The 55,966-nt window shown below is 59.4% G+C and carries 58 protein-coding genes (2 of these 58 running past the window's edge); 18 read left to right on the top strand and 40 right to left on the bottom strand.

Going from position 1 to position 55,966, the window contains the following annotated elements:
* The 4 genes from atpA to AT6N2_RS11470 all read right to left on the bottom strand — a co-directional run.
* Positions 1-615, bottom strand: partial view of a F0F1 ATP synthase subunit alpha gene (gene atpA / locus AT6N2_RS11485; RefSeq protein ID WP_063948351.1) — the beginning only. 915 nt of this gene lie to the left of the window's left edge; 615 of the gene's 1,530 nt are visible here — the first part of the coding sequence; it begins with the start codon at positions 613-615; its stop codon lies beyond the left edge, outside the window.
* Positions 615-1,181, bottom strand: a complete 567-nt coding sequence (locus AT6N2_RS11480) for a F0F1 ATP synthase subunit delta (protein ID WP_172801591.1) — start codon at positions 1,179-1,181, stop codon at positions 615-617. Before AT6N2_RS11480 ends, atpA begins: the two co-directional genes overlap by 1 nt.
* A gap of 261 nt (positions 1,182-1,442) precedes the next feature.
* Entirely contained in the window at positions 1,443-1,829 is a 387-nt protein-coding gene (locus tag AT6N2_RS11475) for a phage infection protein (protein WP_209086928.1), read from the bottom strand.
* A gap of 80 nt (positions 1,830-1,909) precedes the next feature.
* Positions 1,910-4,126 carry a primosomal protein N' gene (locus AT6N2_RS11470; RefSeq protein WP_209086920.1) on the bottom strand — a complete coding sequence of 739 codons (2,217 nt, stop codon included), beginning with the start codon at positions 4,124-4,126 and terminating at the stop codon, positions 1,910-1,912.
* Between the two features lie 121 nt (positions 4,127-4,247).
* On the opposite strand from AT6N2_RS11470, the gene AT6N2_RS11465 reads away from it, so the two are divergent.
* Together AT6N2_RS11465 and AT6N2_RS11460 are read left to right on the top strand one after the other, a co-directional pair.
* Positions 4,248-5,195 (top strand): tyrosine recombinase XerC, encoded by a 948-nt coding sequence (locus AT6N2_RS11465; RefSeq protein WP_209086918.1) that lies wholly within the window; start codon positions 4,248-4,250, stop codon positions 5,193-5,195.
* 80 nt (positions 5,196-5,275) lie between these two features.
* Positions 5,276-6,373 carry a TraB/GumN family protein gene (locus AT6N2_RS11460; protein WP_209086916.1) on the top strand — a complete coding sequence of 366 codons (1,098 nt, stop codon included), beginning with the start codon at positions 5,276-5,278 and terminating at the stop codon, positions 6,371-6,373.
* Here AT6N2_RS11460 and AT6N2_RS11455 read toward each other — a convergent pair.
* The 16 genes from AT6N2_RS11455 to sdhC form a co-directional block, all read right to left on the bottom strand.
* Positions 6,357-6,845, bottom strand: a complete 489-nt coding sequence (locus AT6N2_RS11455) for a DUF2867 domain-containing protein (RefSeq protein ID WP_063948474.1) — start codon at positions 6,843-6,845, stop codon at positions 6,357-6,359. The genes AT6N2_RS11460 and AT6N2_RS11455 overlap by 17 nt on opposite strands.
* A gap of 86 nt (positions 6,846-6,931) precedes the next feature.
* Entirely contained in the window at positions 6,932-7,432 is a 501-nt protein-coding gene (locus AT6N2_RS11450; RefSeq protein ID WP_144578162.1) for a cytochrome b, read from the bottom strand.
* A 127-nt stretch (positions 7,433-7,559) separates the two neighbouring features.
* Positions 7,560-8,966 (bottom strand): dihydrolipoyl dehydrogenase, encoded by a 1,407-nt coding sequence (gene lpdA, locus AT6N2_RS11445; protein ID WP_209086914.1) that lies wholly within the window; start codon positions 8,964-8,966, stop codon positions 7,560-7,562.
* Between the two features lie 66 nt (positions 8,967-9,032).
* On the bottom strand, positions 9,033-9,674 hold the full coding sequence (locus AT6N2_RS11440) for a LysE family translocator (RefSeq protein WP_209086912.1): 642 nt from the start codon (positions 9,672-9,674) through the stop codon (positions 9,033-9,035).
* An 11-nt stretch (positions 9,675-9,685) separates the two neighbouring features.
* On the bottom strand, positions 9,686-10,099 hold the full coding sequence (locus AT6N2_RS11435) for an MAPEG family protein (protein ID WP_063948333.1): 414 nt from the start codon (positions 10,097-10,099) through the stop codon (positions 9,686-9,688).
* Positions 10,100-10,169: 70 nt separating this feature from the next.
* A complete protein-coding gene (gene odhB, locus AT6N2_RS11430; RefSeq protein ID WP_209086905.1) occupies positions 10,170-11,402 on the bottom strand; it encodes a 2-oxoglutarate dehydrogenase complex dihydrolipoyllysine-residue succinyltransferase in 1,233 nt (410 codons plus the stop codon).
* Between the two features lie 53 nt (positions 11,403-11,455).
* Positions 11,456-14,452, bottom strand: coding sequence for a 2-oxoglutarate dehydrogenase E1 component (locus AT6N2_RS11425; RefSeq protein WP_144578170.1), 2,997 nt, complete (start codon positions 14,450-14,452; stop codon positions 11,456-11,458).
* Between the two features lie 176 nt (positions 14,453-14,628).
* Complete coding sequence (gene sucD, locus AT6N2_RS11420; RefSeq protein WP_209086903.1) at positions 14,629-15,531, bottom strand: succinate--CoA ligase subunit alpha; 903 nt, start codon at positions 15,529-15,531, stop codon at positions 14,629-14,631.
* Between the two features lie 17 nt (positions 15,532-15,548).
* A complete protein-coding gene (sucC, locus tag AT6N2_RS11415) occupies positions 15,549-16,742 on the bottom strand; it encodes an ADP-forming succinate--CoA ligase subunit beta (RefSeq protein WP_004443803.1) in 1,194 nt (397 codons plus the stop codon).
* 33 nt (positions 16,743-16,775) lie between these two features.
* The gene (gene mdh / locus AT6N2_RS11410; RefSeq protein ID WP_003523512.1) at positions 16,776-17,738 is read right to left on the bottom strand and encodes a malate dehydrogenase; all 963 of its coding nucleotides are present in this window, start codon (positions 17,736-17,738) and stop codon (positions 16,776-16,778) included.
* A gap of 178 nt (positions 17,739-17,916) precedes the next feature.
* Positions 17,917-19,080, bottom strand: coding sequence for a cell division protein ZapE (gene zapE / locus AT6N2_RS11405; RefSeq protein ID WP_209086901.1), 1,164 nt, complete (start codon positions 19,078-19,080; stop codon positions 17,917-17,919).
* Between the two features lie 92 nt (positions 19,081-19,172).
* Complete coding sequence (locus tag AT6N2_RS11400) at positions 19,173-19,715, bottom strand: protease inhibitor Inh/omp19 family protein (protein ID WP_063948324.1); 543 nt, start codon at positions 19,713-19,715, stop codon at positions 19,173-19,175.
* Positions 19,716-19,919: 204 nt separating this feature from the next.
* Positions 19,920-20,699 (bottom strand): succinate dehydrogenase iron-sulfur subunit, encoded by a 780-nt coding sequence (locus AT6N2_RS11395; protein ID WP_144578174.1) that lies wholly within the window; start codon positions 20,697-20,699, stop codon positions 19,920-19,922.
* A 15-nt stretch (positions 20,700-20,714) separates the two neighbouring features.
* Positions 20,715-22,556 carry a succinate dehydrogenase flavoprotein subunit gene (gene sdhA, locus AT6N2_RS11390; protein ID WP_063948320.1) on the bottom strand — a complete coding sequence of 614 codons (1,842 nt, stop codon included), beginning with the start codon at positions 22,554-22,556 and terminating at the stop codon, positions 20,715-20,717.
* 7 nt (positions 22,557-22,563) lie between these two features.
* Positions 22,564-22,944: a succinate dehydrogenase, hydrophobic membrane anchor protein gene (gene sdhD, locus AT6N2_RS11385; protein WP_113382040.1), complete on the bottom strand. Its 381-nt coding sequence runs from the start codon at positions 22,942-22,944 to the stop codon at positions 22,564-22,566.
* Between the two features lie 11 nt (positions 22,945-22,955).
* Positions 22,956-23,348: a succinate dehydrogenase, cytochrome b556 subunit gene (gene sdhC / locus AT6N2_RS11380; RefSeq protein ID WP_063948317.1), complete on the bottom strand. Its 393-nt coding sequence runs from the start codon at positions 23,346-23,348 to the stop codon at positions 22,956-22,958.
* Positions 23,349-23,647: 299 nt separating this feature from the next.
* Here sdhC and AT6N2_RS11375 point away from each other — a divergent pair, with 299 nt between their 5' ends.
* The gene (locus tag AT6N2_RS11375) at positions 23,648-24,016 is read left to right on the top strand and encodes a hypothetical protein (protein WP_209086899.1); all 369 of its coding nucleotides are present in this window, start codon (positions 23,648-23,650) and stop codon (positions 24,014-24,016) included.
* Here AT6N2_RS11375 and AT6N2_RS11370 read toward each other — a convergent pair whose 3' ends face one another.
* The 5 genes from AT6N2_RS11370 to tsaD form a co-directional block, all read right to left on the bottom strand.
* A complete protein-coding gene (locus AT6N2_RS11370) occupies positions 24,017-24,661 on the bottom strand; it encodes a class I SAM-dependent methyltransferase (RefSeq protein ID WP_144578179.1) in 645 nt (214 codons plus the stop codon). It abuts the gene before it with no gap.
* Positions 24,662-24,668: 7 nt separating this feature from the next.
* Complete coding sequence (locus tag AT6N2_RS11365) at positions 24,669-25,112, bottom strand: EVE domain-containing protein (protein ID WP_063951401.1); 444 nt, start codon at positions 25,110-25,112, stop codon at positions 24,669-24,671.
* A 6-nt stretch (positions 25,113-25,118) separates the two neighbouring features.
* Positions 25,119-25,412: a YciI-like protein gene (locus tag AT6N2_RS11360; protein WP_006310800.1), complete on the bottom strand. Its 294-nt coding sequence runs from the start codon at positions 25,410-25,412 to the stop codon at positions 25,119-25,121.
* Positions 25,413-25,499: 87 nt separating this feature from the next.
* Complete coding sequence (locus AT6N2_RS11355) at positions 25,500-26,483, bottom strand: NAD(P)H-dependent glycerol-3-phosphate dehydrogenase (RefSeq protein WP_209086897.1); 984 nt, start codon at positions 26,481-26,483, stop codon at positions 25,500-25,502.
* Positions 26,483-27,580, bottom strand: coding sequence for a tRNA (adenosine(37)-N6)-threonylcarbamoyltransferase complex transferase subunit TsaD (tsaD, locus tag AT6N2_RS11350; protein WP_209086895.1), 1,098 nt, complete (start codon positions 27,578-27,580; stop codon positions 26,483-26,485). The genes AT6N2_RS11355 and tsaD overlap by 1 nt, the downstream gene beginning before the upstream one ends.
* A 73-nt stretch (positions 27,581-27,653) precedes the next feature.
* On the opposite strand from tsaD, the gene hemC reads away from it, so the two are divergent.
* From hemC to AT6N2_RS11320, 6 genes are all read left to right on the top strand, one after another.
* The gene (hemC, locus tag AT6N2_RS11345) at positions 27,654-28,583 is read left to right on the top strand and encodes a hydroxymethylbilane synthase (RefSeq protein WP_209086893.1); all 930 of its coding nucleotides are present in this window, start codon (positions 27,654-27,656) and stop codon (positions 28,581-28,583) included.
* A gap of 3 nt (positions 28,584-28,586) precedes the next feature.
* Positions 28,587-29,327 carry a uroporphyrinogen-III synthase gene (locus AT6N2_RS11340; RefSeq protein WP_209086883.1) on the top strand — a complete coding sequence of 247 codons (741 nt, stop codon included), beginning with the start codon at positions 28,587-28,589 and terminating at the stop codon, positions 29,325-29,327.
* Between the two features lie 73 nt (positions 29,328-29,400).
* On the top strand, positions 29,401-30,852 hold the full coding sequence (locus AT6N2_RS11335) for a COG4223 family protein (protein WP_209086881.1): 1,452 nt from the start codon (positions 29,401-29,403) through the stop codon (positions 30,850-30,852).
* A gap of 4 nt (positions 30,853-30,856) precedes the next feature.
* Positions 30,857-32,473 carry a heme biosynthesis protein HemY gene (locus AT6N2_RS11330; protein ID WP_209086879.1) on the top strand — a complete coding sequence of 539 codons (1,617 nt, stop codon included), beginning with the start codon at positions 30,857-30,859 and terminating at the stop codon, positions 32,471-32,473.
* A gap of 14 nt (positions 32,474-32,487) precedes the next feature.
* Complete coding sequence (locus AT6N2_RS11325; RefSeq protein WP_063951408.1) at positions 32,488-32,976, top strand: TerB family tellurite resistance protein; 489 nt, start codon at positions 32,488-32,490, stop codon at positions 32,974-32,976.
* Positions 32,966-33,697 carry a glutamine amidotransferase gene (locus AT6N2_RS11320; RefSeq protein WP_144578192.1) on the top strand — a complete coding sequence of 244 codons (732 nt, stop codon included), beginning with the start codon at positions 32,966-32,968 and terminating at the stop codon, positions 33,695-33,697. The genes AT6N2_RS11325 and AT6N2_RS11320 overlap by 11 nt, the downstream gene beginning before the upstream one ends.
* Before the next feature lie 12 nt (positions 33,698-33,709).
* Here AT6N2_RS11320 and AT6N2_RS11315 read toward each other — a convergent pair whose 3' ends face one another.
* Positions 33,710-34,942 (bottom strand): MFS transporter, encoded by a 1,233-nt coding sequence (locus AT6N2_RS11315; RefSeq protein ID WP_144578195.1) that lies wholly within the window; start codon positions 34,940-34,942, stop codon positions 33,710-33,712.
* A 244-nt stretch (positions 34,943-35,186) separates the two neighbouring features.
* Between AT6N2_RS11315 and AT6N2_RS11310 the strand changes: the two genes are divergently transcribed.
* Both AT6N2_RS11310 and AT6N2_RS11305 read left to right on the top strand, forming a co-directional pair.
* Positions 35,187-35,477: a YggT family protein gene (locus AT6N2_RS11310; protein ID WP_063951411.1), complete on the top strand. Its 291-nt coding sequence runs from the start codon at positions 35,187-35,189 to the stop codon at positions 35,475-35,477.
* Positions 35,474-35,779, top strand: coding sequence for a DUF167 domain-containing protein (locus AT6N2_RS11305; RefSeq protein ID WP_209086877.1), 306 nt, complete (start codon positions 35,474-35,476; stop codon positions 35,777-35,779). Before AT6N2_RS11310 ends, AT6N2_RS11305 begins: the two co-directional genes overlap by 4 nt.
* A 6-nt stretch (positions 35,780-35,785) precedes the next feature.
* Here the strand turns inward: AT6N2_RS11305 and ppa are convergent, their stop codons facing one another.
* From ppa to AT6N2_RS11285, 4 genes are all read right to left on the bottom strand, one after another.
* On the bottom strand, positions 35,786-36,319 hold the full coding sequence (ppa, locus tag AT6N2_RS11300; RefSeq protein WP_063951413.1) for an inorganic diphosphatase: 534 nt from the start codon (positions 36,317-36,319) through the stop codon (positions 35,786-35,788).
* Between the two features lie 157 nt (positions 36,320-36,476).
* Positions 36,477-36,983, bottom strand: a complete 507-nt coding sequence (locus AT6N2_RS11295) for a GNAT family N-acetyltransferase (RefSeq protein ID WP_209086868.1) — start codon at positions 36,981-36,983, stop codon at positions 36,477-36,479.
* 210 nt (positions 36,984-37,193) lie between these two features.
* Positions 37,194-39,017, bottom strand: coding sequence for a translational GTPase TypA (typA, locus tag AT6N2_RS11290; protein WP_063951415.1), 1,824 nt, complete (start codon positions 39,015-39,017; stop codon positions 37,194-37,196).
* A 149-nt stretch (positions 39,018-39,166) separates the two neighbouring features.
* Positions 39,167-41,227: a M3 family metallopeptidase gene (locus AT6N2_RS11285; RefSeq protein WP_209086866.1), complete on the bottom strand. Its 2,061-nt coding sequence runs from the start codon at positions 41,225-41,227 to the stop codon at positions 39,167-39,169.
* A gap of 249 nt (positions 41,228-41,476) precedes the next feature.
* Between AT6N2_RS11285 and AT6N2_RS11280 the strand changes: the two genes are divergently transcribed.
* Together AT6N2_RS11280 and AT6N2_RS11275 are read left to right on the top strand one after the other, a co-directional pair.
* The gene (locus AT6N2_RS11280; protein ID WP_209086864.1) at positions 41,477-41,926 is read left to right on the top strand and encodes a MarR family winged helix-turn-helix transcriptional regulator; all 450 of its coding nucleotides are present in this window, start codon (positions 41,477-41,479) and stop codon (positions 41,924-41,926) included.
* 5 nt (positions 41,927-41,931) lie between these two features.
* Positions 41,932-43,128: a multidrug effflux MFS transporter gene (locus AT6N2_RS11275; protein WP_209086862.1), complete on the top strand. Its 1,197-nt coding sequence runs from the start codon at positions 41,932-41,934 to the stop codon at positions 43,126-43,128.
* Positions 43,129-43,181: 53 nt separating this feature from the next.
* Here AT6N2_RS11275 and AT6N2_RS11270 read toward each other — a convergent pair whose 3' ends face one another.
* Entirely contained in the window at positions 43,182-44,405 is a 1,224-nt protein-coding gene (locus tag AT6N2_RS11270; RefSeq protein ID WP_209086860.1) for an argininosuccinate synthase, read from the bottom strand.
* Between the two features lie 314 nt (positions 44,406-44,719).
* Here AT6N2_RS11270 and AT6N2_RS11265 point away from each other — a divergent pair, with 314 nt between their 5' ends.
* A complete protein-coding gene (locus AT6N2_RS11265) occupies positions 44,720-45,574 on the top strand; it encodes an SDR family NAD(P)-dependent oxidoreductase (RefSeq protein WP_209086858.1) in 855 nt (284 codons plus the stop codon).
* Between the two features lie 126 nt (positions 45,575-45,700).
* Entirely contained in the window at positions 45,701-46,348 is a 648-nt protein-coding gene (locus tag AT6N2_RS11260) for a LysE family translocator (protein WP_144578205.1), read from the top strand.
* A gap of 41 nt (positions 46,349-46,389) precedes the next feature.
* On the opposite strand, the gene AT6N2_RS11255 is transcribed toward AT6N2_RS11260, so the two are convergent.
* From AT6N2_RS11255 to AT6N2_RS11225, 7 genes are all read right to left on the bottom strand, one after another.
* Positions 46,390-47,184: an ABC transporter ATP-binding protein gene (locus tag AT6N2_RS11255; RefSeq protein ID WP_209086856.1), complete on the bottom strand. Its 795-nt coding sequence runs from the start codon at positions 47,182-47,184 to the stop codon at positions 46,390-46,392.
* Positions 47,181-48,062, bottom strand: coding sequence for an ABC transporter permease (locus AT6N2_RS11250; protein ID WP_209086854.1), 882 nt, complete (start codon positions 48,060-48,062; stop codon positions 47,181-47,183). Before AT6N2_RS11250 ends, AT6N2_RS11255 begins: the two co-directional genes overlap by 4 nt.
* 107 nt (positions 48,063-48,169) lie before the next feature.
* Positions 48,170-49,123, bottom strand: coding sequence for an ABC transporter substrate-binding protein (locus AT6N2_RS11245; protein WP_144578211.1), 954 nt, complete (start codon positions 49,121-49,123; stop codon positions 48,170-48,172).
* 108 nt (positions 49,124-49,231) lie between these two features.
* Positions 49,232-50,470, bottom strand: coding sequence for a 23S rRNA (adenine(2503)-C(2))-methyltransferase RlmN (gene rlmN, locus AT6N2_RS11240; protein WP_186376883.1), 1,239 nt, complete (start codon positions 50,468-50,470; stop codon positions 49,232-49,234).
* A 198-nt stretch (positions 50,471-50,668) separates the two neighbouring features.
* On the bottom strand, positions 50,669-51,172 hold the full coding sequence (locus tag AT6N2_RS11235; RefSeq protein WP_063951424.1) for an invasion associated locus B family protein: 504 nt from the start codon (positions 51,170-51,172) through the stop codon (positions 50,669-50,671).
* A 296-nt stretch (positions 51,173-51,468) separates the two neighbouring features.
* Positions 51,469-51,849 carry a YkvA family protein gene (locus tag AT6N2_RS11230; RefSeq protein WP_144578213.1) on the bottom strand — a complete coding sequence of 127 codons (381 nt, stop codon included), beginning with the start codon at positions 51,847-51,849 and terminating at the stop codon, positions 51,469-51,471.
* A 51-nt stretch (positions 51,850-51,900) separates the two neighbouring features.
* Complete coding sequence (locus AT6N2_RS11225) at positions 51,901-52,206, bottom strand: 4a-hydroxytetrahydrobiopterin dehydratase (RefSeq protein ID WP_063951426.1); 306 nt, start codon at positions 52,204-52,206, stop codon at positions 51,901-51,903.
* Positions 52,207-52,264: 58 nt separating this feature from the next.
* Here AT6N2_RS11225 and AT6N2_RS11220 point away from each other — a divergent pair, with 58 nt between their 5' ends.
* The gene (locus tag AT6N2_RS11220) at positions 52,265-52,771 is read left to right on the top strand and encodes a low molecular weight protein-tyrosine-phosphatase (protein WP_209086848.1); all 507 of its coding nucleotides are present in this window, start codon (positions 52,265-52,267) and stop codon (positions 52,769-52,771) included.
* On the opposite strand, the gene thpR is transcribed toward AT6N2_RS11220, so the two are convergent.
* The gene (gene thpR / locus AT6N2_RS11215; protein WP_144578216.1) at positions 52,678-53,271 is read right to left on the bottom strand and encodes an RNA 2',3'-cyclic phosphodiesterase; all 594 of its coding nucleotides are present in this window, start codon (positions 53,269-53,271) and stop codon (positions 52,678-52,680) included. The genes AT6N2_RS11220 and thpR overlap by 94 nt on opposite strands.
* Before the next feature lie 68 nt (positions 53,272-53,339).
* Positions 53,340-53,990, bottom strand: coding sequence for an arylesterase (locus AT6N2_RS11210; protein WP_209086846.1), 651 nt, complete (start codon positions 53,988-53,990; stop codon positions 53,340-53,342).
* Between the two features lie 91 nt (positions 53,991-54,081).
* Here AT6N2_RS11210 and AT6N2_RS11205 point away from each other — a divergent pair, with 91 nt between their 5' ends.
* Together AT6N2_RS11205 and AT6N2_RS11200 are read left to right on the top strand one after the other, a co-directional pair.
* Positions 54,082-54,792, top strand: a complete 711-nt coding sequence (locus AT6N2_RS11205) for an ABC transporter ATP-binding protein (RefSeq protein WP_063951429.1) — start codon at positions 54,082-54,084, stop codon at positions 54,790-54,792.
* Positions 54,789-55,966, top strand: the 5' end (the start) of a protein-coding gene (locus AT6N2_RS11200; RefSeq protein ID WP_209086844.1) for an ABC transporter permease. It continues 1,384 nt past the right edge of the window; 1,178 of the gene's 2,562 nt are visible here — the first part of the coding sequence; the start codon lies at positions 54,789-54,791; its stop codon lies beyond the right edge, outside the window. Before AT6N2_RS11205 ends, AT6N2_RS11200 begins: the two co-directional genes overlap by 4 nt.

The raw sequence follows: 55,966 nt of genomic DNA, 5'->3' as shown, positions 1-55,966 counted from the left end.
AGCGACGTAGACGCAATAAAGCTTGTCGCCGTCAGGACCATTGTCGTGAATGGCCTTCTGGTTCAGGATCGTGTCGAGAATGATCGCGGTCTTGCCGGTCTGGCGGTCGCCGATGACGAGCTCGCGCTGGCCACGGCCAACCGGGATGAGGGCGTCGATGGCCTTGAGGCCGGTCGACATCGGCTCATGAACCGACTTGCGGGGAATGATGCCGGGAGCCTTGACGTCAACGCGCGAACGCTTGGCGGCATTGATAGGGCCCTTGCCGTCGATCGGGTTGCCGAGCGCGTCAACGACGCGGCCGAGCAGTTCCGGGCCAACGGGGACGTCAACGATAGCGCCAGTCCGCTTTACGGTGTCGCCTTCCTTGATGTCACGGTCGGAACCGAAGATAACCACGCCGACATTGTCGGCTTCGAGGTTGAGCGCCATGCCGCGGATGCCGCCCGGAAACTCGACCATTTCACCAGCCTGAACATTGTCGAGACCGTAAACGCGAGCAATACCGTCACCGACGGAAAGCACCTGGCCGACTTCCGAGACTTCCGCCTCGTTGCCGAAATTTTTGATTTGATCTTTCAGAATTGCGGAAATTTCCGCGGCGCGGATATCCATCAGCCAACCTCTTTCAGTGCAAGCTTAAGGGTGGAAAGTTTGGTGCGAAGAGACGTATCGATCTGGCGGGAGCCGACCTTGACGATCAGACCACCGAGGATCGAGGGATCGACGGTAACGGAAACCGCCACATCCTTGCCGGTAACGCTCTTCAGCGCCGCCTTCAGTTCAGTTTCCTGCGCCTCGTCGAGCGCATGTGCCGAGGTAACCTCGGCGGTAATTTCGCCGCGGTGGGCGGCAGCAATGGTGCGGTAGGCGCGGATCATGCCGGGAACGGCAAAGAGACGGCGATTATTCGCAACGACCTTGAGGAAATTCAGCGCGAGACCATTGATGCCGGCCTTTTCGCAGATTGCGGTGATTGCCTTGAACTGGTCCTCGGCGGAAAATACCGGGCTCGCAACCAGACGCTTCAAATCATCGCTTTCGTCGAGAAGAGCGCCAAACTTGTCCAGTTCGGCCTGAACCGCTTCGACCGTACCCGCTTCCAAAGCAAGCTCGAAAAGCGACGACGCATACCTTTCCGCTACACCGGATGTTCCCTGGGAGGTCTCTGCCACGGGCACTTTTTCCCTGCTAATCGTCCAAGACCATCAGCGATGGGGCTCCACCGCATCAAATTCTTGAAATCGTTTCAATTTCCCCGAAAAAGACCGGAATTCCCCCCTGCCTTTTCCCAATTTCGCGGTCCGTCTAGCATAGGACGCCGGGACTCGCAACACGCGTAATAGCGGAAAGCGCCGTTTGGGCAAGGGGGAATGCGTTTTAATTTTCCGATTTCGCTCAGGATCAAGCGTCTGTGAGGCGCAAAAGCCAAAAAGCCGGCTTCAGACCAACCCGAAGACGTAGCTCAACGAGAGTGCGGCGAGCAGAAAGTGCACAACCAGAAGTAAGAGATTCCGCATGCTTGCGCCACCATCAGAGAGGATGGAGAGTATCCCGCCGAACACACTAAGGGCGAATGCCGCACCGAAGGCGAGATAGACCATGGGCTGGGCGAGAAGCAGGGCGGCGGCGCCGAGGCCGAGATAAAAGCCGGAAAGCGACGAGCGCACCAGCGCATAGCCATCCCGGCGTTCGCCGGCGGGCAGCAGACCGAAAGCCCGAAGCGTCAAGCCGGGTGCAAACATGAAAAATAGCCCGATGATGGCCGATACCACCGCCGCGCCGAAGGCCAACTGTTCGCCGAATTCGGCCGGAAAATAAAACTCCATATCGTTCCCCAATCGATTCTGTTGTTCGCTCGCCTTATGCCACGGTCGCGACAGCTGGAAAACGCCTGCGCCCGCAAAGTTCAGAGGAAACTTTGCGGATCGATATCCAGCTGCACATGCACGCTGCCGCGCTCCCTCGGACCATTGGCCAGAAGCGTGCGCAGAAACGACTGCATGTCGGAATTGCGCCGCCCGTGTAGCAGCAACCGAAAACGGTGCCGACCGCGGATCAGCGCCAGCGGCGCTTCCGCCGGGCCAAGCAGCATGATGCCGGTTACCTGCGGGGCCACAGCCCTCAGACCTCTCGCATGCGTTTCCGCTTCTCCGCGCGTATCGGCCGATACAATGATCGAGGCAAGCCGTCCGAAGGGCGGTAGCAGGGCCTTTTCGCGCTCCACGATCTCCCTCTCGTAGAATGCAGAGGCATCACCGGAAACGATGGCCTGCATGACCGGATGTTGTGGCTGATAGGTTTGCAGCAAACCATGGCTCTTTCGCCCCGTTCTCCCGGCGCGCCCCGTTACCTGGGAAAGCAGCTGAAAGGTTCGCTCCGCCGCCCGCGGATCGCCATTGGCCAGGCCGAGATCGGCATCAACGATGCCAACAAGCGTCATCAGCGGAAAGTTATGGCCCTTGGCGACAAGTTGCGTCCCGATGACGATGTCTGCCTCCCCTTTAACGATCGCCTCCAACTCCAGCCGCAGCCGCTTGACGCCCATCAGATCGGAGGAGAGCACGATGGTGCGGGCCTCGGGGAAATGTTTCTCCACCTCTTCGGCGATGCGCTCCACACCCGGCCCGCAAGCCACGAGATGATCAAATGTGCCGCATTCCGGGCAATGATCGGGCGTTGGCTCGTTATGGCCGCACTGATGGCACTGCAACTGATTGCGGAACCGGTGCTCCACCAGCCAGCTGGAACATTGCGGACACTGGAAACGGTGGCCGCAGACCCGGCAAAGCGTCAGCGGCGCGTAGCCGCGTCGATTGAGGAACAGCAGCGCCTGTTCACCCTTTTCGATCGTCTTGCCGATCCCACGCAGCAGGACGGGTGACAGAAACCCTCCGCGCTCCGGCGGGTGTCGGCGCATATCAACGAGATGAAGGTCCGGCATGGCCGCATCGCCAAAACGCGTGTGCAGGTGAATCGTGTTGTAACGCCCGGAGCTGCCGTTCACCTGGCTTTCGACAGATGGCGTGGCCGAAACCAGCACGACCGGGAATTCGGCGATCCGCGCCCTCACAACCGCCATGTCGCGGGCATTATAGAAAACACGGTCTTCCTGCTTGTAAGCCGGGTCATGCTCCTCATCGACAATGATGAGACCAAGATTATCGAAGGGAAGGAAAAGTGCCGAGCGCGCGCCGGCTACCACCTTCACCTCGCCGGTGACAGCCTGCCGCCAGACTTTTTCACGCATTCGGGGCGAGACGTCAGAATGCCATTCCGCCGGTTTTGCACCAAACCGATCCTGAAAGCGCTCCAGAAACGCCGCGGTCAGGGCAATTTCCGGCAACAGGATGAGCACCTGCTTGCCTTGCCTGAGCGTTTCGGCCACGGCCTCGAAATAGACCTCGGTCTTGCCGGAGCCCGTCACGCCGTCGATCAACGAGACATGAAAACCGCCCCTGCGCACATCCTCCAGTATCTCCGAAGCGGCCTGTCTCTGCGGGCCCTCCAGACGCGGCTCGACATAATCAGGGTCAGGCTCGGGCACCACTGGCGGCGCGGGCAGGAAGATCGTCTCGAACACGCCCTGTTTCACAAGCCCGTCGATGACGCTGGTCGAAACGCCGGCGGCATGAGCAAGCCCGCTCTTCGTCCAGCCGTGCCCTTCGGCCGCCAGCTCCATCACCCGCTCGCGGGCGGGGGTCAGGCGCTCCGGCCTGCCTTCCGTCAGCCGTAGCCCCTCGATCATCGGCTCGGGATCGAAGGCGGCAGGCGCGCGCAATGCCATGCGCGCCACGAGACCGGGCGGAGACAGCGTATAGGCGGCAACCCAGTCCACGAAGCGGCGCATTTCCGTCTTCATGGGCGGGCACTCGAAACTCTTGGTTATGGGCCGTAGCTTCTTGGGGTCAAAGCTCTTCTCGCCGGCATCGTCCCACACCACGCCGAAGACCTGCCGCGGACCAAGTGGCACCTGAACCACGGAACCGGTTTCCACCACCATATCTTCAGGCACGGCGTAGCTATAGGGCCCGGGCGCTGGCATCGGCACAAGAACGGGTACCGTGCGCGTGGGCGACGGCGGGTCGAATAGAGCCCCAAACAGATCGGACGAATCTTTTGCCATGATGTGGCGACCATGCCCCGGCGACAGGAAAAAGGAAACCGCCCGGATGTAGGGCGCTCGCCCCGCAAAGTCCACCTCTTAACCAAATGCTGACCATAGGCGCATATATTCACGCTGTGGAATGGAGCGCCGCGTGACCGAAATCCTGACATTTGCCGACCCCGATCTGCTCACCGAGCGCCAGGCCTGGCTGACGGCGCTTGGCGGTGAACGCCGCCTTTCCGACAATACCGTCGAAGCCTATGAGCGCGATACGCGTCAGTTCCTGACCTTCCTGACAGGCTACATCGGCAAACCGGCCTCCATCGCGGATATTGCCGATCTTCGTCCTGTCGATCTGCGCGCCTTTCTGGCCAACAGGCGCAAGGAAGGCGTTGGTGCGCGTTCCCTCAGCAGGCATCTGGCGGGTCTGCGCTCCCTGCTGCACCATCTTCAGCGAAAAGGCCTTGTCAATGCCGCCGGCGCCACCGCCATGCGCGCGCCAAAACAACCGAAATCCCTGCCGAAGCCGCTGACCGATCGGCAGGCGCTGAAGATCACGACATCAGAGGCACAGTTAAATGAAGAGCCATGGATCGCAGCCCGCAATGCGGCCGTCCTCTCGCTGCTCTATGGCTGCGGGCTGCGCATTTCAGAGGCACTCAGCCTCACGCCGGCAGATTTTCCGCCCGGCGCACGCAGCCTGCGTATAACAGGCAAAGGCAGCAAGACACGGATCGTGCCGCTTTTGGCCGTGGTCACCGAAGCGGTCGATACCTACAGGAAGCTCTGCCCCTATGCTCTGTCGGCGAGTGAACCGCTGTTCCTCGGCGCACGCGGCGGCAAGCTGCAGCCCGCCATCATCCAACGGGAAATGCAGAAGCTGCGCGGCGCGTTCGGCCTTCCGGAAAATGCCACGCCGCATGCGCTGCGCCATTCCTTCGCCACCCATCTCTTGGCCGGCGGTGGGGATCTGCGCACCATTCAGGAACTGCTCGGCCATGCGAGCCTCTCCACCACACAGGTCTATACCGGCGTCGATACGGCAAGATTATTGGAAATCTACGACAACGCGCACCCTCGCGCATGACACAGGAAATGGTTAACCATAAACATTAACCAGACATCCAAACGGCCGTTCTATAAGCGAACGAGAACCGGATTGGACCGATGCAAAGCCTGATGAAACCCGAAAATCTGACCGCCACCCTCATGGGCAAAACCGGCGATGCCCTGCTCTGGCTGCTGGCCGCCCTGCATGTTACAGCCGTTGCCATCCTCCTCATGACCCTGCTGTCACTGGGCGAGGCGGAGGCCGCCGAGCAGAAGGTCACCTGCACGGGCAGCGATATTCTCGTAGACATGCGTAAAACCGATCCGCAAGCTTTCGCAAAGATCGAGCAGGAGGCGGCAGCGATCCCGAACGGCAAGGGCAACTTCTGGCGCATCGAAAAGGCCGGCACGGCCCCGTCCTATCTTCTCGGCACCATGCATGTCACCGATCCGCGTGTTCTGGAGATGCCTGCGGCCGCCAGCCCCGCCTTCGAAAAGGCCGCGACTGTGATCGTGGAGTCGGACGAAATCGTTGACGACAAGAAGGTCGCGACCGCGCTGCTGAGCAAGCCCGAACTCACCATGTTTCTGGATGGCAAATCGATCACCGACATCCTGTCGCCCGAAAATGTTTCGCGTCTCGAAAAGGGCCTGAAGGAGCGGGGCATTCCGCTGAATGCGGTTTCGCGGATGAAGCCCTGGATGCTTTCGAGTTTCGTCGCCCTGCCCGCCTGCGAGTTCGCCCGCAAGGCAACGGGCCTCTCCTTTCTCGACAAGAAGCTTGCCGAAGATGCGGTTGCGAACGGAAAGCGCCTCGTCGGGCTGGAGACGATGGTCGAACAGCTGACGGCCATGTCCGAGCTGCCGATGGAATTTCATCTTCAGGCACTGATCGAAACGCTGGAACTGGGCGACCGCATGGATGACGTGATGACGACCATGACCGATCTCTACGTCGCCGGCGATATCGGCATGACCATGCCCATGCTGAAAAGCATCGACCCCAAAAAGACAGCGGCGGAAAGCGAACAGGGCTACGCCGCCTTCGAACAGCGCATTATCACCGACCGCAATCACGTCATGGCAGACCGTGCCACACCTGAGCTTGCCAAGGGCAATGTCTTCATGGCCGTGGGCGCGCTGCATCTGCCGGGCGAAGAAGGCCTTGTCGAACTGCTGCGCGCAGAGGGCTTCACCCTCACCCGGGTCGATTGACCCACTCACTACCGGTGCTGACAGGCCGGACATTGGCGCAAAACGGCCGCATCGTCGCCGGCACGATACGGCGGTGAAACGGCCCGACAGCGAGAAGATAGAGCCGTCCGAACAGATTCTTGCGCCTGACGATGGTGGTGACACTCACCAGCTGGTGGCTTCCTTTTTCTTCGAGATCAACGACGATCCGGAAATCGAGATGACGGTCATCGAAACCCAGCACGGTCCGCTCCCGGCTTGACGACAGAACCGGAAATCCACCCGCCGAAGCGCCGGCCACCAACTCAACCGTTTTTAAGCCGAAAAGCGAAACGACGCGGTTTCGAAGCGCCATCAGCCCGCTAATCCATGCCGGAGGATGATCAAGGAGAAGCCTGCTCACATCGAGCGAGGTCATTCCCGGCGTCATCATCTCTCCCTGAAAACAATCGCACCAATCGGCGCCTGCCAATATATCTTCGATGTTTCGCATCCCTGAACCCCAGCCGCACGGTGCGGCAGGGGCCAGCATCTTCTTTTTCCAGCGGGGAGGAAACGCGACAAACCGCCGCTTGGACCCTAGCCGTGCGTCATGCGCCTCAGGAGATTGGTGCGCCAATAGAACTGGTGAACAAGGACAGCCACGACATGGCCGGCGATCAAAACCCACATCAGCACCTTGAACGGGCCGGAATGCAGATCGCCTGCCGCGCCCACGCCAAAGTAATAGGCAGCGATGCCGGAGAGTGGCAGGATGAAGAACAGCGCGTAAAGCGTAAAATGCGCCACCTTGGCGGCAATCTGCGCGACGCGCGGCTCCTCAGGCGGATGTGGCGGCACGCCCTGCATCAGCCGCAGACAGAGGCGCACGACCGCAAGGAAAAGAACGGTGAAACCCACATAGGCGTGAATATTCGCCGATGACAGCTGATCCGGCGTCAGTGCCTCTCCACGCCGCATCAAACGGTAGGCATGTTCCATGCCATCGGGAAACAGGAGATTGAAGAGGATCAGAAGCGCCATCGCCCAATGGATGATGCGCTGTGGAACCGTGAAGGAAACTTGAGTGCGATACGCCATTTTATTGCCTTTTATCAAAAGGTTAGACAGGCTGTGTCGCGAGTATGAGAAACCCCGGCCTGCGTGGCAAGCCGGGGTTTAACAGATGACTGAAATTTAATATTTGAGCGTCAGGCTCAAACGCCGATCACATGTGGATCGGCTTGAAGAAAGTTGCGAGCGCCGCTTCCTTCACGGCCTCAGACATGGTGGGATGTGCATGGCAGGTGCGACCGAGATCTTCCGAAGAACCGCCGAATTCCATCAGCACGGCGATTTCGTGGATCATTTCACCCGCGCCGAAGCCGATGATGTGACCACCCAGAACCCGGTCCGTTTCCTTGTCGGCTAGGATCTTCACGAAACCGTCCGTCACCTGCATGGCGCGGGCGCGGCCATTTGCTGTGAAGGGAAACTTGCCGACCTTGTAAGCGACGCCCGCGGCCTTCAACTCTTCTTCCGTCTTGCCGACGGAAGCGACTTCCGGCTGGGTGTAAACAACACCGGGAATGACGTCGTAATTGACGTGGCCGTGCTGACCCGCAAGGATTTCAGCGAGCGCCACGCCCTCGTCTTCCGCCTTGTGCGCCAGCATCGGGCCCTTCACCACGTCACCGATGGCGTAGATGCCGTCGACATTGGTCTTGTAGTGGCCGTCGATTTCAACGCGGCCACGGCTATCGAGCGTCACACCGGCTTCAGTAAGTCCGAGTCCCTCCGTGAAGGGCTTGCGACCGGTGGAGATCAGAACGACATCCGCTTCCAGGGTTTCGGCAGCGCCGCCCTTGACCGGTTCGAACACGACCTTCGCACCGGCGGCGGTCTTTTCAACCGCCGTTACCTTCGCGCCGAGCTTGAAATCGAGACCCTGCTTGGCAAGCAGACGCTGCGCCTGCTTGGACACTTCGGCATCCATGCCGCCGAGAATGGTGTCGAGATATTCGACGACGGTCACCTTGGCGCCGAGACGCGACCAGACCGAACCAAGCTCGAGGCCGATAACGCCACCGCCAACGACGATGAGCTTTTCCGGAACCTTGGAAAGAGCGATTGCGCCGGTAGACGACACGATGACGCTCTCATCGATATTAACCTGAACGCCTGGAATGCCGGCAACGTCAGAACCTGTGGCAATGACGATGTTCTTTGCTTCGATTTCCTGTGTCTCGCCCTTGTCGTTTGTGACGGAAACCTTGCCGGCGGAAACGACCTTGCCGGTGCCCTGGAAGGCATCGATCTTGTTCTTCTTGAACAGGAAGGACACGCCGTCGACATTGGCCTTCACCACGCTGTCCTTGTGGCCCATCATCTTTTCAAGGTTCAGTTTCGGGGCGGCAACTTCGATACCGAGCGAATCGACGCCATGGGCGACATGCGCGAAGGTTTCGGACGCGTGCAGCAGTGCCTTGGAGGGAATGCAGCCGACATTGAGGCAGGTGCCGCCATAGGTCGCGCGCTTTTCGATGACAGCGACCTTCAGGCCGAGCTGTGCCGCCTTGACCGCGCAAACATAACCGCCGGGGCCGGTGCCGATTACAACTACATCATATGCCATGTTCTGGTTCCTGCTTTATAGGGGCAAGATATCGGATCATTGCCCAGCTTCCATTTGACCTGAAACTCAGGCCGCTTTTTCCGTTGCGAGTTTTATGCCGAGAGCGATGAAGACCACACCGCTGGTGCGGTCGATCCATTGGCTGGCGCGTTGAAATGCGGCGCGCATGCGCGGCGTCGTCATGAACAGGCTGACGCCGACGAACCACAGGATAAGGCAGCTTGCCATGACGAGCCCGTAACCAAACTTGATGCCAACGGGCGTATGCGCGTGAACCACCGTCGAAAAGATCGACAGGAAGAAAAACACCGGTTTTGGATTGAGCGCATTGGCGGCGAAACCGAGCGTGAAGGCCTTGAGCCCGGTCTGGCTGCTTTTCGCCTGAACAGCCTCACCCTCGACGCCCGGCAACTCGGTCTTGCCGGCACGCAGCGCCTTGATGCCGATATAGATCAGATAGGCGACACCCAGCCATTTGACGATGTTAAAGAGATAGATCGACTGGGAAATGATCAGGCCAAGTCCGAGGATCGTATAGGTAACGTGGAACATCAGCGACGTTCCAACGCCGAAGCTGGTGATGATGGCCTGCCTGCGTCCATGAACCATTGCCTGGCGCATGACCATCGCAAGGTCGGCGCCCGGCGATACGATTGCGAAAGCGAAGATCGCCATCAGGGATGCAAGTTCGATAAGATATTGGTGCATCACATCAAGCCTCAGAACATCAACACGACAAACATCAGCGCAAGTCCAAGCATTGAACCTAACCAGACGAAAGACCGGATATAGGGCACACCTGCGAGATAGAGCGGAATATAGATGATGCGGCAGATCAACCACAACCACGCGCCGATAAGCGCAATTCCGGACGGGTCACCCGCCATGATAACGCCGAAAGCCAGTGCCAGAAAAGCCGGATAGGTCTCCCGGAAATTGGCCGATGCGCGCGAAGCGCGACCGGACAGCTTACCCTGTGGCTTCTGCTCGCCGTCTCTCGGACCGGCATTCCATTCACGCCCCAATTCTCTGGTCGCCATCATCCCTTGCAACAGGACATGCGCCACGAGAAGAAGAACGCTTAAACCGATGAGCGGCAGAAAGGGGGAAGCGGCGAGAAATGTCGGCTGCACGTCTGCTCTCCAAGGTAGTGTTCCAGCGGAGTTTCACTTGAAACCCCGCTGAAACGAAAAGCAAGACCGATTAAAGATCGAGAACCAGACGTTCCGGGTCTTCCAGGCTTTCCTTGACGCGGACGAGGAAGGTCACGGCTTCCTTGCCGTCAACGATACGGTGATCGTAGGAGAGCGCCAGATACATCATCGGACGGATGACGACCTGACCGCCGATGGCGACCGGACGCTCCTGGATCTTGTGCATGCCGAGGATGCCGGACTGCGGGGCATTGAGGATCGGCGAGGACATCAGCGAACCGTAAACGCCACCATTGGTGATGGTGAAGGTGCCGCCCTGCATGTCGGCCATACCGAGCGAACCGTCGCGTGCTGCCTTGGCAAGACGGCCGAGTTCCTTTTCGACGCCAGCGATGGAAAGCTGGTCGGCATCGCGGATGACCGGAACGACAAGACCCTTGTCGGTGCCGACAGCCATGCCGACGTGACAATAGTTCTTGTAGATGATGTCAGTGCCGTCGATTTCAGCGTTGACGGCAGGCAGTTCCTTGAGCGCGTGTGTCACGGCCTTGGTGAAGAAGCCCATGAAGCCGAGCTTGACGCCATGCTTCTTCTCGAACACGTCCTTGTAACGGTTGCGCAGGTCCATGACCGCGCTCATGTCCACTTCATTGTAAGTGGTGAGCATGGCGGCGGTGTTCTGGGCATCCTTGAGGCGCTTGGCGATCGTCTGGCGCAGGCGCGTCATCTTCACGCGCTCTTCGCGAACCTGATCCTGCTCGGCGGAAACGGGACGGGGAGCAGCAGCAACCGGAGCCGGAGCAGCGGCAGGGGCCGAAACGCCCTTCGCGACGGCAGCAAGCACATCGCCCTTCAGAACCTGACCACGCTTGCCCGAACCGTCGACCTGATCGGCAGACAGGTTGTTTTCAGCAAGCAGCTTGCCAGCAGCAGGTGCCGGCGGCATGGCGCTGGCGGCAGAAGCAGCGGGAGCCGGAGCGGCGGCTGCGGCAGCAGCTGGCTTTGCCGGTTCGGCAGCCGGTGCAGAGGTTGCAGCGCCCGCAGCGCCTTCGGCGATCTGGCCGAGAAGCGCGTCGAGACCGACGGTTTCGCCGTTCTGCGCCACGATTTCGGTGAGAACGCCGGACGCAGGCGCCGGCACCTCGACGGTAACCTTGTCGGTTTCCAGTTCAACGAGAGGTTCGTCGGCCTTGACGGTGTCGCCGACCTTCTTGAACCAGGTGCCGACGGTCGCTTCGCTGACGGATTCGCCGAGGGTTGGTACGCGGATTTCAGTGGCCATGATCTAGTTCCGTTATTCGGGTGTCTTTTATACGGGGCGATGCGGGAGAGTTCTCACTCTCCCAGCGCGTCTTCCAGGAACGCAGCAAGCTGCGCCAGATGCTTGGACATCAGGCCGGTCGCCGGAGAGGCGGCAGCCGGACGGCCCGTGTAGCGGACCTTCTGGTACTTGGCGTCGATATGGGCCAGGACCCATTCCAGGTAAGGATCGATGAACGACCACGCACCCATGTTCTTCGGCTCTTCCTGGCACCAGACCATCTCCGCATTGCGGAAACGCGACAGCTCGTTGATGAGCGCCTTGGCCGGGAACGGATAGAGCTGTTCGACGCGCAGCAGATAGATATCGTCAATACCGCGCTTTTCACGCTCTTCGAGCAGATCATAATAGACCTTGCCCGTGCACATGACGACGCGGCGAATCTTCGAATCCTTCTGCAGCTTGATCGGGCCGTCCTTGATGACCTCGGCATCGTCCCACAGGAGACGGTGGAAGGAGGACTCGCCTGCAAGCTCGGCCAGCGAAGACGTGGCGCGCTTGTGGCGCAGCAGCGACTTCGGCGTCATCAGGATCAGCGGCTTGCGGAAGTCGCGCTTCACCTGGCGGCGCAGGATGTGGAAGTAGTTTGCCGGCGTCGTGCAGTTGGCAACCTGCATGTTGTCTTCGGCGCACATCTGCAGCCAGCGCTCCAGACGGGCGGAAGAGTGTTCCGGACCCTGACCTTCGTAGCCATGCGGCAGAAGGCAGACCAGACCGGACATGCGAAGCCACTTGCGTTCACCCGACGAGATGAACTGGTCGAACACGACCTGAGCACCGTTGGCGAAGTCGCCGAACTGGGCTTCCCAGAGCGTCAGCGCATTCGGACGGGCCAGCGAGTAACCATATTCGAAACCGAGGACCGCCTCTTCCGAAAGCATCGAGTTGATGACTTCGTAACGGGCCTGCGTCGGCGCAAGGTTTGCCAGCGGGATGTAGCGTTCCTCGGATTCCTGATCGTAGAGAACCGAGTGACGCTGCGAGAAGGTGCCGCGTTCGCAATCCTGACCGGAAAGGCGGATCTTGTGGCCCTCCACGACGAGCGAACCGAAGGCCAGTGCTTCCGCCATCGCCCAGTCGATGCCTTCGCCGGTCTCGACCATCTGCGAGCGGTTTTCCATGAAGCGCTGGATCGTGCGGTGGGCGTTGAAGCCTTCCGGAATGGTCGACAGCTTCTTGCCGATTTCCTTCAGCTGCTTCATCGGCACGCCGGTCTTGCCGCGACGCTGCTCATCGGCATTGTCGGCGGCGCGCAGGCCGGACCACTGACCGTCCAGCCAGTCTGCCTTGTTGGGCTTATAGGACTGGCCCGCCTCGAATTCCTGCTCGAGATGAGCGCGCCAGTCGGCCTTCATCTTCTCGAATTCGCCCTCGTTGATCAAGCCTTCGGCGATCAGGCGGTCGGCATAGATGCGCGCGACGGTCTTGTGGCCGCGGATGACCTTGTACATCTTCGGCTGCGTGAACGCCGGCTCGTCGCCTTCGTTGTGGCCGAAGCGGCGGTAGCAGAACATGTCCACGACCACAGGCTTGTGGAACTTCATGCGGTATTCGGTGGCAACCTTGGCCGCATAGGTCACAGCTTCCGGATCGTCACCGTTGACGTGGAAGATCGGCGCTTCGATCATCTTGGCAACGTCGGATGGATAGGGCGACGAACGGGAGAAGGCCGGGTTCGTCGTGAAGCCGATCTGGTTGTTGATGATGAAGTGCATGGTTCCGGCCACGCGGTGACCGCGCAGACCGGAAAGACCGAGAATCTCAGCAACCACGCCCTGACCCGCAAAAGCGGCATCGCCATGCAGAAGCAGCGGCAGAACCTTGGCGCGCTCGGAAAGCGGAATGATGTCCCCGTCCCACTGCTTGGCCAGCTGGTCCTGCTTGGCGCGGGCCTTGCCCATGACCACAGGGTTGACGATTTCAAGGTGCGACGGGTTGGCCGTCAGCGACAGGTGAACCTTGTTGCCGTCGAATTCGCGGTCGGAGGAGGCGCCGAGGTGATACTTCACGTCGCCCGAACCTTCGACATCGTCAGGCTTGAACGAGCCGCCCTTGAACTCGTGGAACACGGCGCGGTGCGGCTTGCCCATGACGTTCGTCAGAACATTCAGGCGGCCGCGGTGAGCCATGCCGAGAACGACTTCCTCGAGCCCTTCCTGGCCGCCGCGCTTGATAATCTGCTCGAGCGCCGGGATGAGCGATTCACCGCCATCGAGACCGAAACGCTTGGTGCCCTTGAAGCGAACGTCGAGGAACTGTTCGTAACCTTCGGCTTCGACCAGCTTCGACAGGATTGCCTTCTTGCCTTCGGCTGTAAAGGCAACGCCCTTATCCGGGCCTTCGATACGTTCCTGAATCCAGGCCTTTTCTTCCGGGCTGGACATATGCATGAATTCGACGCCGATGGTGGAGCAGTAGGTGCGCTCCAGAATATCGATCATCTCGCGCACGGTCGCATATTCGAGGCCGAGCACGTTATCGATAAAGATCTTGCGGTCGTAATCGCTTTCCTCGAAGCCGTAGGACTTCGGCGAGAGCTCGTTGTAATCCTCGACGGCAACGGCAATGCCGAGCGGGTCGAGCTTGGCATGCAGGTGGCCGCGCATGCGGTAGGCGCGGATCATCATGATGGCGCGAACGCTGTCACGGGTCGCCTGCAGCACTTCGGCTTCGCTGACGGGCTTGCCGGTGTCGGCGCTCTTGGCCTCAGCCTTTGCCTGAACCTTCTTTTCGATGGCCTTTTCGACCGTGGCCCAATTGCCGTCCAGTGCGGAAACCAGGTCGCCATTTGCCGGGATCGGCCAGTTGGCACGCTTCCAGGAGGCGCCCTTGGCCGCCTTCTTCACATCTTCCGGATTATCGGACAGTGCCTTGAAGAAGCTCTGCCACTCCGGCGACACGGAAGAGGGATCCTCTTCGTACCGGGCATAGAGCTGCTCGATATAGGCTGCATTCGCGCCGTCCAGAAACGACGTGATCTGAAACTGCTCGTTCGCTTCTTGCCTTGCCATTGTGTTCTTGCGGACTTTTCCGTCCGCCTCCTCGATGCCGTTAGGGCCGTTCGACCGGCCTGCCGCTTTGATTATTGCTGTCTGCCGCCGGGGCGGTATGCCGTCTGTCTGTCGTTCTTGCGACATCGGGCAGCGCGAGCTTGAAGCCGCGCCGCCCGTCACCGTTTCATGTGGTCTCAGCCCTTGAGGACTTCAACCAGCGTCTTGCCGAGGCGCGCCGGAGAAGGCGATACCTTGATGCCCGCTGCTTCCATGGCAGCGATCTTGGATTCCGCATCGCCCTTGCCGCCGGAAACGACAGCGCCGGCGTGACCCATGGTGCGGCCCTTCGGAGCCGTACGGCCCGCGATGAAGCCAGCCATCGGCTTCTTGCGGCCCTTCTTGGCTTCGTCGATCAGGAACTGTGCCGCGTCTTCTTCCGCCGAACCGCCGATTTCGCCGATCATGATGATCGACTGCGTGGCGTCGTCAGCGAGGAACATTTCCAGGACGTCGATGAACTCGGTGCCCTTGACCGGGTCGCCGCCGATGCCGACAGCCGTCGTCTGGCCGAGGCCTTCGTTGGATGTCTGGAACACGGCTTCATAGGTCAGCGTGCCGGAGCGCGAAACGATACCGACCGAACCCTTGCGGAAGATGGAGCCCGGCATGATGCCGATCTTGCATTCTTCCGGCGTCAGGATGCCGGGGCAGTTCGGGCCGAGCAGGCGAGACTTCGAACGGTCGAGGCGAGCCTTGACGCGCACCATGTCCATGACCGGGATGCCTTCGGTGATGCAGGTGATGAACGGAATTTCCGCATCGATGGCTTCGATGATCGCGTCTGCTGCACCTGCCGGCGGAACATAGATCACGGATGCGTCCGCACCGGTCTTTTCCTTGGCTTCGGCAACCGTTGCGAAAATCGGCAGGCTTTCGCCCTTGGCACCGGTCCAGGTTTCGCCACCCTTCTTCGGATGAATACCACCGACCATCTGCGTGCCGTAATAGGCAAGTGCCTGCTCGGTGTGGAAGGTACCGGTCTTGCCGGTCAGACCCTGAACGAGGATCTTGGTGTCTTTATTAACGAGAATAGACATTATTTCCGGTCCCTCAATTAGCCGTTGATCGCCGCGACGATCTTCTTGGCTGCGTCGTCCAGATCGTCAGCAGCCGTAATCGCAAGGCCCGATTCGTTCAGAAGCTTCTTGCCGAGCTCGACGTTGGTGCCTTCGAGGCGAACAACGAGCGGAACCTGCAAGCCGACTTCCTTCACCGCGGCGATAACACCTTCGGCGATAACGTCGCACTTCATGATGCCGCCGAAGATATTGACGAGGATGCCCTCGACCTTCGGGTCGGCCGTGATGATCTTGAAAGCTGCCGCAACCTTCTCCTTGCCGGCGCCACCGCCGACGTCGCAGAAGTTAGCCGGCTCCTTGCCGTAAAGCTTGATGATGTCCATGGTCGCCATGGCAAGGCCAGCGCCGTTGACCATGCAGCCAATGTTGCCGTCGAGGGCCACGTAAGCGAGGTCCCACTTGGAGGCTTCGATTTCCTTGGCGTCTTCTTCGGTCTCGTCGCGCAGCGCCTTGACGTCGTCATGGCGGAACATGGCGTTGCCGTCGAAGGAAACCTTGGCGTCGAGAACGCGCAGATGGCCGTTTTCCATGACGATCAACGGGTTGATCTCGAGGAGAGCCATGTCCTTTTCGCTGAAGGCCTTGTAGAGGATCGGGAAGAGCGACTTGGCATCTTCGGCTGCAACGCCGTCAAGCTCGAGCGCCTTGGAGATCGCAGCAACGTCGGCATCGGAAACACCCTTTTCAGGGTTGATGGCGATGGTGTGGATCTTCTCGGGCGTGTCGTGGGCGACAGCTTCGATATCCATGCCGCCTTCGGTGGAAACCACGAAAGCCACCTGGCCGACCGAACGGTCTACCAGCAGCGAGCAATAGAGTTCGCGGGCAATGTCGGCGCCGTCTTCGATGTAGAGGCGGTTAACCTGCTTGCCGGCATCGCCCGTCTGCGCCGTTACCAGCGTGTTGCCGAGCATGTCCTTGGCGTGGGAAACGACCTCTTCGATCGACTTCGCCAGACGAACGCCGCCCTTGGCATCCGGGCCGAGTTCCTTGAACTTGCCCTTGCCGCGACCACCAGCATGGATCTGGCTCTTGACGACGTAGAGCGGGCCGGGAAGCTGCTTTGCAGCAGCTTCGGCTTCTTCGACCTTGAGAATGGCAACGCCTTCTGCAACCGGCGCGCCGTAGCCCTTCAGAAGAGCCTTGGCCTGATATTCGTGAATATTCATGGAATAATCCCTGTTTGGAGCCGCTTGAGGCTATTACTTCAGCGACGGAGCGATGTTGACGCAGGCTTCGCAAAGCCCGGCGACGGCACCGACGGATTTCTGGAAGGCGGCTTCTTCTTCCTTGTTTAGTTCGATCTCGATGATGCGCTCGATACCGCCTGCACCAATGATGGTGGGAACGCCGACATACATGTCGTCCACGCCATACTGGCCCGACAGGTGGGCAGCGGCTGGCAGGACGCGCTTCTTGTCCTTGAGATAGGATTCAGCCATTTCGATTGCCGAGGCAGCTGGCGCATAATAGGCCGAGCCGGTCTTCAAGAGGCCGACGATTTCGGCGCCGCCGTCACGGGTGCGCTGGATGATCTGCTCGAGACGCTCGGCCGTCAGCCAGCCCATCTTGACCAGGTCGGTCAGCGGAACGCCGGCAACGGTGGAGTAACGGGCAAGCGGCACCATGGTGTCGCCGTGACCGCCGAGAACGAAGGCAGTGACGTCTTCCACCGAAACATTGAATTCTTCAGCAAGGAAGAGGCGGAAGCGCGCGCTGTCGAGAACGCCGGCCATGCCGACGACCTTGTTCTTCGGCAGGCCGGAGAATTTCTGCAGCGCCCAGACCATGGCGTCGAGCGGGTTGGTGATGCAGATGACGAAAGCGTTCGGCGCATATTTTTTGATGCCGGCGCCGACCTGCTCCATGACCTTGAGGTTGATGCCGAGAAGATCGTCGCGGCTCATGCCGGGCTTGCGGGCAACGCCGGCGGTCACGATGCAGACGTCAGCGCCTTCGATGGCAGCATAATCGGAAGCGCCGGTGAGCTTTGCATTGAAGCCTTCAACCGGGCCCGACTGGGCAATATCCAGGCCCTTGCCCTGTGGGATGCCGTCAGCAATATCGAAGAGGACGATATCGCCCAGTTCCTTCAGGCTGGCGAGATGCGCCAGCGTGCCGCCGATCATGCCAGAACCAATAAGTGCAATCTTTTTGCGAGCCATCGAATGCTTCCTCTTGAGCTTCAATTCAATTTCACCGCGCCAAACCGGCAGCCAAATTGTCGCACTCCGATTAGACCCATTGACCAAAATAGGCAACAGATTCTTTTCCGCTCAGTGTTTTCAATCGTTTAGATCATTATTTTCTTACGTAAACGTAAGACAATGCGTCACGAAAGTGTCAAACTTTCTGCCGTTTTTCTTGAGGTAGTGCTAGATAATCGGCGCTACGCATCTCAAAAAGCCGCGACGCTGTGCGATCGAACTCAAAACCCTCCGTACCCTTGCGCTTTCCAAGGAGATCTTCCGGCATGGCAGCGGCAGAGGCGAAAAGCCTGACGCTATGATCATAGAGCGCATCGATGAGGATGATAAAGCGCTTGGTTTCGTTGCGCTTGTCGGCATTCAGCAACGGAATGTGGTCTATGAAGATCGTATCGAACCTGTTGGCGATGGCAAGGAAGTCGGAAGCTCCCAGCGGCTTTTCACAGAGATCGGAAAAGGAAAAACGGGCGACCCGGCCGCTGGCGCGCGGCACGAGAATGGAGCGGCCCTTCATGGGGATTTCAGTTGGAGCGACGAGATGGCCGCCAGTCATATGCCGCCAGGCCATGTCCATGGCCTGATCCGCTGCGCCATCGAGCGGAGTCACGTAGACCGGCAGGCTCTCCAGCTTCTCCATCCGATAATCGGTTGGGCTGTCCAGCGTCACCACGTCAACATATTTCTTCAGCAGATCAACAAAGGGCAAGAACAGGCCGCGATTGAGGCCGTCCTTGTAAAGATTGTCAGGCACGACGTTTGAGGTTGTTACCAATGTACAGCCATGAGCGAACAATTCGGTGAACAGCCGCGCAAGGATCATTGCGTCGGCGATATCAGTGACGGAAAATTCGTCGAAGCACAGGAGTTCCGCCTCCGCCAGAAGCTGGGCAGCAACGGGCGGAATGGGATCGGCCTGCTTGGTTTCACCATTTTTCAGCTTCTGCCGGTGCGCATGCACGCGATTATGCACGTCGGCCATGAACTCATGAAAATGGCAACGCCGCTTGGAAGAGACGGGCGCCATCTCGTAGAACATGTCCATCAGCATGGTTTTGCCGCGGCCGACGCTGCCATAGACATACAATCCCTTGACCGTCGTTGCCGGGCCGGACTTGCGGGCGAACATCCAGCCAAGGGCGCTCTTTTTCTTGGCGGGCTTGCGGGCCTTCAGATCGGCGAGAATTCTGTCGAGATGGGCCGCGACGCCAAGCTGTGCGGCATCAGCCTGCAGGGTGCCAGCTGCCGTCAATGCGTTGAGCTGTTCAACGACACTATGATTATAATCAGGCAATGGCTTCATGGAAAAGCACCTCGATCGCGGGCGCAACGAGGCACCCGCGACGAATGGAATGGCTTAGAGCAAAATGAACATTCCGGCCACACCGGACATGCTCATCGGCTGAGGCTGAGTGGCTGGCCGCTATTGGTCGTGCCGTCAAAGCGCGCATCGGCGCTCTTGTAGACGCGGCCGATCGTGTCACCCGAGCGGTTCTTGAAGACGACCATCTTGCCGGACACTTCCCAAGACCCCATCGCCGTCAGCTCGCCGGAGCAACCACGCGTGCCGCCACGCGAACCGCCACCGAGGTTGGTGAGCGTCAGGAACATGTCGCAATTGGCGCCGCCATTGGAGACGCGCCAGTTGCCGACCATGGATTCCTTCGTGACGTCGAGGGCAGTTGCCGGAGGTGCGGCGGACGCGACATTGGTGCCGCCAGGGGCTGCCGAGGCAGGTGCCGACGGGAACTGGCCACCATTCGCGCCGCCGGGTGGCGGCAGGGCGCCAGACTGAACGGAGGGCACCGGCTGCGCCTGCAAGGGTGGCGTATAGCCTGGATTGTTGCTGGCGTTGTTGTTGTAATCGTAGGAGGTACGTTGGCAACCGGCAAGGCCCATCACAACGGCAAGGCCCGTCACCACATATCTGAATTGCATATCAAGCTCCCGATTCTCTCGCTTCAGGAAAGACGATGATCAAACAAGAAGGCTGAATTATTACCAAAGCCTTATCTTGCGCAAGCGATGGCCGGGATAATTACCATTTCGGTCAATTTTTACCGAATTTTCCCACGCCGGGTTGAAAAAAGGGCCGCGGTCGAGACCGCGGCCCGCTAGATTTCTGGCCTCGGGCATCCGCCTTCAGACGCGGCGTTCGACCATCATCTTCTTGATTTCCGCGATCGCCTTGGCCGGGTTCAAGCCCTTCGGGCAAGCCTGCGCGCAGTTCATGATGGTGTGGCAGCGATAAAGACGGAACGGATCCTCGAGATTGTCGAGACGCTCGCCCGTCGCCTCATCGCGACTGTCGATCAGCCAGCGATAGGCCTGCAGCAGAACGGCGGGACCGAGGTAACGGTCGCCATTCCACCAGTAGCTGGGACAGGAGGTGGAGCAGCAGGCGCAGAGAATGCACTCATAAAGACCGTCCAGCTTCAGGCGGTCCTCATGGCTCTGCTTCCATTCCTTGGCCGGCGTCGGCGAAACCGTCTTCAGCCAGGGTTCGATCGACCGGTGCTGGGCGTAGAAGTTCGACAGGTCGGGAACAAGGTCCTTCACGACAGGCATATGCGGCAGCGGATAAACCTTCACCGTGCCGTTGATCTCCTCCATGCCCTTGGTGCAGGCGAGCGTATTGGTACCGTCGATATTCATCGCGCAGGAACCACAAATGCCTTCGCGGCAGGAACGGCGCAGCGTCAGCGTCGGGTCGATATTATTCTTGATGTAGAGAAGCGCATCGAGAACCATCGGCCCGCAATCATCGACATCGATGTAAAAGGTGTCGATACGCGGGTTCTGGCCGTCATCCGGGTTCCAGCGATAGATGCGGTATTCGCGCACATTCTTGGCGCCATCAGGCTTCGGCCAGACCTTGCCTTCGTTGATCTGGGAATTCTTGGGGAGAGCGAGTTCAACCATATCCAGTTCCTCAAATCAGTAGACGCGCGCCTTCGGCTCGATCTTTTTCGGATCGATGCCGTCGGCGATGAGGTCGGTGTGAACCGGACGATAATCGAGCGTTACGTCGCCTTCCGGGTTAACCCAGGCAAGCGTATGCTTACGCCAGTTCACATCGTCGCGACCGCCGAACGGACCGTCGACGAAATCCTCGCGGGCATGCGAACCGCGGCTTTCCTTACGCGCTTCCGCGCCGTAGACCGTGGTGATGGCATTGGCCATGAGGTTATGCAGCTCGAGGGTTTCGACCAGATCGGAATTCCAGACCATCGAGCGGTCGGTGACCTTGACGTCGGGCAGTTCCTTCCAGATCGCGGACAAACGGCGGCAGCCGCTTTCGAGCGATTCCTGGGTGCGGAACACGGCCGCGTCGTCCTGCATGGCGCGCTGCATCTTGTCGCGCAGCACCGCCGTCGGCGTCGAGCCGTTGGCGTAACGCAGGCTGTCGAAGCGCTCCATGATCCTGTCGCAGGCAGCCGTATCGAGAGCGGGAATCGCCTCGTCACGATTGATGACCTGGGCGGCACGAATGGCGGCGGCACGACCGAAGACCACGAGGTCGATCAGCGAGTTGGAGCCGAGGCGGTTAGCGCCGTGAACCGAGGCGCAACCGGCTTCGCCTACCGCCATCAGGCCGGGCGCGATACGCTCGGGATTGTCAGCATTGGCGTTCAGCACTTCACCCCAGTAGTTCGTGGGAATGCCGCCCATATTGTAGTGAACCGTCGGCAGAACCGGGATCGGCTCGCGCGTCACGTCGACGCCTGCAAAAATCTTCGCGCTTTCGGAAATGCCCGGAAGACGCTCATGCAGGATCGCCGGATCGAGGTGATCGAGATGCAGGAAGATGTGGTCCTTGTTCTTGCCGACGCCGCGGCCTTCACGGATTTCCATCGTCATGCAGCGGGAGACAACGTCACGGGAGGCAAGGTCCTTCGCGGAAGGCGCATAACGCTCCATGAAGCGCTCGCCTTCGGAGTTGACGAGATAACCGCCTTCGCCGCGCGCGCCTTCGGTAATGAGGCAGCCTGCGCCATAAATGCCGGTTGGATGGAACTGCACAAATTCCATGTCCTGAAGCGGCAGTCCCGCACGGGCGATCATGCCGCCACCGTCGCCGGTGCAGGTGTGGGCAGACGTCGCCGAGAAATAGGCGCGGCCGTAACCACCAGTCGCCAGCACCACCATCTTGGCGGCGAAGCGGTGAATGGTGCCGTCATCGAGGTTCCAGGCAACGACGCCGGTGCAGCGGCCATCCGGCGCCATGATGAGGTCGAGCGCGAAATATTCGATGAAGAATTCCGCATTGTTGCGCAGCGACTGGCCATAAAGCGTGTGCAGAATGGCGTGGCCGGTACGGTCGGCGGCGGCACAGGTGCGCTGCACCGGCGGACCTTCGCCATAATTCTGCATGTGGCCACCGAACGGGCGCTGGTAGATCTTACCTTCTTCGTTACGCGAGAAGGGCACGCCGTAATGCTCGAGCTCATAGACCGCCTTCGGCGCTTCCATGGCGAGATATTGCATCGCGTCAACATCACCGAGCCAGTCGGAGCCCTTCACGGTGTCGTAAAGGTGCCACTGCCAACAGTCGGGCGTCATATTGGTGAGCGATGCGGCAATACCGCCCTGTGCCGCGACCGTATGGGAGCGTGTCGGGAAAACCTTGGTGATGCAGGCGGTCTTGAAACCCTGCTCGGCCATGCCGAGCGTGGCGCGCAGACCGGCACCACCGGCGCCCACGACGATCACGTCATAGGAGTGATCGACATAGGTATAGGCCTTGCCATTCTGGGAAGGTGAACTGATCGAAGCCATGGCGAACTTATCCTACGAATGCGATTTTCAGGATGGCGAAGATCGACAGGCCACCGATGAGGATCGCGAAAAATGTATTCAGCATCAGAAGAACGAGTTTCGAAACTTCGGCGTGAATATAGTCTTCGATGATCACCTGCATGCCGAGCTTCATGTGGATGAGGCCGGAAACCAGCACCAGAGCCATGATCACCGCGACAAGCGGATTGGAGAGTGCCGCGACAACTTCCGGATAGGGCGCGCCGGCATATTTGATCAGGAAGACAACAAAAAAGGTCAACAGCGGAATGTTCGAAACAGCCGTCAGGCGCTGGCGCCAGAAATGGTCGGTGCCTTCCTTGGCGGAGCCGAGACCGCGAACCTTACCGAGAGGTGTACGCATATCCATAAAGTATCTCCTCAGCGCACGATCAGGACGATGATCCAGATCAGCGCGGTCAGACAGATCGACGCCACGAAGGAGGCCTTCGCCAGCTTGGTGGTGAAGTGCTTCTCGAAGCCGTGCCCGAGGTCCCACATCAAGTGGCGCAGGCCGCCGATCATGTGGTGGACCAGCGCCCATGTATAACCGATCAGGATGATCTTGCCGATGATCGTGCCCATCGCCCAGCTCACCCAGTCGTAATAGGCGGGACCGGACGCAAGCGCGATCAGCCACCAGGCAACAAGGAGCGTGCCGAAATACAGCGCACCGCCGGTGACACGGTGGATGATGGAGGCCACCATCGTCGGAATCGGCTTGTAAATTTGAAGATGCGGCGACAGAGGCCGGTTATTTGTCACATTCGCCATCAGAACCTCGCGGCGTTTTCCCGTGCGCCCGAAGGGCGCCCCCAAGCAACAGCACATGACGAAGGAATGTGCATTGCACCAACCGCGACGTTTAATCACATGGGCGCGTCACCACAAGCATATTTCATGGCCGTTTCGAATTTAATCGATTGGTGCGTTCACTTTTTTAGCATTTTTTTGTGTCAAAATAAAAAATCCAACATTTCCAAGATTTACACCCCGAAAATATTTACCTTTACGTAATTCCGAAAAGGTGTAATTTACCAATTGTTAACGTGTAAATCCGGAGCATGAAGCTCATGTTACAGCATCAAATCGTCGCCCTGATCATGATGGTCGCAGGCGGGATTTCAGTCTCCCTGCAACCCGCCGCGGCAGGCGATTTTCATAGCCGGAACTATACTACATATCGTCAGTCGCAGGTAAGTTTTTCGACCGATGGCCTCCCCTCCACGCTCCCCGGCGGCACTTACGTCGGAGGCATTTCCGCCCTGAGGGTCAGAGGCAATGGCAATTATTTCGCGGTCGGCAGCGGGATATCCCGGCAGATCGCCACAGACGGCTACCGCTCTTTGTTGGCGCCCAAGGCAAAGATCATGACCATCAGCGCTGAAACCGCGCGGGATGCCTGCGCCTACGAACACGGCGTCTGCGTCATCAGGCCCTGATCAAATGAAACGCCACACCGTCGTCTTCTTCACTTCGCTGTCCTCAAGGGCGCGGCTGACGGCCACCTGATAGGTGGCAAGCGCCTCAAGCCGCTGTTTCGGCAGGTAGGCCCTGCCCGGGTCGCCGACGATAACGCTGACGCCCGCTTCTGTGAGCTCGACGAACCAGGGCACGAGAAGATCGGCGAAGGTCCGGTCATAGAAGACATCTCCCGCCAGCAGAACATCGGCCTCGATGCGGCGACCGATCAGATCGGCACCCGTAAAGCCGATATCAACGCCGTTCAGCCCTGCATTCATCCGAACAGCTGTTTCCGTCCACGGATCTATATCGGCGGCAAGCACCGTCGCCGCACCGGCCTTCGCAGCCGCAATGGCAACCAGCCCGGAGCCGCTGGCAAAATCCACTACACGCCTGCCGCTCACGCATTCAGGATGATCGAGCACATACCGGGCAAGCCCCTGCCCGCCTGCCCAGGCAAAGGCCCAGAAGGGCGGCGGCAGACCGATCTCTTCCAGCTCCTCCTCCGTCTTCAGCCAGAGGTCGTGCGCTTCGGTGGCGAGATGAAGGGAGAGTTCCGGCACATGCGGGGGATGCATGATGCCGGTATTGTCGAGGATGAAGCGTTCGGGATCGGTCCTCACCGAGGCGTCAATCCGGGGATTTCGGAGGGTTGTTCAGCCCGCCCATGCGGCAGACCTCAAGATATTCCTCTTCCGTAACCGGCTGGACGGAGAGCCGCATTGAGGTGACCAGGGACATCTGCGCCAGTTTCGGATTGGCTTTGACATCCTTGAGGGACACCGGCTGCGGCATGTCGCACACGGCGCGAATATCCACGCAGTCCCACTTCGGGTCGCCTTCGGCCGTTGAGTCCGGGTGCGACAGCGCGCAGACTTCGACGATGCCGACGACATCCAGCCCTTCATTGGAATGATAAAAGAAGCCTTTGTCGCCAATCTTCATGGCGCGCATGTTGTTGCGGGCCTGATAATTGCGCACACCGGTCCATTCTTCACCGGCCTCGCCCTTGGCCTTCTGCATTTCCCAGGACCATTTGAACGGCTCGGACTTGTAAAGCCAATAATTCGCCATGCCAGATCACGCTCCCGGATTATTGAAGACCCAGTTATAGGGCTTTACATCAACGCTCTCGAACAGGCCGGCCTTGGCATAGGGATCGGCATCGGCGAGCGCCTTCGCCGCCTCGATATCGGCCGCCTCCACGATGACGAGGCTGCCATTCGGCTTTCCTTCGGCATCCAGAAACGGGCCGGCAATCTTCAGGGTGCCTTCCGCATTGAGTTTGTTCAGATGCTCCAGATGCGCCGGGCGGGTCTCCATGCGCACGTTCAGATGGCCGGGCTTGTCCTTGCAGATAAAGGCAAACAGCATTTTCGTCTCCTTGCTAGAGCATGTTTCCCAAAGCGATTGGCGTTTCGGGAGCGTAACATGCGTGAATCCTAGGCGACCGCCCCACGCTCACTCGGTGGTGATGGGCCGCGTCATCAATTGTTGCATGGCGCTCGCCACATCGAGATTGCCGTCGATAATGGCAGCCACGGCTTCGGTGACGGGCATCTCGACACCGTACTGATGTGCAAGCCGGGCAGCGACGGCTGCCGCATAAGCGCCCTCGACCAGCCCGCCGGACATATCCTTGCCCTTGCCCTCGCCCAGGGCGATCCCGAAGCGAAGATTACGGGACTGATGGCTCGTCGCGGTCAGAACCAGATCGCCCAAACCCGAGAGCCCGCGCACCGTATCCGCCTTGCCGCCCATCGCAACGACCAGCCGCGACATTTCCGCGAGCCCACGCGAAATCAGCGCCGCGCGGGCAGAATCGCCAAGGCCCGCCCCTTCGACAATGCCAGCGGCAATGGCAAGCACGTTCTTCAGCGCCCCGCCCAGTTGCACGCCGATACGGTCGGTCGAGGCATAAAGCCGAAAGGTCCGGCCGGAAATCGATGTTGCCAGCCGTTCCGCGATCGCGGCGTCATCAGCTGCAATTGCCATGGCCGTCGGCAGGCCGCGGGCAATATCAGCAGCAAAGCCCGGACCCGAAAGCACGCCAATAGGATGATGCGGCAATTCCGCTTCGAGCAATGCCGTCAACAGGCGACCAGAACTGCGGTCGATGCCCTTGGCGCAGGTGACAATAAGCGACTGATCAGCCAGATAGGGGCCGTAATGACGGGCCGCATCCGCGTGAGATTGGGAAGGCATGGCGAAAAGCACGATGCCGGCATCGGAGAGGACATCCGGCTCGGCGGAAAATTGAAGCGTGTCCGGCAGCTCGACGCCTGGCAGCGCCGCATCGTGCACGCGGTCGCTGGTCAGGTCAGCCATCAGTGACGGGTCTCGGCCAAGCAGGGTCACATCGTGCCGGTTCTCCAGAGCGATGACGACGGCGAGAGCGGTTCCGAAGGCCCCGGCACCTATGATGACGATTTTTTCGCGCTGCATCACGCCTTGGCTCCCCTTTTGCCGAAACCGATCAATGTTTCCGCGCGGCCATCAAGCGGCCAGCGCGAGCGTGGCGCGATTTCCAGCGGATCAGCGTCTCGACCATCAGCCATTCGCTCAAGCCCAGCCCAGGCGATCATCGCGGCATTGTCCGTGCACAGCCGGTGGGGCGGCGCGATGAAGCGGAAGCCGTTGCTATCGCACAGCGACTGCAAGGTCTGGCGGATTTCGGTATTCGCCGCGACGCCGCCAGCCACAACGAGCGCAGGCATCGTCTCGAGCTGCGGAAACTCCTGTTTGAACCGCAGGAGACCTCGGCCGATCCGGTCTTTCAAAGTGCGTGAGACAGCCTTCTGGAAGGACGCGCATATATCGGCGATATCCTGTTCTGAAAGCGGTGCGATAGCCGTCGCCGCCTGCCTCACCGCCGTCTTCAAACCGGAGAATGAGAAATCGAGACGTGTTTCGCCGACCATGGGACGCGGTAGCGGAAAGCGGTTCGGGTCGCCTTTCGCGGCCGCCTTTTCAACCGCAGGCCCGCCCGGATAGGGTAGCCCCAGGAGTTTTGCGGTTTTGTCGAAGGCTTCCCCGAGCGCGTCATCGATGGTGGTGCCCCAGCGCTCATAGTCGCCCACGCCCCGCACCAGTACCAGTTGTGTGTGGCCACCGGAGACCAGGAGCATCAGGTAAGGGAAAGAAAGACCGTCAGTCAGCCGCGCCGTCAGCGCATGCCCCTCCAGATGGTTGATGGCGTAGAGCGGCTTGCCTGCCGCCTTGGCAATCGCCTTGCCCGTCATCAACCCAACCAACAGGCCACCGATCAGACCGGGACCGGAGGTGGCGGCGATGGCATCGACATCGGCGAGTGTGACTCCCGCTTTTTCCAGCGCCTCTTCGATGAGGGCGTCAAGCGCCTCGACATGGGCGCGCGCCGCGATTTCAGGCACGACGCCGCCATAGGCGCTGTGTTCCTCAAGCTGCGACAAAACGACGTCGGAGACGATCTCGCCACGCCCATCAGCGTGCCGAACCACAACGGATGCAGCGGTTTCGTCACAGCTTGTCTCTATGCCGAGAATACGAAGAAAGGGGGTCATCAGATCTGTTCGTTCATTGCGATCATGCGCTGAGTTGGTCTAAGACAACTCCGGTAACAATGGATAGACGCGGATGCAAACAAAACCTTTCCGAATCGGCACGCGCGGCAGCCCGCTGGCGCTTGCACAGGCATATGAGACGCGCAGCCGGCTCATGGCCGCGCACGGCCTGCCGGAAGAGATGTTCGAAATCGTCGTTCTCTCTACCAAGGGTGACCGGATCACCGACCGCGCCCTGTCGGAGATCGGCGGCAAGGGCCTGTTCACCGAGGAGCTGGAAAGCCAGCTTCTGTCTGGAGGACTTGATATCGCGGTCCACTCCTCCAAGGACATGCCCACCGTTCTGCCGGAAGGCCTTCATCTCTCCGCTTTCCTGCCGCGTGAGGACATGCGCGATGCCTTTATCGGCCGCACCGCGCCAAAGCTTCTGGAACTGCCGCATGGAGCCGTCGTCGGCTCAGCATCCCTGCGCCGTCAGGCGCTGATCCGCCGCCTGCGGCCGGACCTGAACGTCATCATTTTCCGCGGTCTGGTGGACACGCGCCTGCGGAAGCTCGAAGAAGGCCAGGCCGATGCGACACTGCTTGCCTTTGCCGGCCTGAAACGGCTCGGTAAGGAGCATGTGCCGACAGAAATTCTCGATCCGAAAGAATTCCCACCGGCGCCGGCGCAGGGTGCCATCTGCGTCGAAAGCCGGATCGGGGACAAACGCATGGACGCGCTGCTTGCGCCGATAAACGACCTGCCGACATTTCATGCAGTGATCTGTGAGCGCGCCTTTCTCGCAGCGCTTGATGGTTCCTGTCGCACGCCCATTGCCGGCTATGCCACCTGCGACGGCGAAGCCCTGCATTTTTACGGGCTTATTCTCACGCCCGACGGCCAGACGAGCCACGGCGTCGAGATTTCTGGCAATCGCGCCGATGCGGTGAAGCTCGGAAGCCAGGCTGGCGAAAAGGTGCGCGCGAGGGCCGGCAGCAGTTTCTTCGAAGGCTGGAGCTGAACGATGCGGATCGTCGTCACCCGGCCGCAGCGTTCGGGCGAAAGGACGGCCGCAAAACTCGAAGCGCTTGGCCACAGGCCGGTGCTTCTGCCGCTGTTTTATCCAGCCCACCATGGAACCCGCGCCGTCCAGGCCCTTTCGGATTCGCTGGGGGCAATTGCCGTAACCAGCGCAGAAGCAGTACGTGCATTAAATTCTTTCGCGGAACAATTGGCGCCCCACCTGTCGAAACCGCTTTTTGCGGTTGGCGGAGCTACCGCCGAGGCTGCGGAAAAGAGTGGCTTTCGGCAGATATTCACCGCCGCCGGAGATGCCGTATCGCTCGCCGCGCTCGTGAAAGCGCACCATTCACTTTTCTCTAAAGGGCAGCCACTGCTTTATCTCGCTGGCAGGCCCCGTGGCAAAGTCTTCGAAGAAAGCCTGGCTGCAGCGGGCATTCCGTTCAACTCCATAGACTGTTATGAAATGTTGCCCTCAACGATATCTGAAGAGGACCTCGAGACCGCGCTTGTGACGACGCCCGCCGATGTGGTCATGCTCTATTCTTCCGAGGCGGCACGCACCTTCTTTCATCACGTATCGACGACTGAATTGACGACCGCGCTGGCCGCGACACGCTTTATCTCCATCAGCCGCAACGTGCTTTCTCTGGTTCCGGCCATGTTCCGCTGCCAATCCTTCGCTGCCGAAGAGCCGAGCGAGGCGGCGATGTTTCAGCTTCTGGGCCGTCAGCCTGGAACCTAATTGGAGCTCACCTCTTTCCTTTGCCGCCGTCACTGACTAGGTTTAGATTACTGCAGGCAGAAATGAGGTTGTCATGGTATCGGGAAAGCCGCCACGCCACTCCAAGTCCAAAGCCGAACCGGTCACCATCGACCTGGATGCCAAAGACGTGAAAGCAATTTCCGCCGATGGTGACGCTGCAAAGGCGGACGAAAAGCTCGAGGAGGGCACGCCCGCTGCGACGACTGGAGCGAGCGCCTCCGAATCTAAGCCCGATACAGCCGATACAGCCGCAACTGCCACGACGGCACCGCTGTGGGAGACGAAGAAAACCAGCATCGAACCCGAGCCTAACGTGGGCAAACCGGCCCCGGCAGCCGCTGCGGAACAGAAGGCGGAAACCGCTTCGGAAAAGCGGAAAGAGCCGCTGTCATCAGCTTCGACCGCGCCGAAAATCGACGCAAAACCGGAGGCGACCAGTGCCGCCGCGGCCGCAACGGCAGCGGCGGCTTCGAAACCAGCTTTTGGTCCAACATCGTCTTCCAGCACAGAGGGCAGCGCCTCTGCAAAGACATCAAGCGCCAACTCGTCGTCAGGACCAACCAAGCCGTCGGCTCCCCCGCAGACGGAACGCCGCCAGGCGGCAACCTCTGGTCTCATCGCCGCCGGTATCGTTGGTGGGCTTGTGGCGCTCGCCGCCGCCGGCAGCATGCAATATGCAGGCATCCTTCCCTCCGCCAACTCTGGACGGGCTGGTAACGATGAAATTGCATCCCTGAAAACGGATATAGCCAACCTTCGCAAGCAAATCGCCAATGCGCCAGCAGCGGACAGCTCGGCGCTTGAACAGCGTCTTGCCGCTCTCGAGGCGGCGAAAGGCGAGGCGCCGCAGGCGGACGGGCTTGCCGAAAAAATTGCCGCGTTGGAATCCACCCTTCAGTCCGAGCGCTCCGCGCAGGCTTCCGCGACTGCAGACCTGACGCGCCGCCTTTCGGATGCGGAAGCCAAGATCAACGAACCGAGAGACGATATTGAAGTGGCACGCGCCATTGCCTCGGCCGGGCTGAAAGCTGCGATCGACCGTGGCGGCCCCTTCCTGACCGAACTCGACACCCTTTCAAAGGTAACGCCTGACGATCCCGCAATCGCTTCCCTGCAATCGTTTGCCGCTACCGGTGTGCCGTCGCGCTCGGAACTAATGCAGAAATTTCCCGATGTCGCCAATGCCATGCTGTCCGCGATCAATCAGCCGGACCCCAATCAGGGCATCATGGAGCGGCTGACCGAAAGCGCCTTGTCGCTCGTCAAGGTTCGCCCGGTCGGAAATATCGAGGGAGAGACGCCGGAAGCGATGATCGCACGAATGGAGAACAAGTTGCGCAACGGCGATCTGCAAGGCGCGGCGCTCGAGTGGAACGGGCTGCCCGAGGCCGCCAAGTCGGCCTCCGCCGACTATAAGAAGTCGCTTGATGCGCGTATTGAGGTTGAAAACCTGGTCGGCGGCACGTTGAACCGTGCCATCACCAGCACCGGCAAGCAGGGGTAAGGACATGACAAAAATCCTGACGTTTGTCCTTATTGTCCTGGCGCTTGGTTTCGGTTTCTCCTGGCTTGCCGACAGACCCGGCGTCCTTTCAATCGTCTGGCAGGGGCAGTTGATCGAAATGAGCCTGATGGTTGCCGCCGCCATGATCGCGGCGCTGGTTGCCGTCGTGATGCTTGTCTGGTGGGTCATCAACGCCATCTGGACATCGCCCAACGCCGCCCGTCGCTATTTCCGCGCGCGCAAACGCGACCGCGGTTACCAGGCGCTATCCACCGGATTGATTGCCGCCGGCGCTGGCAACGCCCTTCTCGCCCGCAAGATGACGGCCCGCACGCAGGGGCTGCTCAGCGCCGATCAGGAGCCGCTGATTCACCTGCTGGATGCGCAGGCCGATCTCATCGAAGGCAAATACGATGACGCCCGGCGCAAATTCGAGGCGATGGCCCGTGATCCAGAGACACGTGAGCTTGGGCTTCGTGGCCTTTATATCGAAGCCCGCCGGCAGGGCGCCTACGAGGCGGCCCAGCAATATGCCGAAGATGCCGCGGAAAAAGCACCTTACCTGCCGTGGGCAGCGCAGGCGACACTGGAAAATCGCTGCCGCACCGGTCAGTGGGATGACGCGATCCGTCTGCTTGACCAACAGAAGGCTGCACGCGTTATCGAGCGCGGTGAGGCGGAACGGTTAAAGGCGGTGCTTCTTACAGCAAAAGCCAGTGAAAAGCTTGAAAGCGATCCGGTCGGCGCACGCGAGGACGCAAAGCACGCCCTGAAACTCGCCAAAGGCCTCGTTCCGGCCGCGCTGGTTGCAGCAAAATCCTATCTGCGTGAAGACAATCTGCGCAAAGCAGCAGCCGTTCTCGAGCCTGTCTGGAAGAATGATCCTCATCCGCAGATCGCGGAGCTATATGTCCGCGCGCGCAGCGGCGATACCGCTATCGACCGCCTCAAACGCGCTGAGCGGCTCGAAAGTCTGAAGCCGAATAATATCGAGTCGCTGTTTGCGGTGGCGCAGGCAGCGCTTGACGCAAAAGAATTCGGGCGGGCGCGGGAAAAGGCCGAAGCCGCCGCCCGCATCGAGCCACGCGAAAGCATTTTCCTGTTGATGGCCGATATCGAGGAAGCCGAAACCGGCGACCAGGGACGCGTGCGGTATTGGATGGCGCAGGCACTGCGCGCGCCGCGTGATCCGGCTTGGGTCGCCGATGGCATCGTATCGGAAAAATGGCTCCCTGTCTCGCCTGTCACAGGGCGTCTCGATGCCTTCGAATGGAAGGCACCTTTCGGCCAGCTCGAAGGGCCGGTTGAAGATATGACGATTGAAAATGCGCTTGCGGCAGCACCGGCCAAGACCGAACCGGCCGCGAGAACAATCGTCGTTGAAAGCCCGCCAGAAACCAGAGTTGAGCCGAAGCCCGTACCCACGACAACGGTCGAGGCGAAGCCAGCCGCCGCTGCGGCAAAAGAGAAAAAACCTGCGACCATTGACGCACCGCCGCAGCACGACGGGGTGGACGGGAAGACGGAACCCGTGCCGTTTTTCGGTGGGGCGCCGGACGACCCCGGCGTCAAGAAATCAGGCATGGAAGCCGAACCCAAAACGCGGCTTAAACTCTTCTGACCGGCAGGCAATCGATGTTCCAGCAATTTCAGTCTTTCATCCAGAACCTCGTCGGCCCGAATGCAGGAGATTTCAGCCCGGATGATTTGCGGGTGGCCGTCGCCGCCCTCTGTTTTCAGGTGATGGAAGCTGACGGCACCGTCTCTAAAAGCGAGCGTGAACGCCTGCGTGAAATCCTGCACGATTATTATCATCTCGATGGCGGCAAGCTCGATGCACTTCTCGCAGCCGGGCAGGAGGCGGGTAAGGAAGCCGTCGATTATTATCGCTTCACGGCCGATATTCGCCGCCACCTCGATGAGGATCAGCGTGTCGAGCTTATTGGCATATTATGGGATATTGTTTACGCTGACGGCGAACGAAGCGAAATGGAAGATCACGTGATCTGGCGCGTTGCCGATCTGCTTGGTGTTTCCGTGCGCGACAGGGTTCTGCAACGTCAGCAGGCCGCCACGAGGTCCGGCCCTGCTGAAGAAAGCGAAAACGAAGACGATGCTGTTTGACCCCTCCAGGCAACAGAAACAACAACCCTCGCTGCTTATTGTCCTGCACCAGGAACGCTCAACGCCCGGCCGCGTCGGCCAGATGCTGGTGGAGAAGGGATATCGTCTGGATATAAGGCGTCCGGCACTTGGCGACGACCTGCCGCCGACGCTGGCGCACCATGCAGGTGCCATTATCTTCGGCGGCCCGATGAGCGCCAACGACCCGCATGATTACATTAAAGCCGAAATCGACTGGCTGAAGGTGCCGCTGAAGGAAGACAAGCCCTTTCTCGGCATCTGTCTCGGTGCACAGATGCTGTCAAAACATCTGGGCGGCAAGGTTGAGGCAGACAGGGAAGGCAAGGTAGAGATCGGCTGGTATCCGCTCCATGCCACCGAACATGGCCGGCTTCTGATGCCGCACTGGCCGAAGATGGTCTATCATTTTCACAAGGAGGGGTTCGAGCTACCGCGCGGCGCCGAATTGCTGGCATCGGGCGAAACCTACCCTAACCAGGCCTATCGTTACGGAAAAAACGCCTGGGGCCTGCAGTTTCACGCCGAACTGACCCGTGCCATGATGCACAGCTGGGTGGTGCGCGGCGCGCAGCGGTTTGGCATGCCGAATGCGCAGGTGGGCAGCCAGCATCTAGAAGGCCGCATGTTGTTCGACACGCCGCTGAGGGCCTGGCTCGGCAATTTTCTCGATCTGGTATTTGAGGGCAAGGCGCAGCGCTGATTCCTTATGGAATCAATGCGGCGCGTCCAGATTGTCGATCTTGCGCAGCTTGGAAAAACCAAGCGCCCAGATGACCGCCACCGCAAGCGTGCCAGCCCCGCCGATGACAACGGCCGGTACCGCGCCTACGACATGCGCCATGGTACCGGCGCGGAACTCGCCAAGCTCGTTCGATGCGCCAACGAAGACCATGTTCACCGCATTGACGCGTCCACGCACCTCATCCGGCGTCCAGAGCGCAATGAGGGTCTCGCGCACATAAACCGACACCATGTCTGAAGCGCCCATGACAACCAGCGCGGCGATGGACAGCCATGCGGTTTGTGACAGGCCGAAGACGACGGTCGAAACACCGAAAAGGCCAACGCCGGCAAACATCAGCAGGCCCGCATGGTGGCGAATAGGCTTGAATGCGAGAATGACGGCGACGGTAATGGCCCCGATACCGGGCGCTGCGCGCAGAAGACCCAGACCCCATGGGCCAAGCGTCAGCACTTCCTTGGCAAAGATCGGCATCAACGCAACCGCGCCACCCAGGAGCACCGCAAAGAGATCGAGCGATATCGCGCCGAGGACGATCTTCTCCTGCGAGATGAATTTGAAGCCGGCGAGCATGGTTTCGAGGCTGATCGCTTTTGCCGGACCGCGTTGTTCCGGCTTGCGGATCGCTATCGCAAGGGCTGCGGAGATCATGAAGAGCACAAGCGCAACGCTATAAGCAACCGAAGCGCCGAGGCCATAAAGCAGACCGCCAGCAACAGGCCCCATAATGGACGCCATCTGCCAGGACGACGAATTCCAGGCGATCGCATTCGGCAAGTCCTCAACGGGCACGAGATTGGGCGCCAGCGACTGCACCGCCGGTCCCATGAAGGCGCGCTCGATGCCGAAGACGACAAGAATTGCGAAGACCGGCCATGGGGAAAAGCTGTGCGTCAGCGTCAGCGCCAGCAGAGCGACCGCGCAAAGCGCCGCAACCAGCAAGCATACGGACATGATGCGGCGGCGATTGTGCCGGTCGGCAACCGTTCCCGTCACAAGGATCAAGAGCAGCGAAGGCAGAAACTGGAAAAGACCGATCAAACCTAGATAAAAGGCATTACCGGTCACCTCATACATCTGCCAGCCGACGGAAACGCTGACGATCTGAATGGCGAAGGCCGAAAAAAACCGGGCGCTGAAGAAACGGCGATAAGATGAATGCCGGAATGCACCGAAACGGTTTTCGGCAGAAGGGAGAGACATCGGCTGGGTGCTCGCGAGGGAATATGGAGATGGCAATAAAGCGATATGACAGGAATGACCAGCCCTCATCGGCGGGAGAGCTGACAGTCCGAGCGGTTCCAGCCCGAAATCCGCCTGGGAGTCGTCGGTCAGATCACGATCATCGCCGGTGGGATTCGACCAATGATGATTACGATCTGGCGCAACACTTGCCGGTTCAGCGCCGAATGTCTAAATGTCTTGCAACCAAGATACGGAGATATTGATGCTTGCCCTGTTTCAGACCATCGATCTGGCCTTGAACCTCTACACCTGGGTGCTGATCGGCAGCGCCATCTTTTCCTGGCTTTACGCCTTCAATGTCATCAATTCCCGCAACCAGTTCGTCAACGCCATCGGCAGCTTTCTGTACAATGTCACGGAACCGGTTCTGCGCCCCATCCGCCGCGTTCTGCCCAATCTCGGTGGCATCGATATTTCGCCGATCATTGTGTTGCTGATCATCTTCTTCATCCGCTCCTTCATGTGGAACACGCTTTACCCGATGGTCGCTTGAGCGGCTGCTGGCAAAAGCAGAATGATCATGTCCGCCTGACGGTGCGCCTCACGCCAAATGGCGGGCGCGACGCCATCGAGGGTGTGGATCGGGATGCAAACGGAAACGCGCATCTCAAGGCCCGCGTCAGCGCCGCCCCGGAAGGCGGCAAGGCGAACAAGGCGCTGATTGTTTTGCTGGCGAAAAAATTCGGCCTGCCCAAATCCGCCATCAGCCTCCTCTCAGGCGAAACAGCACGCAAAAAAATCCTCCGGATCGACGCCGACCCGGAGGATTTTGAAGAGCTGTTCAAAGAGCTTTAGCCGGGATCAACCCTGGGTCTTGTAGCGCTCGATGGCTTCGACGATCAGCTTCTTGGCGACGTCGACATCCTGCCAGCCGCCCATCTTCACCCACTTGCCGGGCTCCAGATCCTTGTAGTGCTCGAAGAAGTGCTCGATCTGCTTCAGCGTGATTTCCGGCAGATCGGTGTAGTTGTTGACCTTGTCGTAACGACGCGTCAGTTTCGGAACCGGAACAGCGAGGATTTTCTCGTCCTTGCCACCGTCGTCTTCCATGATCATCACGCCGATGGGGCGGACATTGATCACACAGCCCGGAACGAGAGGGCGGGTATTGCAGATGAGCACGTCGATCGGGTCACCGTCGTCGGACAGGGTGTGCGGCACGAAGCCGTAGTTACCCGGGTAGGTCATCGGCGTGTAGAGAAAGCGATCAACGATCAGCGCGCCGGCATCCTTGTCCATCTCGTACTTGATCGGATGTCCGCCGACCGGCACTTCAACGATAACATTAACGTCTTCCGGCGGATTTTTGCCTACGGAGATTGCATCGATACGCATTCGCTTCCCTCATTCGACGGGTTGGATTTGGTTTTCGATACTGGGAAAGTCTGCGCATTGCAACACGGCTGTAGGCAGATAAGGCATAATGGATAAATTGGGTGCTAGCGGCACGCCATCATCGGACGCGAAACGAGGATCCCGGGAATTTGCATCGTCAGTTCCAGACGAAACCGACCTTGCGCAGGGATTTGCCACCGAAATCTTCCATGCCTTCGGCAACATCCCGCCCGCCATGCGAACGGAAAAATCGGTTGGCGACATCGCTGTCCTCAAGGCACCAGACAACGATGCCGTTGCAGCCAAGCGACGTCAGCAGCCGGCGTGCTTCGGTGAAGAGCAGCGAACCCAGGCCGATGCCCTGATATTCCGGGCGGAGATAAAGTTCATAGATTTCGCCGTCATGCGGCAACCCGCGCGCCCGGCTGAGGCCGAGTGTCGCATATCCGGCAACCACACCGGCCACTTCCACCACCAGCAGCGTCGCCGAACCCTTGGTGGCCTTTTTCCACCAGCCCTCGCCCCGGCGCTCAAGCATCTGCGTCAGCGGGCGATGCGGAATGAGCCCCGCATAGGCCTGTTGCCACGACAGACGATGCGCCTCGGATATGGCGCGCGCATCATGCGGCTCGGCACGGCGAACATCGATGGATAACGTTTTCATAACGCGATTCTGGCCCCGGCCACGGAAACTTACCAGTCATAAAGGTTAACGCCGGCAAGCTTACCCACAGCCTATTCATGTGGACGACCAGGAAAAATTAACGCATCCTTAACCTTTGGCAAAGCGCCTTTCGACTCATGCGCACATAAAAAAATCCAACAAAAAACCCGGCACGGGGCCGGGTTTTTCAAAAGCAGTCGATTTCGCCGATCAGCCGGCGGCAAGCTTGGCCTTTTCGAAGCGCTTACGGTCATTCGCATCGAGGAACATCTTGCGCAGACGGATCGACTTCGGCGTCACTTCCATCAGCTCGTCGTCCTGGATCCAGGAAAGAGCGCGGTCGAGCGTCATGCGGATCGGTGGCGTCAGCTTGACAGCTTCATCCTTGCCGGCGGCACGAATGTTGGTCAGCTGCTTGCCCTTCAGCACGTTCACTTCCAGGTCGTTGTCGCGGGAGTGAATGCCGATGATCATACCGGCATAAACCTTTTCACCCGGCTCGATGATCATCGGGCCGCGATCTTCCAGGTTGAACATGGCGTAGGCAACAGCCTCGCCCGAGCCGTTGGACAGGAGAACGCCGTTCACGCGACCGGCAATCTGGCCCTTGAAGGGCTGATAGTCGTGGAACAGGCGGTTCATGATCGCCGTACCGCGCGTGTCGGTCAGGAGTTCCGACTGGTAGCCGATCAGGCCGCGGGTCGGTGCGTAGAACTTCAGACGAACGCGGTTGCCGCCGGAAGGACGAAGCTCGGCCATTTCAGCCTTGCGCTCGGACATCTTCTGAACGACGACGCCCGAATGTTCTTCATCGACGTCGATCACGACTTCCTCGATCGGCTCCAGCAGGGCGCCGCTCTCATCCTTGTGCATCACGACACGGGGACGCGAAACGGCAAGCTCGAAGCCTTCTCGGCGCATGGTCTCGATTAGAACTGCCAGCTGCAACTCGCCTCGGCCGGAAACGAAGAACGAATCCTTGCCTTCGGCTTCTTCGATCTTCAGCGCGACGTTGCCTTCGGCTTCCTTGAACAGGCGGTCACGGATGACGCGCGAGGTAACCTTGTCGCCTTCGGTGCCGGCCAGCGGGCTGTCGTTAACGATGAAGGACATCGTAACAGTCGGCGGGTCGATCGGCTGTGCCTGCATCGCCTCGGTAACGGACGGATCGCAAAAGGTGTCGGCGACCGTGCCTTTGGAAAGACCGGCGATGGCGACGATGTCACCCGCATGGGCCTCTTCAATTGCGGTGCGCTCGATACCGCGGAAGGCGAGGATCTTGGAAATTCGACCGGTTTCGATTGTCTTGCCGTCCTGGCCGAGCACCTTCACGGCCTGGTTCGGCTTGATCGAACCGGACGCGATGCGGCCGGTGATGATGCGGCCGAGGAAGTTGTTGGCTTCAAGGATCGTGCCGATCATGCGGAACGGGCCCTCTTCAACCTTGGGCTCCGGAACGTGCTCAAGAACCAGATCGAGCAGCGGTGCGAGACCCTGATCCTTCGGACCTTCCGGATTGACGTTCATCCAGCCATCGCGGCCAGAACCGTAGAGGATCGGGAAGTCGAGCTGTTCGTCGGTCGCATCGAGGTTTGCGAAGAGGTCGAAGACTTCGTTGATGACTTCTTCATGGCGGCCATCGGGGCGGTCGATCTTGTTGATCGCAACGATCGGACGAAGACCAACCTTAAGCGCCTTGGAGACCACGAACTTGGTCTGCGGCATGGGGCCTTCGGAACTGTCGACCAGAACGATCGCGCCATCCACCATCGACAGGATACGCTCGACTTCACCGCCGAAGTCGGCGTGGCCGGGGGTGTCGACGATGTTGATGCGAACGCCCTTCCACTCCACCGATGTCGCCTTGGCGAGAATGGTGATGCCGCGTTCCTTTTCGAGGTCGTTACTGTCCATGACGCGCTCTGCAACGCGCTGGTTATCGCGGAACGAACCGGATTGCTTCAGAAGCTCGTCAACAAGCGTCGTTTTTCCATGGTCAACGTGCGCGATGATCGCGATGTTGCGTAGTGCCATTGTTTAAAATCTCTGAGGTTGGGCGCTAAAATGATGAGAAGCGCCAATTTAGTTTGGCGCGCTCATAACCTTTTTTTTGCAAATGCGAAAGGGGGCCCATGTCATAAGCCCCCTGCACCCAGCTTCTAGCTCATAATTATGACAGTGTCTTATACGAGACCGCGCTTTGCGAGCATCGCATCGGGATTTGGCATCTTGCCACGGAAGGCAAGGTAGGCTTCCTCCGGATCAATCGAACCACCGACGGAATAGATATTCTTCTTCAGCCGACGCGCCATCTCGCCATCAAACGCATTGCCGGTTTCCTCAAAAGCGGCAAAGGCGTCCGCATCGAGCACTTCCGACCACATGTAGGAGTAATAGCCGGCTGAATAACCATCACCCGAAAAGACATGCTGGAAGTGTGGCGTCGCATGGCGCATGACGATGGACTCGGGCATATTGAGGCGCGAAAGCACTTCATCCTGCACCGCCATCGGATCACCCACGCCGTCGCGGGTGTGGAACGCCATATCGACGATCGCAGACGAGGTGAATTCCACCGTGTTGAAGCCGGCGTTGAAAGTCTGCGCCGCCAGCACCTTGTCGAGCAAGGCCTTCGGCATAGGCGCACCGGTTTCATAATGCAGCGCGTATTTTTCCAGAATTTCCGGCACCGTCAGCCAATGTTCGTAGAGCTGCGACGGCAGTTCAACGAAATCACGCGACACGCCCGTGCCCGAAACCGAGGGATAGGTAACATCCGACAACATGCCATGCAGGGCGTGACCAAACTCGTGGAACAAGGTGCGCGCATCGTCGAGCGAGAGCAGCGCCGGCTTGCCTTCCGCTGGTTTTGCAAAGTTGCAGACGTTGTAGATGATCGGGATTTCTCCAACCTTGCCATTTTTCAGCGGCAACTTGTGCTGCGACTGGAAAGAACTCATCCACGCCCCGGACCGCTTTGAAGGGCGGGCGAAATAATCACCGAGGAACATGGCCTTCAGGTTGCCCTTGTCATCGAGGATGTCGAAAACCCTGACCTCCGGATGGTAGGCGGCGATACCCTTAACCTCGACGGCGCGAATGCCGAAAAGCCGCCCGGCCACATCGAAGCAGGCCTCAATGATCTTTTCGAGCTGCAGGTAAGGCTTCAGTTCAGCCTCAGAGAAATTGAATTTCTGAGCGCGGAGCTTTTCGGCATAGTGCCGCCAGTCCCACGGCAAAACCTCATGGTTCTTGCCTTCCGCTGCGATGATGGCGGCGAGTTCAGCCTCTTCGTTGCCAGCGCGCCGCACCGCCTTCTCCCAGACCTGCCCGAGAAGACTGTTCACCGCATCGGGCGTCTTCGCCATCGTATCGTCGAGCTTGTAAGCGGCGAAATTCGCATAACCGAGAAGCTTTGCTTTTTCCTCTCGCAACTCGAGAGTTCTACGGACAATCTCACGATTGTCGGTCTCGCCACCGTTCTCGCCCCGCGCTACCCATGCCTTGAATGCCTGTTCGCGCAGATCGCGGCGTTCGGAAAACGTCAGGAAAGGCTCGATGATAGAGCGGGAAAGGGTCACGGCAAATTTGCCCTCCTCGCCATGTTCGCGCGCTGCACCCGCCATGGCATCACGAAGAAAGTCCGGGACGCCGGCCAAGTCTTCCTCCGTCGTCAGCAGAAGCTTCCAGTTCTTCTCATCCGCAAGCACATTCTGGCCGAACTTCGCGCCGAGACCGGCAAGCTCTTCATTGATGGCCGCAAGCCGCTCCTGCCGTTCCCTGGGCAGCTTGGCACCCGAGCGCACGAAACCCTTCCAGTGCCGTTCCAGAACCCGCTTTTCTTCGCCGGTGAGGCCAAGCGCGTCGCGCTGTTCCCAGAGCGTGTCGATACGTTTGAACAGCGCCTCGTTCATGCCGATCTTCGAGTAATGTCGAGACATCTTCGGCGCGATTTCCCGCTCAAGCGCCTGGACGACATTGTTTGTATTGGCGCCCGCCCTGTTCCAGAACAGCGACGAAATACGGGAGAGATCATCACCCGCTATTTCGAGCGCAGTGACCGTGTTTTCGAAACTGGGCGCATCGGAATTTTTCGCAATGGCATCGATTTCCTGCTCATGGGAGAGAAGCGCAGCGTCGAAAGCCGGCGCGAAATCCTCATCCTTGACCGCATCGAATTTCGGGAGGCCATGATGGCCGTTCCAGTCAACAAGCGCGGGATAAAGAGCAGTCCTCGATGGCATTTCATCTTCCTTGTACGATTCCGATCGAAGCCCATATGGGCATGCCTCCCGCCCCAATTCAATATGTCAAGCGCAGCGCTGAGGAGGCAGATGCCTGCCCGTGAATGTCGCAGCCGCCAGTCAAAGCCAATGGGAAGTGCGCCCCGCTGCGGTGCTGACGTATAGTTGAACCGATTTACGAGAATATCGGTGTCGCAGCATTGATTATCGCCCGGTTTTTAGTAAGGCTGACTTACGAAAAGGCGACGAATGAGCACGAAACGCGAGAAAGATTCATTAGCATTTTTACTGAACAGCGGTGCACGCCTGCTGAACAGTGCTTTTGAACGTCGAATTTCCGAGGCCGGTCTTGGCCTTACCCCTGGCGAGGCCCGCGCCCTTCTGACGGTCGCCGCCATTGACGGCAGCAAGCAGTCGGATATCGCTGCGCGCCTCGGCATCGAACCGATGACCATCTGTGCCTATCTCGACAAGCTGCAATCTCTCGATCTCATCGAACGCCAGCAGGACCCCCAGGACAGGCGCTCGAAACGCATCGTCCTTACCCAGTCGTCCGCAGAGATGCTGGACGCCGTCCGGCAGGAAATCGAGGAGTTGGTCCGTCACGCCACGCAAGGCCTGAACGACGATGAAGTCGCACTCTTCCGCCGTTTTCTCCAGACCCTTCGCGACAATCTGCAGCCGGAGCAGAACGGCTGATTATAATGTCGCCACAACCGATCATGTCGAGAAAACGCACGGCCATTCTCGGCGCTTTGCTGACGGCCTTGGCGCCGATTTCAATGTCGATCTACACCCCGGCCATGCCTGAACTCACGCGGGTTTTCGCCACCAACGAAGCGGCCATCAAGCTTAGCCTCTCCCTTTATTTTGCTGGCTTTGCCGTGGCGCAACTGCTTGCCGGGCCTGCATCCGATGCCTTCGGCAGGAAAAGCGCCAGTCTCGCCTTCCTGTCGATTTTTCTGGGCGGTGGGCTGCTGGCGATCTTTTCTCCGACGATCGAGGTGCTGCTCTTTGCCCGGCTCATTCAGGGCATCGGCGCTTCCGTCGGCATGACGGTGGCGCGCGCCATTGTCCGCGATCAGTTCACCGGCGCGGAAGCCTCCAGCATCATGAACCTCATCGGCATCATGCTTGCTGTCGGCCCCGCAATGGGACCAACGATCGGAGGACTTTCGCTTGCCGCCTTTGGCTGGAAATCCGTATTTTTTCTCATGGCCGGGCTTGGCGGTCTTGCCATAGTCACGGTTGTTATCTTTCTGCGTGAGACGACCCGCCCGGACATAAGCCTTGTCCGCCCCCGCCGCCTTCTTTCCGCCTACGGCACCCTGTTGACTGAGCCGCGCTTTCTTCTGGCGGCCCTTGTGCTTGGCGGCTCCATCGGCGCGCTCTATGCGCAGGCGACAATGCTCACCTTCATCCTCATCAACACGGTCGGCATGACACCCACTGCCTTCGGCATCGGCATGCTGATGCAGACCGGCGCTTATTTCTTCGGCTCCATCGCCCTGCGCTATCTCGCGCCGCGACTGGGCGATCGCCGCTCGGTCATGATCGGCCTCTGTTTTTCGGGCACGGGCGGCCTGCTGATCCTTCTATCGGTTTTCCTGATCCCGCCGTCATTTCTCTCAATAATGGGACCAGTGGCGGTCGCAACTGTTGGTATCGCCTTGCTGACACCCTCGATGGTAACGGCGGCGCTAGCGCCCTTCCCGCATATCGCCGGCTCGGCGTCGGCGATGATGGGCTTCATCCAGATGGGATCGGGCTTTGCGGGCGGGGCCGCCGCTGCGCTCATCGGTTCGCCGCTGACCGGTTTCGGTATCATCATTCCCCTGATGGAGTTTGTGGCCGTTGCGAGCTACTTCGGTTTGCGCATCGTCTCCAGAAAAGAAGCATAAAAAACCCGCCGGCGTCGCCGCCAGCGGGTCGCAATATCGTGCCAACAGCAAAATTACTTGCTGAGGTTACGCTTGGCGAGCGTGCGCAGACGCAGGGCGTTGAGCTTGATGAAGCCCGCTGCATCCTTCTGGTCGTAAGCGCCGTGGTCGTCTTCGAAGGTCACCAGCGCGTCGGAATAGAGCGACTTGGCGCTCTCGCGGCCGGTCACCATGACATTGCCCTTGTAGAGCTTTAGCGTCACTTCGCCTTCTACATGTTCCTGACTCTTGTCGATCAGCGCCTGCAGCATTTCGCGCTCCGGCGAGAACCAGAAGCCGTAATAGATGAGCTCGGCGTAACGCGGCATCAGCTCATCCTTGAGATGCGCTGCACCCCGGTCGAGCGTAATGGATTCGATGGCGCGATGTGCGGCAAGCAGAATGGTGCCGCCGGGCGTTTCATATACGCCGCGCGACTTCATGCCGACGAAACGGTTTTCAACCAGATCGAGGCGGCCAATGCCGTTTTCACGACCATAATTGTTGAGCGTGGCAAGAAGCGTCGCGGGCGACATTTCGACGCCATTGATGGAGCAGGCGTCACCCTTGCGGAAACCGACCTTGATGACGGTTGCCTTGTCAGGCGCGGCTTCCGGGGAAATGGTGCGCATGTGGACATATTCAGGCGCTTCCACCGCTGGGTCTTCCAGAACCTTGCCCTCGGACGAGGAGTGCAGCAGGTTGGCGTCCACGGAGAACGGCGCTTCGCCCTTCTTGTCCTTCGCAACGGGAATCTGGTGCTGTTCGGCAAAGTTCAGGAGGTCTGTACGGCTCTTGAACGTCCAGTCGCGCCAGGGGGCGATGATCTTGATGTCAGGGTTCAGCGCATAGGCCGAAAGCTCGAAACGAACCTGGTCGTTGCCTTTGCCCGTCGCACCATGGGCGATGGCATCAGCGCCAGTCTTCTTGGCGATCTCGATCAGGTGTTTGGAAATCAGTGGACGGGCAATCGACGTGCCGAGCAGATAGACGCCTTCGTAAACGGCATTGGCGCGGAACATCGGGAACACGAAATCACGCACGAATTCTTCGCGGACGTCCTCGATGAAGATTTCCTTGATGCCCAGCATCTCGGCCTTCTTGCGCGCCGGCTCAAGCTCTTCGCCCTGGCCGAGATCGGCGGTGAAGGTCACGACTTCTGCGCCGAGTTCGGTCTGAAGCCATTTCAGGATGATCGAGGTGTCGAGGCCGCCGGAATAGGCGAGAACGACTTTCTTTACGTCTTTCGGAAGTGCCATAGTGATGTCCATCTGCATGATGACGGCATCGGGACACCGCCATTTCCTTGGGATTTCGGCACTTTTACAGTGCAAGCCGAAATGTGTGAAGCGCTTTTCCGTGAGATAAGCGACAAAACAATTCATGGGCGGGAGGGATGGAGGCGGTGACAGGTCACGCGGAGGGGAACGAAGCCATTGTCACATGCATTTAGAAATTTCGCGCTTTATCATGAAGCGGCGCGATCGACTTGAAGACCGTGAATGAAGCCACTCAGGTTCAGGCAACGTTGCAAACCGCTGGAAACAGCAGAAACGACGCGAAGGAGAAACCTATGACGACCATCCACCCCGCATTCAAGGAAGATAATGTCGCCGTTATCACCGGTGCTGCCTCCGGCATCGGACTGGCCGCCGCCCGCAAATTCGCGAGCTTCGGCATGAGTGTCGTGCTCGTCGATCTCGATGGCGAAAAGCTTGCCGCCGCCCATGCAGACGTTTTGGCGCTTGCCAAAGACGGCGAAGCGCAGATCGTCGCCATCCCGACCGACGTGGCGAAGCTGGATGAGCTGGAGGCGCTGGAACGCGCGGTTATCCAGCGTTTCGGGCGCGTTCACGTGCTCATGAACAATGCCGGCATCCAGCCCGGCAGCGCCATCTTCGGACCGCAGGCAAATTGGGACAGGATCGTAAGCGTCAACCTGATGGGCGTCATCAACGGCGCGCGTGTCTTCGGTCAGGGGATGGTCGCCCATGGTGAACCCGCCCTCATCGTCAACACGGGCTCGAAACAAGGCATCACCACGCCGCCGGGCGATCCCGCCTACAACGTCTCGAAATCAGGTGTGAAAACTTTTACGGAGGCGCTTCAGCACGAGCTGCGCAATATGCCGAACGGCGCGGTTTCCGCTCACTTGCTGATCCCCGGTTTCGTCTTCACCGGCCTCACCGCCCATGGCAGGACTGAGAAGCCTGAGGGCGCCTGGACCAGTGAACAGACCGTCGATTTCATGATCGACAGCATTTGCCGCGGCGATTTCTATATTCTTTGCCCGGACGGTGAAGTTGACCGCCCGACCGACGAGAAGCGGATTCTCTGGGCAGCGCAAGACATCGTTGAGAACCGCCCGCCGCTCTCTCGCTGGCACCCCGATTATTCCGGGGCCTTCACCAGCTTTTTAAAGAGCTGACCTTCCTGCCGCCGTGCAGCACCGGGTGCGGCGGCCTCCTCCCTCCCGCGACTTTGCATCAGGCCATTGGCACAAACCCGAAATCGCGTTAAGCAACAAAAATCTCTGGATTTCACGGGTGCCGCGATGGATTTCGTTCCGAGCCTGCCAACACTTGCCGCCTTCACCGTCGCCATCCTGCTGCTGGCGGTCACGCCCGGGCCCGACATGACGTTGTGGATCAGCCGGTCGATACGCGAGGGCCGTGCTGCGGGTTTCATGACCCTTGTGGGAACCAATCTCGGCATCACCGTGCATACGATGCTGGTGGCTTTCGGCGTCGCCGCCCTCATCGTCGCATCGCCAACGGCTTTTCTGATCCTGAAGACCGGCGGAGCCGCCTATCTGGTCTGGCTGGCCATTCAGGCGATCCGCAAGGGCTCGGATTTCGTCATGGTCAAGACGACAGGCGAAAAACAGCAGTCGTCGTTGAAATCTGCCCTGCTGAACGGCATCTGGGTCAATCTGCTCAATCCCAAGGTCATCATCTTTTTCATGACCTTCCTGCCGCAATTCGTCAGCGCATCCGATCCGCATGTGACCGGAAAGCTGATCTTCCTTGGCATCTGGTCCATCATCGTCGCACTGCCGATCGGCATCGGCATCGTTGTCGCCGCCGATGTTCTCTCCGCCTGGCTGCAGCGCAATCGCAAAGTTCTGCGCGGACTGGATTACACGATCGCCGGTGTCTTCTCGCTTTTCGCCGTCAAGATTTTCCTCACGCAGACGCGATAAGGGACAAAAAAGGCGCCCGCTGGCGCCTTTCGGATCATTCATCAGCCGATCAACAGCTCGTCATCATCGAGCGTCTGGCCGCGGATCTTGCGGAACATGTCGATGAGATCTTCGACCTGAAGACCCTTGCGGCTTTCGCCGGACACGTCGAGCACGATTTCACCGGCATGCAGCATGATCGTGCGCGTGCCGTAATCCAGCGCCTGACGCATGGAATGGGTGACCATCAGTGTTGTGAGCTTGCGCTCCTCCACCACCTTGCGGGTCAGCTCCATGACGAATTCCGCCATGCCGGGATCGAGTGCAGCCGTATGTTCGTCGAGCAGCAGAACGTCCGAGCCCGAAAGCGTCGCCATGACGAGCGAGACCGCCTGCCTCTGACCACCCGACAGAAGGTCCATGCGGTCTTTAAGGCGATTTTCGAGACCGAGATTGAGGGAGGCGATGCGCTCCTTGAAGAAGTCGCGTCGGCCGCGGCCGAGCGCCGGCAGAAGGCCGCGACGCTCGCCACGGGATGCCGCAAGCGCCAGGTTCTCCTCAATGGTGAGCGCGCCGCAGCTACCGGCCAGCGGATCCTGAAACACGCGCGCTACTCGTCCCGCCCGGCTAGCGGTCGGTTTGCGAGTGACATCGGCACCGCCGATCATCACCTTGCCTGCCGTCGGCAGCACATCGCCGGCCAGAACACCGAGCAGCGTCGATTTTCCGGCGCCGTTCGAGCCAATGACGGTGACGAAGGAGCCATCTTCAATCGTGAGGTCGATCTTGGCGAGAGCCTGCTTCTGCAGCGGCGTGCCGCGCCCGAAAACGACCTGAATATCGGAAAGCGAGATCATGATGTTGCTCCCCCGCGGCGCAGTCGCGGCAGGATGAGTGCAATGGCCACCAGAACCGCCGTTACGAAATTGAGATCGGATGCCTTGAGACCCAGCACATCGCTCGACAGGGCAAGCTGGATCGCGAGACGGTAGGCGATGGAGCCAAAGACACAGCCGATCAGCACGATCAGGATGCCACGGGCACCGAATAGCGTTTCACCGATAATGACGGCTGCTAGGCCTACGACAATGGTGCCAACGCCTGATGTCACATCGGCAAAACCATTAGTCTGGGCAAACAGAGCGCCGCCGAGGGCTACCAAGGCGTTCGAAAGCGCCATGCCGAGATAGATCTGGTTGCCCGTCTTCACACCCTGCGCCCGCGCCATCCGCGCGTTGGCACCCGTTGCCCGCATGGCCAGCCCCGCATCGCTTTCCAGGAAGCGCCAGACGAGAATGACCGCGATCAGCACGAGCAAGCCAACAAAAAGCGGTCGCACCAGATATTCCGAGAGACCAAGCCCGTAAAACGGCGAGATCATCGTGTCCTGATTGAGCAACGCCACATTCGGCTTTCCCATAACCCGTAGATTGACCGAAAACAGCGCGATCATCGTCAGGATCGAGGCAAGCAGGTTCAGAATTTTGAAACGCACGTTGAGCGTTGCGGTCACGATACCGGCAGCGGCGCCGGCAACCATGGCAATCGCCGTCGCAACCCAGGCATTCAAACCGGCAATGATCAGCACGGCCGCCACAGCAGCGCCGAGCGGAAAGGAACCGTCCACAGTCAGGTCAGGAAAATCAAGCACGCGGAAAGCGAGATAGACGCCGATCGCCACGAAAGCGAAGACCAGTCCCAGCTCCACGGCACCCCAAAAGGCGATTTGGCTCACGGTAATGTCCTTGTTATTGCCGCCGTTTGGCGGAGACGGGCACAGACAGTGCCACGTAAAACGGGCGGCGCATATCACGCCGCCCGGTTATTTATGCCGGTTTCGGTTTAGTCGATGACCTTGGTGGCGCGCTTCGTCACGCTTTCCGGAAAGCTAACGCCGACCTTTTCGGCGGCCTTCTTGTTGATTACCAGATCGGTGCCGACAGCAACGGTGGCCGGGATGTCGCCTGGCTTTTCACCCTTGAGGATGCGGACAACAACGGCACCGGTCTGCTTGCCGACGTCGAAATAGTTGAAGCCCAGGGCCGCAACCGCGCCGCGGGCGACCGAGTCGGTGTCAGCGGCATAAAGCGGGATCTTGGCTTCAGCCGCAACGCCGGCTGCCGCTTCGAAAGCGGAAACGATGGTGTTATCGGTCGGAACGTAGATCACGTCCGCCTTGCCCACCAGGGCGCGGGTTGCACCCTGAACTTCAGCGGACTTTGTCGCGACGGATTCGACAACCTTCAGGCCAGCCTTCTCGGCTTCCGTCTTGAGGAGCGCAAGCGTCGAGACGGAATTCGCTTCGGCAGAGTTGTAGATGAAGCCGATGGACTTGGCGTTCGGCGAGATTTCCTTGATGAGCGCGAGATGCTCGGCAACCGGCAACATGTCGGAAAGTCCTGTCACGTTGCGGCCGGGTTTCTGCATGTCCTTGACCAGCTGTGCGCCGACAGGATCGGAAACCGCCGTGAAGACGACAGGAATGTCACGCGTGGCGGCAACGACGGCCTGCGCGGATGGGGTAGAGATCGGCACGATCACATTGGGAGCCTCGCCCACGAACTGGCGCGCGATCTGCGCTGCAGTCCCGGGGTTGCCCTGCGCGGACTCGTAGAGGAACTTGAGGTTGTCGCCTTCCTTGTAGCCGGCCTCGGCAAGCGCTGCCTTGACGCCATCACGGGCAGCATCGAGCGCCGGATGTTCGACAATGGCGGTAACGGCAACGGTGACGGTTTCAGCCTTTGCCGGCAGAGCGAGCGCTGTCGCTGCGGCAAGGGCCAGAATGAGTGCGCGCATGGGTTTCCTCCAGTTGGTTTCTTATTGCCGCTTTCTTAAAAACAAGACCGGCCGAAATCAATCGAAGAACAGCGCCAAAGCCAGCTTTATGGCCCAGTTTTAACTTATTCAGTCATCCGCGCCGTGGTTTGCGATCATCATGGCCTCGAAAGCCAGTCTTTCGGTCTTGCGCATCCGTTCCGATTCCGACTTCAACTGACCGCAGGCGGCGAGAATGTCGCGGCCGCGCGGTGTCCGGATCGGCGAGGCGTAACCCGCCTGATTGATGAAATCCGCAAACTTTTCGATCTGCGCCCAGTCGGAGCACTGGTAATTTGTGCCCGGCCACGGATTAAATGGAATGAGGTTGATCTTGGCCGGAACGCCCTTCAGCAGCTGCACGAGCATCTTGGCGTCCTCCAGGCTGTCGTTGACGTCCTTCAGCATCACATATTCGAAAGTGATGCGCCGGGCATTGGAGAGGCCCGGATAGTTGCGGCAGGCCTCGATCAGCTCTTTCAGCGGATATTTCTTGTTGATGGGCACGAGCATGTCGCGCAGCTCATCACGCACCGCGTGCAGCGAAATCGCCAGCATCACGCCGATCTCATCGCCCGTGCGGAAGATTTCCGGCACGACTCCCGAGGTGGAAAGGGTGACGCGTCGCTTGGAGAGCGACAGGCCGTCACCATCTGTGGCGATCAAAAGCGCGGTCTTCACATGCTCGAAATTATAGAGCGGCTCGCCCATGCCCATCATGACGATGTTGGAAACCTTTCGGCCTTCGCTCGGGACATAGGCGCCGACCGGCGTCGAACCGTCAGGAAAATCACCAAGCCGGTCACGCGCCAGCAGCAGCTGCGAGAGGATTTCCTCGGCCGTGAGATTGCGCACCAGACGCTGCGTGCCGGTGTGACAGAAAGAACAGGTCAACGAACAGCCGACCTGGCTTGAGATGCACAGCGTGCCGCGGCCTTCTTCCGGGATGTAGACCGTTTCAATCTCGACCGGGCGACCTGCCCCGCGCGGCGGAAAACGCATCAGCCATTTGCGGGTGCCGTCATTGGAGATCTGCTCCTCGACGATTTCAGGTCGGGCGATGGTGAAGGCGGCCTTCAGCTTCTCGCGAAGTTCCTTGGCAACATTTGTCATGTTGTCGAAATCGGAGACGCCGCGCACATAGAGCCAGTTCCACAACTGGCTGACGCGCATCTTCACCTGCTTCTGCGGCACACCGATTTCGGCCAAAGCGTCGCCCATTTCCTCGCGCGTCATCCCGATCAGGGACGGCTTGCCGGACATGAGGTCGCTGTTGGCGATCAGCGGGGCTTTGACTGCCAGGCCGGCAGGAGCTTCCATAACGGACATTACATTATCCCATCGTTCCATGCGTCGCGCGACCGGCCTGTTAAATCGGCGGGAATTCGTCTGCATGTCGAGAAAATCAAAGGCGGAGCACGTTTAGCGCCTCCGCCTGTCAATGTTGCCGCGCCTTTAGCATCAAACTGGCAAAAACGCAAATGGCCGGTCATTGACCGGCCATCATAAAATCCGAGGGAGTCGGAATTACTTGCAGCTCTCGATCTGCTTGAGAGCGGCCGAAATACCCGAGAGAGAGTAGGAGTAGGACGTCGCTGTGCCGCGGCCGGAAACCGCCTTGACGGTCATCGATTTGCCGCCCTTCATCGCAGCCACGAGAGCAGGCTCTTCAGCCGCGTTTTCAACCCAGGCAGCCTTGTCCTTGGTGAACATGACGAAGTTCTTGTTGTCGATCGTCACATTGACCTTGGAACCCTGCTTCAGCGGGTAACCCACCATGGCCTGCGGCTCATACGAGATATTCTGGCCAGGGCGCTGTGAGACGATGAAGAAGATATCGCCGTGGTCGACGCTGGCCGGTTCCTTGGAGGTGGGGATGGAAAGAACGTAGCAGACGGTGCTGTTGCCCGATTTGTACGAATACGCACCCCAGGCATTGAACTGCTGGATACGCGTGGGCGACTGTGCAGATGCTACGCCGACGCTGGTCAGCAAAATGGCCGCTGCGGTTGCTACACTTCTTACAAACATGAAATTTCCTGCCGGGTTATTGTCTTCCATTGGCCCGAAGCATCGGCGAGCCCAGAGTCTGGATCGGCCACGTTCAGGTGCGGATCGTCTTTTCTCATTGTGGTCGGGAAGCGGTTACCAAACCGTCAACAACATGCATAAAAAGCCGGAAACGTCTTGCAGTGTTACAGATTGGCGACTCCCGACGCCCTGAGGAAAAGGGCGCAAAACGCCCTTCAGTCGTGTGTATGACACACAAATTCAGGCAAGAATTTGTCAGGCATCCGGCAGCGCCATTGCGCGGCATCACAGAGGCGTTACTCCGCTTCCTGCTGCCTCTTCAACATGGCATCGGCTGCATCGTAATGCTCCATCTTGATATGGGCGCGGATCATCGCGAGAGCTGCGGTGATGACTGCAATATCATCGGTAAAACCGACGACCGCCAGCATGTCGGGCACGGCGTCGAATGGCATGATGAAATAAGCGAGCGCAGCCAGGATAATCCCCTTGGCGCGCAGCGGCGTGTCGCGATCGACTGCACAGTAATAGGCAGCGGCCGCATCGCGGGCAAACGGCACCTTCGCCATGACGCGCTTCAGTTTCGGCCAGAACTTGGCCCGAACAACCTCTTCGCGCTCACGCTGCTTGTCGGTTTCACCCGGCAGAAGAATTTCACCGATTTTCACATCATCCATGATCGACGGTCCTCTGGTCACGGCTATTATATGGGTTTGAAAGGCCGCCGTTCAATTCCCCCGCCCGGCCGCCGCTTTCTGCATGGCCTCCGCAAGAAGGAAATCCCGTTCCGTGACGCCCTGAGAGTCATGCGTGGTCAAACACACTTTCACGCGTGAATAGACATTCGACCATTCAGGATGATGATTGAGCTTCTCCGCGGCGAGCGCCGCCTCGGCCATGAAGCCGAAAGCTTCCGCAAAACTCGCGAACTTGAACGCACGGACAATGGCCGCGCCGTCTTCTCGCAAAGACCAGCCTTCCAGCTTTGAAAGCCCCTGTTCTATGGCGTCAGGTTCCAGTCTGGGATATTTCATGAACTAACCTCCAATTCAGACCTCTTAACGCTTCAACCACCGGATCGACGCATTTTCCATGAAACATACAGCTATTCTTTTTGTCTGCATGGGCAATATCTGCCGTTCCCCGCTCGCCGAAGGCATTTTGAGAAAGCTGTGTGACGAGCCGGGCTTAAAGGGCCAGTATACCATCGATTCGGCCGGCACCGGCGGCTGGCACGCAGGTGACGCGCCTGACCCGCGGTCTATCGCCATCGCACGCCAGCACGAAACCGATATTTCACGGCAGCGGGCAAGGCAGGTCAACCAGACAGATTTCCAGACCTTCGATCTGATACTGGCGATGGACCGAACCAATCTGGCAAACCTGCTTCAAACAAGCGCGCCCGAGCACCGGCACAAAATCCACCTCTTCATGGAATATGCCACAGGCTGCTCGCAGGACGTCCCCGACCCCTATTATGGGGCCGAGAATGGGTTCCTCCGCGTCTACACCATGCTTTTGACGGGATGCAGATCGCTGCTTGAAAAGACGGAGCTCGACCGCGCCTCGTGGAGCGGGAAGGCCTCCTCAACGATGTAAGGCCCGCCGCCCACCGATTCCTTCGACGACATCAGCACGAAACGGCCGACCGTGAAGGGCGAGGTGCGGAAATTGCCCCGCCCCGAGAGGTAGTGGACGACATCATCAAGGCGCGACGAGCGAAGCCGCGCCAGGGTGACGTGCGGCATGAACTTGCGTGGATCGGGCGGGAGACCGATCCTCTGGCAGATTCTCTCGATTTCCGCCTGCAGCGCATTCATTTCCGGGGAAGGAGAAACGCCAGCCCAGATCGAATGCGGCTTCTTCGAGCCGAAGGAGCCCATACCGGTTAGGTTGAGCTGGAATTCCGGCCTGTCGATCCGGTCCAGCCTGTCCACGACCTCGTCGGCGGTGCGACCGTCGATGTCACCGATGAAACGCAGCGTTATATGATAATTCTCCACATCAATCCACCGGGCTCCCGGCAGACCACCGCGCAACAATGAAAGGCTCATCGCCGCATTGCGCGGAATTTCGAGGGCGGTAAACAGTCTCGGCATGGCGAGCTCCCCGAATCTCTTGGCAGAACAATCATAGCGAATCATGCAATGCACACCGGCGCAAGTGCTTATTTTTTTTGCGCACCGATTGTCTTGATGAAGCTTTCAACAGCCGGCAAAGATTTCTCGACCATCATCGCTACACCCTTGGTGTTGGGATGCATCTTGTCATCCAGTTTCAACGCATCATCAGTCACCACGCCATCCAGAAAGAAGGGGTAGAGCGGAAGGCTGTATTTTTGGGCGAGCCTCTGAAAAATTGGATTGAAACGCTTGGCATAGTCGTCGCCCATGTTCGGCGGCGCCATAATGCCGACCAGCAACACGGCTATGTTGCGTTTCTGAAAACCGGAGATGATCGCATCGAGGTTTTTCTCGGTCTGCTCAGGCGGGATGCCCCGCAGCGCGTCGTTTGCGCCGAGTTCCAGAATGACGCCATCGGTGCCATCGGGAACGGACCACTCTGCCCGCGCCAGACCGCCCGAGGAGGTATCACCGGAGACACCGGCGTTGGTGATGGTAACCTTCATGCCCTTGGCCTTTAACGCGGCTTCAAGCTGGGCGGTGTAGCTGTCGGTCGGAGGAAGTTGATAACCAGCCATCAGGCTGTCGCCGAAGCCGACGAGTTGCAATGTCCGCTCCTGAGCCGACGCGGAAACGACGGAAAGCGCGCCTGCGATTATGACGATGAAGTGAAACAGGGCAGCTTTAAATCTCATCACGGCTTTCCTAACTTGGTTTCCATTGTCGTGAAACACCGAACGCATAGACCGCCAGACCGTTTCATCACCCTATATAGGAACGAGAATTGTGACGAAAAGCATCATAGAGCTGAAGAAAGCCGACCTCACGCTCGGCAATGCCGCCGCCTCCGTTCACGTTCTCAAAAATATCGATCTTTCCATCGGAGAGAGCGAGGCAGTCGGCATCGTCGGCCCCTCCGGCTCAGGCAAATCCACACTTCTGATGGTGCTGGCCGGCCTTGAAAGGCTGGACAGCGGCGAAATCATCATCGCCGATACCGAGCTGCACAAGCTCGGCGAGGATGCGCTGGCCGATTTTCGCGGCCGCAACATCGGCATTGTTTTCCAGTCCTTCCACCTCATCGCCAACATGACGGCGCTTGAAAACGTCGCCGTTCCGCTTGAACTTGCCAACGTCGCCAACCCCTTTGACATCGCCAAGCGCGAGCTCGTCGCCGTCGGTCTTGGCGAGCGGCTCAATCACTATCCCGGCCAGCTCTCGGGCGGCGAACAGCAGCGCGTCGCCATCGCCCGCGCCCTTGCCCCCTCACCGGCCGTTCTCATCGCCGACGAACCGACCGGTAACCTCGATACCGACACGGGCAGGCAGATCGCCGATCTGCTTTTTGCCAAGCAGGCCGAGCGCGGCATGACGATGGTCCTCGTCACTCACGATCCGTCGCTTGCGGCCCGATGCTCCCGGCAGATCAAGGTGCGTTCCGGCGAAATTGAGGGTGACAGCGCCCGCCCGCAGATGGCACGGGCGGTATCGGCATGATGGGATCTGTATTTCCGTCGTTCTCCAATATCAGAAATGCGGCTCGACTGGCGCGACGGGAAATTCGTGGCGGCCTTCGGGGTTTTTACATTTTTCTCGCCTGTATCGCACTTGGAACGGGCGCCATTGCCGCCGTCAATTCCGTCTCGCGCGCCGTCACCAGCGCCATCGCCACCGAAGGCCAGTCCATTCTGGCGGGCGATGTGCGCTTCGAGCTGCGCAACAGGGAGGCGACACAGGAAGAGCGGTCTTATCTCGACAGGCTTGGCACCGTTGCGGTCTCCACCGGGACGCGCTCCATGGCACGTCTCGCCGATGGATCAGAGCAGACATTGGCAGAAGTGAAGGCGGTCGACGGAGCTTATCCCCTCTACGGCACGTTTACATCGGAACCCACCCGGCCGCTGAGCGAGCTTCTGGCGGCAAACGGTGATGCCTATGGTGCGATCGCCGCACCGCTGCTGCTGGAGCGGCTCGGCATCAAGGTCGGCGATGAAGTCCTGCTCGGAAATGTGAAGCTGAGACTGACCGGCACCGTTGTCGATGAGCCGGATGCCCTCTCGGATGGTTTCGGTTTTGCCCCAAGACTGATGGTCAGCCGTGATGCGCTTTTTGCGTCCGGTCTTGTCCAGACCGGCAGCCTTGTCGAACATGCCTATAAGATCAAGCTGAACGACCCGGCAGCACGGTCAACCGTGACGGACGCGGCCAACAAGGCCTTTCCTGACGCCGGTTGGTCAATTCGCACCAGCGATCGCGCAGCGCCCTCGCTGACCGATAACGTCAACCGTTTCTCGCAATTCCTGACGCTGGTGGGTTTGACTGCCCTCATCGTCGGCGGTGTCGGCGTCGCCAACGCCGTGCGCGCTTTCCTCGATTCCAAGCGAACGACAATTGCCTCGCTGAAATGCCTGGGCGCGCCGGCCTCCGTGGTCACCATGACCTATCTCTTCCAGATCGCTTTCATCGCTGCCGTTGGTATCGTTATCGGCCTTGCGGTTGGCGCCGTCGCGCCGCTTGTCGCCATGCGTTTTCTCGAAGGCGTGCTGCCCGTCCCGGCCGAACTCGTCTTCTATCCCGGAGCCCTTGGCCTTGCCGCCCTTTTTGGGCTGGTGACCACGCTCGCCTTTGCCATCGTGCCGCTCGGTCAGGCACGTGAAGTGCCGGCAACGGC

It is taken from the genome of Agrobacterium tumefaciens (assembly GCF_017726655.1).
Classification (GTDB): domain Bacteria; phylum Pseudomonadota; class Alphaproteobacteria; order Rhizobiales; family Rhizobiaceae; genus Agrobacterium; species Agrobacterium tumefaciens_B.
Note: the sequence above shows the minus strand (reverse complement) of the source record. Positions and strands in the feature narration are given on the sequence as shown.

Excerpts from the sequence above, each read along its gene's own strand:
- AT6N2_RS11475 (WP_209086928.1), bottom strand. The coding sequence starts at position 1,829 with ATGGAGTTTTATTTTCCGGCCGAATTCGGCGAACAGTTGGCCTTCGGC.
- AT6N2_RS11470 (WP_209086920.1), bottom strand. The coding sequence starts at position 4,126 with ATGGCAAAAGATTCGTCCGATCTGTTTGGGGCTCTATTCGACCCGCCG.
- AT6N2_RS11465 (WP_209086918.1), top strand. The coding sequence starts at position 4,248 with ATGGAGCGCCGCGTGACCGAAATCCTGACATTTGCCGACCCCGATCTG.
- AT6N2_RS11460 (WP_209086916.1), top strand. The coding sequence starts at position 5,276 with ATGCAAAGCCTGATGAAACCCGAAAATCTGACCGCCACCCTCATGGGC.
- AT6N2_RS11455 (WP_063948474.1), bottom strand. The coding sequence starts at position 6,845 with ATGCGAAACATCGAAGATATATTGGCAGGCGCCGATTGGTGCGATTGT.
- AT6N2_RS11450 (WP_144578162.1), bottom strand. The coding sequence starts at position 7,432 with ATGGCGTATCGCACTCAAGTTTCCTTCACGGTTCCACAGCGCATCATC.
- lpdA (WP_209086914.1), bottom strand. The coding sequence starts at position 8,966 with ATGGCATATGATGTAGTTGTAATCGGCACCGGCCCCGGCGGTTATGTT.
- AT6N2_RS11440 (WP_209086912.1), bottom strand. The coding sequence starts at position 9,674 with ATGCACCAATATCTTATCGAACTTGCATCCCTGATGGCGATCTTCGCT.
- odhB (WP_209086905.1), bottom strand. The coding sequence starts at position 11,402 with ATGGCCACTGAAATCCGCGTACCAACCCTCGGCGAATCCGTCAGCGAA.
- AT6N2_RS11425 (WP_144578170.1), bottom strand. The coding sequence starts at position 14,452 with ATGGCAAGGCAAGAAGCGAACGAGCAGTTTCAGATCACGTCGTTTCTG.
- sucD (WP_209086903.1), bottom strand. The coding sequence starts at position 15,531 with ATGTCTATTCTCGTTAATAAAGACACCAAGATCCTCGTTCAGGGTCTG.
- sucC (WP_004443803.1), bottom strand. The coding sequence starts at position 16,742 with ATGAATATTCACGAATATCAGGCCAAGGCTCTTCTGAAGGGCTACGGC.
- mdh (WP_003523512.1), bottom strand. The coding sequence starts at position 17,738 with ATGGCTCGCAAAAAGATTGCACTTATTGGTTCTGGCATGATCGGCGGC.
- zapE (WP_209086901.1), bottom strand. The coding sequence starts at position 19,080 with ATGAAGCCATTGCCTGATTATAATCATAGTGTCGTTGAACAGCTCAAC.
- AT6N2_RS11400 (WP_063948324.1), bottom strand. The coding sequence starts at position 19,715 with ATGCAATTCAGATATGTGGTGACGGGCCTTGCCGTTGTGATGGGCCTT.
- AT6N2_RS11395 (WP_144578174.1), bottom strand. The coding sequence starts at position 20,699 with ATGGTTGAACTCGCTCTCCCCAAGAATTCCCAGATCAACGAAGGCAAG.
- sdhA (WP_063948320.1), bottom strand. The coding sequence starts at position 22,556 with ATGGCTTCGATCAGTTCACCTTCCCAGAATGGCAAGGCCTATACCTAT.
- sdhD (WP_113382040.1), bottom strand. The coding sequence starts at position 22,944 with ATGGATATGCGTACACCTCTCGGTAAGGTTCGCGGTCTCGGCTCCGCC.
- sdhC (WP_063948317.1), bottom strand. The coding sequence starts at position 23,348 with ATGGCGAATGTGACAAATAACCGGCCTCTGTCGCCGCATCTTCAAATT.
- AT6N2_RS11375 (WP_209086899.1), top strand. The coding sequence starts at position 23,648 with ATGTTACAGCATCAAATCGTCGCCCTGATCATGATGGTCGCAGGCGGG.
- AT6N2_RS11365 (WP_063951401.1), bottom strand. The coding sequence starts at position 25,112 with ATGGCGAATTATTGGCTTTACAAGTCCGAGCCGTTCAAATGGTCCTGG.
- AT6N2_RS11360 (WP_006310800.1), bottom strand. The coding sequence starts at position 25,412 with ATGCTGTTTGCCTTTATCTGCAAGGACAAGCCCGGCCATCTGAACGTG.
- AT6N2_RS11355 (WP_209086897.1), bottom strand. The coding sequence starts at position 26,483 with ATGCAGCGCGAAAAAATCGTCATCATAGGTGCCGGGGCCTTCGGAACC.
- tsaD (WP_209086895.1), bottom strand. The coding sequence starts at position 27,580 with ATGACCCCCTTTCTTCGTATTCTCGGCATAGAGACAAGCTGTGACGAA.
- hemC (WP_209086893.1), top strand. The coding sequence starts at position 27,654 with ATGCAAACAAAACCTTTCCGAATCGGCACGCGCGGCAGCCCGCTGGCG.
- AT6N2_RS11340 (WP_209086883.1), top strand. The coding sequence starts at position 28,587 with ATGCGGATCGTCGTCACCCGGCCGCAGCGTTCGGGCGAAAGGACGGCC.
- AT6N2_RS11335 (WP_209086881.1), top strand. The coding sequence starts at position 29,401 with ATGGTATCGGGAAAGCCGCCACGCCACTCCAAGTCCAAAGCCGAACCG.
- AT6N2_RS11330 (WP_209086879.1), top strand. The coding sequence starts at position 30,857 with ATGACAAAAATCCTGACGTTTGTCCTTATTGTCCTGGCGCTTGGTTTC.
- AT6N2_RS11325 (WP_063951408.1), top strand. The coding sequence starts at position 32,488 with ATGTTCCAGCAATTTCAGTCTTTCATCCAGAACCTCGTCGGCCCGAAT.
- AT6N2_RS11320 (WP_144578192.1), top strand. The coding sequence starts at position 32,966 with ATGCTGTTTGACCCCTCCAGGCAACAGAAACAACAACCCTCGCTGCTT.
- AT6N2_RS11315 (WP_144578195.1), bottom strand. The coding sequence starts at position 34,942 with ATGTCTCTCCCTTCTGCCGAAAACCGTTTCGGTGCATTCCGGCATTCA.
- AT6N2_RS11310 (WP_063951411.1), top strand. The coding sequence starts at position 35,187 with ATGCTTGCCCTGTTTCAGACCATCGATCTGGCCTTGAACCTCTACACC.
- ppa (WP_063951413.1), bottom strand. The coding sequence starts at position 36,319 with ATGCGTATCGATGCAATCTCCGTAGGCAAAAATCCGCCGGAAGACGTT.
- AT6N2_RS11295 (WP_209086868.1), bottom strand. The coding sequence starts at position 36,983 with ATGAAAACGTTATCCATCGATGTTCGCCGTGCCGAGCCGCATGATGCG.
- typA (WP_063951415.1), bottom strand. The coding sequence starts at position 39,017 with ATGGCACTACGCAACATCGCGATCATCGCGCACGTTGACCATGGAAAA.
- AT6N2_RS11285 (WP_209086866.1), bottom strand. The coding sequence starts at position 41,227 with ATGCCATCGAGGACTGCTCTTTATCCCGCGCTTGTTGACTGGAACGGC.
- AT6N2_RS11280 (WP_209086864.1), top strand. The coding sequence starts at position 41,477 with ATGAGCACGAAACGCGAGAAAGATTCATTAGCATTTTTACTGAACAGC.
- AT6N2_RS11275 (WP_209086862.1), top strand. The coding sequence starts at position 41,932 with ATGTCGCCACAACCGATCATGTCGAGAAAACGCACGGCCATTCTCGGC.
- AT6N2_RS11270 (WP_209086860.1), bottom strand. The coding sequence starts at position 44,405 with ATGGCACTTCCGAAAGACGTAAAGAAAGTCGTTCTCGCCTATTCCGGC.
- AT6N2_RS11265 (WP_209086858.1), top strand. The coding sequence starts at position 44,720 with ATGACGACCATCCACCCCGCATTCAAGGAAGATAATGTCGCCGTTATC.
- AT6N2_RS11260 (WP_144578205.1), top strand. The coding sequence starts at position 45,701 with ATGGATTTCGTTCCGAGCCTGCCAACACTTGCCGCCTTCACCGTCGCC.
- AT6N2_RS11255 (WP_209086856.1), bottom strand. The coding sequence starts at position 47,184 with ATGATCTCGCTTTCCGATATTCAGGTCGTTTTCGGGCGCGGCACGCCG.
- AT6N2_RS11245 (WP_144578211.1), bottom strand. The coding sequence starts at position 49,123 with ATGCGCGCACTCATTCTGGCCCTTGCCGCAGCGACAGCGCTCGCTCTG.
- rlmN (WP_186376883.1), bottom strand. The coding sequence starts at position 50,470 with ATGTCCGTTATGGAAGCTCCTGCCGGCCTGGCAGTCAAAGCCCCGCTG.
- AT6N2_RS11235 (WP_063951424.1), bottom strand. The coding sequence starts at position 51,172 with ATGTTTGTAAGAAGTGTAGCAACCGCAGCGGCCATTTTGCTGACCAGC.
- AT6N2_RS11230 (WP_144578213.1), bottom strand. The coding sequence starts at position 51,849 with ATGGATGATGTGAAAATCGGTGAAATTCTTCTGCCGGGTGAAACCGAC.
- AT6N2_RS11225 (WP_063951426.1), bottom strand. The coding sequence starts at position 52,206 with ATGAAATATCCCAGACTGGAACCTGACGCCATAGAACAGGGGCTTTCA.
- AT6N2_RS11220 (WP_209086848.1), top strand. The coding sequence starts at position 52,265 with ATGAAACATACAGCTATTCTTTTTGTCTGCATGGGCAATATCTGCCGT.
- thpR (WP_144578216.1), bottom strand. The coding sequence starts at position 53,271 with ATGCCGAGACTGTTTACCGCCCTCGAAATTCCGCGCAATGCGGCGATG.
- AT6N2_RS11210 (WP_209086846.1), bottom strand. The coding sequence starts at position 53,990 with ATGAGATTTAAAGCTGCCCTGTTTCACTTCATCGTCATAATCGCAGGC.